We start from the raw sequence: 55992 nt of genomic DNA, 5'->3' as shown, positions 1-55992 counted from the left end.
GCTGATTGTATGCGCCCCGGGAGTCGGGGGACAGCCGAGGAGCCTGTGGTAGAAGCTGGACCCCCGGAGGGCGGTTCCCAGGGCGAAGAGGAGCAGGACGGCGCCGCCGGCCCGCGCCCCCCAGGCGCGCAGGTGCCACCGGGTGAGCCGCGCCGCGCTCCCCAGCGCGAGAAGCGGCAGCGAGGTCCCGGCCGCCAGTGCGGCCATGGTGGCGAGGCCGGAGAGGACGGAGCCGGTCTGCAGGGAATAGGCGAGGAAAGCGACGACGATGGGGCAGGGAAGAAAGCCGGTGACGATCCCCATGGTGAGGGCGGACCCGGGAGAGGAATCGGTGCAAAGCCTGGCGGCAAGGGCGGAAAGGGTCGAGGAAAACATCCCCCTGTTCGCCTCACCCCGCAAGGGAAGCAGGCCCAGAAGGCTCGCGCCCATGAGGAACATGACTGCCGCCGCCCCGTAGCTCAACAGGTTTTGCCACAGGCCGTGGCGCTGCAGCAGGAGCTGGAAATAGCCGCCGGTGAAACCGGCGACAGCACCCAGGAAGAGATAGCTGCAGAGCCTGCCGGCCTGCCACAGGAACTGCCCAGCCAGCATGTCCTGGCGCTCCTTTTCCCGTGACAGGTGCAGCACGAACCCGCCGCACATGCTGACGCAGTGGGCGCAGGCGACGAGTCCGCCGGCGAATCCGATCCAGAGATGGTGAGTGAGGCCTTCAATTTCCAAGATGCCCTCCTCCCCCCAGCAGGGGAAAAATCCACTCGCCGTACGGGCGAGGGTGGCCAAAGGCCGGGTGAACGTTGTGCCGCAGAGCTAACGGGCTCGGGCGAGGGAGCGAACGAAAAGGGCCAGGTGAAAGCGCTGCTCCGGGGGAACCACCCGCTCCAGCACCGGCTCGTGCCCCGCCCCGGTGAGCATGGCCCGAAGCAATTCCCCGTCGCTGTATCCCGCTACTTTCGCTCCCCTCAGGTCGGCGGGTACCGGGATGTAGCTGTGCCCGACCGGCCCGTCTCCAGCGCCCCCCTCCCCATGGCAGAAGAGGCAGTAGTAGCTGTAGTAGATCCCGCCGCGTTCCAGGTTCTGCGGATTGGCGGGGAGCGGGTTTTTTACCAGCGCCAAAGCGGCGCCGGCGGGAATGCGAGAGGCGTCCGGTTGCGCGCTGACGGTCCCGGGAGGCGGCGGCGGGAGAACAGTCTGGAACTCGCGGAAGTGGTGCTGCACTGTCATCCTGGGTCCCTTGACCAGGAGGTAGCCGAAGACGACGGCGAAGATGAGCGGGGGGGCCACTATTATCAGCGCGATCAACTTCTTCATTTGCGCGCCCCCTTGGGGACGATGACAGGCAGCGGCATCGCCTCAGGGAGCGGCGCTATCTGCCGCCTGGGCAGCCGCTGCTTCTCCGGGGTAATGCTGGAATAGATCGATTCAGCCGGCGCGTCCGGGAGCTGCCCGAAGTCCCAGAACCGCGGTGCATCGGCGACAAGCAGGTAGACGATCCAGCCAAAGCCCATGATCATGGCGCTGAAGACCGTGAGGATGATCCATTCCCACGGGGAGGGCAGTTCCTGCTTCTCGTCGTATCGGGGAGTTTCCATGAGTCGCCTCACCAGTTGGGCGGAATCGCGTTGTTTCGGGTTATTTCGAAGATGGTGAAGGCCAGGCTCGCCAGGATGAGCAGGATGACGGTCCAGGGGACGAAGCTTTTAATCCAGGCGGTAAAGCTGCGGACGTCCTTGACCTTGATCCCTTCGCTCTCCGTCTCCGTGCCGCGCGGAACCCAAAGTGCCTGGTAGGTGAGGCACATAAGGAGCGTGAGGATGGCGCCTCCCAGAAGGGACAAGACGATCCACTGGTTCTGCAGCACGTACAGGTAGAGCATCATGGCAGTTCCCTCCGCCTTTACACCTCTTCCGGCCTTGTCTGCTTCCCTTTTGCCTGCGGCGCGGTTTCAGTTGGCGGCTCCAGGTCAGGGATCGCCGCATCCAATGCCAGGTAACGCGCGCGCTCCTGGTTGGAGAACTGCCCGGCGCGTATGGCCCAGAGGAAGAGTGTGCCGAGGGCGGTGCTCATCAGCAGCAGAAAGCCGATCCACAAGAACAGGAATGCGTTTCCTTCCATCGGGTTCACTTGCAGCTCCTTATTATCACCTTCGCTTCCACCTTCGCTGAAGCTACGCTCACTCCTCCCCCCGGAGGGGGGAGGTTGGGAGGGGGGAGCATCCGAAAGCCCCCTCCAGTCCCGGCATCACGGCACCGGCGCCGGCGGCGCCACGGGCAGGTCCGGCCTTTCCCTCCCCGGAGGTGGGTACCTGTTCTCCCACGCCCCCTCGAAGGAGGCGTCGATGCCGCGGGGTTCGGTGTTGGCGTCGGTGTGCCCCACGAAGGAGACGGCCAGATAGTTGGCCAGATCCCAGATCTTCTCGCTCTCCAGGTGCTTCTTGAAGTAGGGCATGGCGGTCCCGGTAATCCCGTTCATGATCTGGTAGTAGAAGATCCCCCCGATGTACCTGTTCTCGACCATGTGCCGGCGCAGCGTGGTGAAGTTCAGCGGAGGGGGGCTCAGAAAGGGCATCGCCGGGCCGTTGCCGTCGCCTACCGGCGAGTGGCAGTTGACGCAGAGCTGCTGGTAGATCCGCTTCCCCCGCTGCAGCGCGGCTTCCGTTGCCGGGTAGGGGTTAGGCATGCGTCGCCAGACCTCGGGGACCTGCGCGTGCAGCCACTCGATGTTGCGGTCGAACCCGCCGCTGTAGGCCTCCACCGCCTGCTTTTTCCACTCCCTCTGCCGCGCCTGGCGCAGGTCCGCATGCTTTCCCCCCTGCGATTGGACGTAGGCGGTCAAGGCCGTTATCTCGCTCTCGGTCAGAAAATCCCACGAGGGCATGAGCGAAATGGGACTGGTGAAGCGGGGGTTGGTGAAATGGGCGATGTTCCAGTCGTCGCTGTGCTCCCCCCCCTCCTGCGAGAGGTCCGGGCCGGTTCTCTCTGAGCCAAGGATGGCGGGCTCGACGCCGACATAGTCGCCCGCCTTGGCGATCCGCTCGGCGCCTATGTCCCAGTCGTTCACCCTGATGAAGAGGGAATGGCAGTAGCTGCAGCCGTTTTTGACGTAGAGCCTGTGGCCGGCCTTTTCCAGCGGGGTGAGCGGGCGCCAGATCTCGGAAGGGGTTTCCTTCATGGTGAGGGAGGGTATCCCCACGATGATGAAGGCGGAGGCCCAGAAGACCATCAGCGCACCGACGATGAGGACGGCAGGGGTCATCTTCATGCCGCATCCTCCGCGCGCTTAAGCTGCGCCCCCTCTTGCTCCTCGCCGCGGCGTAAGGACATGAGCAGGTTGTAGAGCCCGACCAGCGAGGCGGTGAAAATGAAGACCCCGAGGGCTGCGCGCGACGCCATGAAGGGGACCAGTTGGGGGAGCACCCGGAGCACGGTCTCCCCGTTGTGCCAGGCGGTCCCCTGCACCAGCCCCGCCGCGGTCAGCACCAGGAAAAACCCGGTGAGGCCGAAGGTGACCAGGCCGAACTGCAGCGAGACCAGCTTCTTCGAGTAGAGCTCGCGCCCGGTGATGAGGGGGACGATGTGCCACATCGCCCCGAGAGCTATGTAGCCGCCGAAGCCGAGCATGGCAATGTGGGCGTGCCCTACGGTCCAATTGTTGAAGTGGGTCACCCGCTGCAGGAAGGGGAGCGACTGCAAGGGGCCCTGGATGCAGGTGACGATGTACCAGACGACACCCCCCATGACGAGCCTGGCCGCCGGGTCCCCCCAGATGCGCCGCCCGAAGTTGCGGGCCGTCATCCAGAGGTTGATGACGACGATGGAGACGGGAAGGACCATGGCGATGGAGTCCACGACGGAGACGGTCTTAAGCCAGTTGGGGATCGGGGACTGCAGCACGTGGTGCCCCCCTATGTGCGAGTAGAGCGCGATCAAGAGCCAGAAGCCCAATAGCGACAGGGTGTGCGAGTTGAGCGGCGTCCTTGCCACCCGGGGAATGACGAAATAGGCGGCCCCGGTGGCGAGCGGGGTGATCAGGAGCCCGGGGAGGTTGTGCCCCCAGAACCAGAGGAAGATGGAATCGATCAGCCCCGGCATGGCCCCGGTCGCCGGGTGCCACATCACGTTCCCCAGAGGGTAGTTGCTGGCGGTCCAGAGGAAGGTGGCCATGAAGTACCAGATCGAGACGTAGATCTGCTCTTCCTGGCGGTTGGCGATGGTGAGCGCGCTGTTGACGATGAGGCAGACCACGGCGATCACCAGCGAGACGTCGGCGAGCCAGACGTACTCGTTGTACTCGCGCCCCTGGGTGATCCCGAAGGCGAACCCCACGGGGCCGCTCAGGACGGTCAGGTTCCAGAAGAAGAAGGCGGCCCAGGCGAGCGGCTCGGACCAAAGCCGGGTCCGCAACAGGGCCGGGAGGTAGTACAGGCCGCACCCCACCAGCATGGGCCCGACGAAGCCGTAAAGCATGGTGTTGACGTGGACCGGCCGCTCGCGCCCGAAGACCAGCGCGCCCACGTGCGGCAGGAACTCGGGGGCGACCAGGTGTATGGCGGACATGAAGCCGTAGACGGCGCCGACGACGAACCAGACCGAACCGGACACCATGAAGGCGAGAGCTGCGCTTTGCGGTTTGGAGGCGAATTTGAACATGCTTTGCCTGGCTCCTCTCTTCCCGAGATGGGACTACCTGTGGCAAGTGAAGCAGTCGTGCGTCGCGCGGTTGTAGCGGTGGCACTGGATGCAGAAACCCATCTGGAATTTGCGCGCTTTCGAGACCCGGTCCATACGGGAGACGTCCCCGTGGCAGTGGCCGCAGTCGATGCCGCGCTGGATGTGCATCGAGTGGTCGAAGTAGACGAACTCGGGGAGCCAGTTCACCCGCGCCCAGATCACCGGCTGGTTCGACGCCGCCAGAGCCCGCAGCTTGGCGATGTAGGGATAGGTCCTGATGATGCGCGAGTGGCAGAGGATGCAGGTCTGAAGCGGCGGTATCCCCGCGCGCGACGAGCGGTGAGCCTCGCTGTGGCACATGAAGCAGCTGATCCTCTTCACCCCGGCGTGCACCCGGTGGCTGAAGGGGATCGGCTGGCGCGGCCCCAGCCCGACCGGGTAGAGCTGGTCCAGGTAGACGAGGGCCGCGAAAAAGGAGAGGAGCACCACGAAAGCCGCGGCCACCGCCGCCCAAAGGGGCGTCTTCCATTTCTTCATGTTCTTGTCTTCGGAGGCGGGGCTCATGGTTTATCCCCGTCCGCCGCATCCGGCGGCAGGTGGCGCGGACTGATCAGCATCCCCAGCCCGAGGAGTCCGGTGCACCCGAGGGCGAGCGAGAGCTCGCTCAGGCCGAGCCTCGCCAGCGGGTCGAAGGTCGGCGCCACCAGCCACCAGCGCTCCAGCCACATCCCTGCCACGACCAGGAGGGCCACCGCGCCCAGCGTGAAGCGGTTTTCCTTGAAGCGGGCGGGAAGGAGCAGCACCAGCGGACCGAAGTAGACGGTGCAAAGGAGTGCGACGCTCACCGGGGACCAGTTTTCGTTGTGCATGCGCGGCACCAGGAACCGGATCTCCGGGGGGAGGTTCTCGTACCAGAAGGGGAGCAGATGCGCATACATGAGGTAGGTGGTCATCAGGCTGAAGGCGAGCACCAGGTTGCCCAGGTCGTGCAGCTGCTTGGGCTTCGCCCCCCCCTTCAGGCAGGCGATGAGGGCCCAGGCGCTGATGCCGATGTAGAGCCCGGACATGAAGAAGTAGCCTCCGGCCAGGTTGCTGCGAAAGTGGGGATCGAGCGCCATCACCAGGTCGAAGCCTAAGAGGGAGAAAACCAGGGAGTAGACCACCAGCAGGATGCCCCCCGAGCGCCTGCCGCTTCCTTTGCGCCGCCGGGCCAGATGGAAGGCGGCCGAGCCCCAGAACAACAGGAGCGCCGCCAGGTCGCGTGCGAAGAGGAAGCTGTTGCTCAGCCAGATCCCCTGGTGGAAGTTCACCCGGTACCAAGGCGCCCAGGCGCCGCTCCCCCCCCAGAGGAGGAGAAGGGCGAGAAGGGAGGGGAGGGCGAAGGCTATGGCGGCGCTGGCAAGCCGCTCCACTCCCAGCTGCCACTTACCGTTGCAGGCCCTTACCAGCGCCGGCCAGACCACGAGCCCGGCGGAAAGCGAGCTGAAGAAGAGGAAGTTGACCAGGAGCGAGCGCCAGGCCCGGGCGGGGTCCTCCCCCCTAAGCAGGAGCGCCCAGAGCGCGATCCCGGCGACGGCGGCGACGCCCCAGCCGATGCCCCAGCTCTTCGAGCTATGTCCGCGGTCACTTGTGGACATGGATTTCCTCCGGGAGGGCTGGGGCCAGCAGCTCTTTCAACCGGTCCACCTCGCCTGCCTTGCAGCTCACCAGGAGCCCGAAGCGGTCGCGGCTGAAGCGGGGGTCGTAATAGGGGGCGGTTTTGAACCGGAACAGGCGGGAAAAAAGCGCGAGCCCCAGGAGATTGGCCAGGCACCCAAGGAGGATGGTCCCTTCGAAGGCAACCACGCAGAAGGGGACCCAGGAGAGGGGAGGCTTGCCCCCCACGATGAGCCGGTTCACCAGCGCCGTCCCCCCGGCGAGCCAGAAGCCGCCGACAAGGCCGCTCACGGCGCCCGCGAGGGTGAAGAGGCGGACCGGGCTCTTGCGCTTTTTGAGCACGTGGTCGAGCGCCTCGATCTTCACCGGCGAGAAGCTCTCCATCACCTGGAACCCTCCGTCGCAGGAGAGCTTCGCCGCTTCCACCAGGCGCCCGGCATTGGAGAAGAGCGCCAGGATGCTCGGCCTGTGAGTGGCGATCCTCTCCCGCACCCGGCTGTCGCAGCTTCCCACCGGCTTGATCTCCTCGTCGGCCACCTTCTCCTTCAGTTCGCTCAGAGGGACCGTGGGGAGCGTCTTGGTGAAGCCCAGGAAGAAGAGGAAGAAGAAGCCGAAGGAGCCGGCGGTGATCATCAATTCGACCCAGGTGGGCGCATAGCCGCCGAAGTTGTGCGGGAGGAAGTCGTGCGCCTGCGAGGTGTAGATGATCATCAGCCTCTCGAACCACATCCCCAGGTTGATGAGGAGCGAGATGACGAAGAGGGGGACGAGGCTCGTCCGCATCTTCTTGAAGAGGAAGAGCCAGGGGACGAAGACGTTGCAGACGACGCAGAGCCAGTACATCCATGCCGGCGGGCCGAAGGCGCGCCAGAGGTGGTTCTGCCACTCGATGGGGTCCTCGCCGTACCAGGCGATGAAGGCCTCGACGGCGTAGGCGTACCCGACGATGGTCGCGGTGAGGATGATGGTCTTCGCCAGCATCTCGAAGTGGCGCATCTCGATCAGGCGCTCCAGGCGCAGGTACCTGCGCATCGGGATCAGCAGGGTGATCACCATGGCGAGCCCGGAGTGGATAGCGCCGGCGACGAAGTAGGGGGGGAAGATGGCGCTGTGCCACCCGGGGAGAAGGCTCATGGCGAAGTCCCAGGAAACGACCGAGTGCACCGAGACCACGAGCGGCGTGGCGAAGGCGGCGAAGAAGAGGTAGGAGCGCCCGTAATGGTGCCACTGGCTCCCGGTGCCTGACCAGCCCAGCGACAGCGCGCGGTAGAGCCGGGTGCGCCAGTGCCTGGGGCCCAGCTGCTCCTGGTGCAGGTCGCGCGCTGCGGCAAGGTCGGGGATCATACCGACGAACCAGAATATGGAGCTCACCGTGAGGTAGGTGGTGACGGCAAGGACGTCCCAGACCAGGGGGCTCACGAAGTTGGGCCAGATCTGGCGCTGCGAGGGGTAGGGGACGATGTAGTAGGCGGCCCAAAGCCTCCCCAGGTGGATGAGCGGGAAGAGCCCCGCGGTCAGGACCGCGAAGATGGTCATCGCCTCGGCGGAGCGCGAGACGGCGTCGCGCCAGTCGGCGCGCATCAGGTAGAGGATGGCGGAGATCAGGGTCCCGGAGTGGGCGATCCCGACCCAGAAGACGAAGTTGGTGATGTAGACGGCCCAGCCGACGGGGCGGTTCAGCCCGGTCACCCCCATCCCCGCCTGGGTCTGGTACATGAGCGAGAGCGCCGCGAGCCCCACCACCCCCGCGAGCGCGGCGGCGACGAGGAAGAAGGGGAGCGCCGGCTTCTTCAGCGCGCGCAGGACATCGTCGTTTATCTCGCCGTAGCCTAAGTCAGCCAAGCTCCACCTCCACCCTGCGCAGGAAAGTCACCGCAGGTTTGGTGTGCAGCTCGTGCAGCAGCTGGTAGCGCCGCGGCTCGGTAGCGGCGAGCCTGGAGACGCGCGAGTTGGGGTCCAAAAGGTCGCCGAAGGTGAAGACGCCGGTGGGGCAGGTCTGGGCGCAAGCGGGGACGACCTCCCCATCCCGAAGCTGGCGCCTCTCCCGCGAGGCGCGGTACTCCGCCTGGCGGATGCGCTGTACGCAGAAGGTGCATTTCTCCATGACGCCGCGCGTCCTGACCGTGACCTCCGGGTTCAGCTGCAGGTCGAGAGGCTTGCGCCATTCAACGTTGAGCCAGTTGAACCGGCGCACCTTGTAGGGGCAGTTGTTGGAACAGTAGCGGGTGCCGATGCAGCGGTTGTAGATCTGGGCGTTCAGCCCTTCTTCGTTGTGGACCGCGGCGAAGACCGGGCAGACCGGTTCGCAGGGGGCGGCGTCGCAGTGCTGGCAGTGCAGGGGGAGCCAGGCGTAACGAAGCCGGTCCCCGGGCATCCGGTAGGGGGGGACCCTGAGCCAGGCCATCTCGCGCCCACCCCTGACCATTTCCTTGCCGATCACCGGGATGTTGTTCTCGGCGTAGCAGGCGACGGCGCAGGCCCCGCAGCCGATGCAGCGCTGCAGGTCGATCGCCATCCCCCAGCGGTGCTTCTTGTGCTCGTGCGCCGGGTACATGTCTTCCTCGGGGCGGTGCCCCTTGGAGAGGGGAAGGTCGAGGCGGTCCCCCTCCCCCGGCTTCATGACGCGCAGCTCCGACACCGGCACCGCCTGCAGCAGCTCGCGATGCAGCTGGTTTCGGCTCGGGGCGGTGGCGGTCATGCGGTCGCCGGCGCCGCCGGGAACCTTGGCGATGCGGCAGGGGGCGAAGGTCGAGCCGCTGTTCACCCCCCCAAGGAGCACGAAGGCGTTGGCCCCGATCCCCTTGGCGTTTTTCCCCAGCGCCGTGTGCCCCTGTCCCAGCCCTACGGCCACCGTCTGCAGGCCGACCTCCTCGGTGATCCGGGCGGGGGCGCGCAGGGAGCCGGTGGCAGTGGAGATCTGGACCATCTCCCCCTCCTCTATGCCGAGTGCTTCGGCCTGGCGGGGGTTCATGTCCACCCAGTTGCCCCAGACCACGAAGGAGACCGGGTCGGGCGCTTCCTGGAGCCAGCCGCGGTTGGCGAGGCGGCCGTCGTAGAGCATGATGGAAGGCCAGACCCAGAGCTCGGCCTGGGCGGGCTTGGGAAGTGGCGTCACCCCCGCCGCCGCGAAGCGGAGCCCGCCCTTTGCCTGCAGCGCGGGTGGCGCAGCCGGGGACTTCGGGCGGGTATTCCAGTCTCCCCCCGTTCTGAGCGCCCCGGCCCAGGCTGCTTCCCCCCCCGGAGCGCTCCACCCGGCTTTGAGCCAGGAGGCGAAGTCGGCGGGTGGCTCGGCGCTCCCCTTACGGGAAAGGGGGCGCCGAGCCAGACCGGCCATCTTGAGGAAGAGATCCCCCGCGCTGCGGGTGTCGTGGATGCGTCCCATTCCGGGTTGCATCAGGCCGCGGACCCCCGGTTCGGGTTCATATTCCCCCCACGACTCCAGCGGGGAATCGATGGGGAGGACCCAGTCGGCCATTTGCGCCGTCTCATCCGGCATGGTTCCCAGGTAGACCACGGTTCCGGCGCGGCGCAGTTGCGCGGCCGCTCCGTTTCGGCTGTAGGCGGGATTGGTGTCGTGCACGAACAGGACGTCGTTGGCCCCGAGCGACCCGAGCAGGGCGGCAAGTTCCGCTTCGCGCGCGGTGCGGCTCAAGGCGTGCGGGCGGGAAAAATCCACGGTCTTCCCGACGGCTCCGACGGCGTAGTTTAAAAGCGCTGCGCAGAGGGCCGTGTCGGACGCCACCGCTCCCTTGGCTGCCGAGGGGCCGGCGAGCGCCAGCGGGGCACGGGCGTTGGCGAACGACTGCGCCACCTGCAAGAGCGTCGCCTCGGGTATGGCGGGAACCTGACCCGCTCCCTTCAGCATGCCGTCGAGCGCCCCCCTGAACGGGGTGAGGTCGTTTTTCTGCCAGCCGCGCTCGATGACGAGCTTCAATAGCGTCGCGGCCACCAGCCGTTCCTGCCCGGGAGGGACCTGGATGAAGCTGTCGGCGTTGGAGGCGGTCATGGAAAGCCTGGGCCCGACGTAGACCATGCGGTTCTGCGCGTCGTCCTGCCGGAAGCCGTGCATGTCGGCGAACTGGCGCGCGTAGGAAACCGGCGACACCCAGGTTTCCAGGAAGTCGGCGGCGAAGCTCAGGATGTAGTCGCTATTTTCCAGGTCGTGGTGCGGCACCACCGGCAGGCCGAAGAGCTCTTGGTGCGCGGCCCGCATCGGTTCGTAGTTGAACGCTTCGTGGAAGAGGAGTTTCCCGCGGAAAGCGGAGGCGAAGCCGGTCATCACCTCGGCCAGCGCGCCGGTCTGGAGGCTGGAAAGGATGACGGCGCGCCCGCCGGAGATAAGGCGCGTGGAGATGGCGGAGAGGGCGTCCTGCCAGTTGCTCGGCCGGGAGGCGCCACCGCTGCGGTAAAGGACCTGCCGGAGGCGGTCCGGGTCGTAGAGCCCCTGCGGCGCCGACTGCCCCCGCGGGCAGAGGGCGCCCCGGTTCACCGGATGTGCCGGATTCCCCTCCGCCTTGGTCACCCTTCCGTCGCGATGGGAGAGGTGCATGCCGCATCCGGCCGGGCATTCGCGGCAGGTAGTGGCGAAGACGGTCCAGGAACCCGGACGGATGTTCTCCGGGGGAATCACCTTGGGGATCAGCTTGTTGACCAGCTTGTTGACCAGCTTTCGGGGCGGCTCGGTGACCAGCGCGATGCTGCTCCCTCCGGTCACCCACAAAAAGGTCCGTCTCGACATATCTGACATGGTGCAACCCCGTGATTCAAACAAATCCATAGCAGCAGCTTCAATAAAAGAGATATTAAGCAAAGGTTAATTTGATTTATCAGATTAGAGATTGTTAGTCAAGAACGTGAAACTCACCAGACGAGACAGCTTGCGTTGACGCAGCCATAAATTGCGCTAGCCTGAAGCTCTATGAGTGGAAAGGAGCGAGCTATGAAGATAGACGTGGAGCAGTTCGAGGTTAAGGCAAAGGAGAAGGTGTCACTGAAGAAGCGGCCGACCGATGTGGCCCCTTTTTATCACTCGAAGGAACAGTACCAGGAGTGTCTCACCGAACAGATCGAGAGGTTGAGCGCCCTGCAGGGGCTTCTCTATGCCAATAACAACTATGCCGTGCTCTTGATCTTCCAGGCCATGGACGCCGCAGGCAAGGATGGTGTCATTAAGCATGTGCTTTCGGGGATCAACCCGCAGGGGTGCGAGGTCTACTCCTTCAAGCATCCCAGCGCCGAAGAACTGGACCACGACTTCCTGTGGCGCAGCGTGCGCCGGCTCCCGGAACGGGGGCGCATCGGGATCTTCAACCGCTCCTATTACGAGGAGGTGCTGATAGTTCGGGTGCACCCGGAGATCCTGGCGGGGGAAGGGCTTCCGGGGCAGTTGGTCAACGGCCATGTATGGCGGGACCGCTTCGAGTCCATCGTGAACCTGGAGGAGCATCTGCACAGAAACGGCACCCGCATCGTCAAGTTCTTCCTGCACATCTCCAAGGAAGAGCAGCGCAAGCGCTTCATCGAGCGGATCGACAACCCGGAGAAGAATTGGAAGTTCGACAAGGCAGACGTGGAAGAGCGAAAGCTCTGGAAGCAGTACATGGAGGCGTACCAGGATTGCCTGGAGGCAACCAGCCGCAAAAACGCCCCGTGGTACATCGTCCCTGCGGACGACAAGAAGAACGCGCGCCTGATCGTCGCCCAGGTACTGCTGAACCTGCTGGAGGAATTGAAGATGGAATATCCGGATACCTCGGAGGAGCGCCGCAAGGAACTGCAGGAGATACGGAAGGAATTGGCTAAGCCGGAATAGCGGAAAGCGGGCATGAAAAAGGCGGCTTGCGCCGCCTGATTCGAAAGCTGCATGGCAACTGTACCTAACGTGTGATGTTCCGGCCCGCGAGTAGAGCCGATACCAGCATGACGACTGCGACCACCAGGAAGAGGTAGAACAGGATCTTGGCTATCCCGGCCGCTGCTGTGGCGATACCGCCGAATCCGAATACTGCGGCGATAATTGCGATAATGAAGAAAATGAGGGCCCAACGTAACATGACATCTCACCTCCCTGTACTTTCATTAACTTCTCTAAACAAAGTATAGCATGGGCAGAAAACGGTTTAACAGCTTGTAATTTTCCAATTTTCGGAGGTTGGAAAGCGGCAGGGCGCGGACACATGAGCGCTGTCTGCTCCTCGTTTTCAGCCAAAGCTACCCGTTTTGCAGCCGCTCCAGGCACCGTTCCATGTCGATACCGGGACCGAGGACGCCTTGGAACAGGTCACCTACCTGCTCCAGCCGTATCCCGATGGTGTTGATGGTGAACTGGCGCGGGTCGAGACCCGGCTTCACCTCCTCCCAGCGAAGCGGCGCCGAAACGGTCGCCCCGGGGCGGGGGCGGATGCTGTAGGGGGCGGCGAGGGTCTGGCCGGGCTTGTTCTGCAGGAAGTCGAGGTACACCTTTTTCTGGCGCTGCTTAGGGCTGCGCAAGAGGCTGGTGAAGCCGGGGACCTTGTGGTGCGCGAGGGTCGCCACCAGCTTCGCGAATCCCCCCGCCGTTTCGTAGTCATAGCGTGCTCCGAGCGGGACGTAGATGTGGATGCCGGTGGCGCCGGAGGTCTTCGGGAAACTGGCCGCGCCCGCGATCTCCAAAACCTCGTGTACGGCGAGCGCCGTTTCGATCACCTTCTCGAAGGAGATGTCCTCGGGGTCCAGGTCGATCACCAGGTAATCGGGATAGTCCAGCTGCTGCAGCCGCGACAGCCATGGGTTGATCTCGATGCAGCCCAGGTTGGCCATGTAGATGAGCGTCGCCTCATTCTGGCAGACGAGGAACTTGATGTTCTTGTCGACGTGTTTGGAATAGATCTCGCGGGCGGTGATCCAGGGGGGGATCAGGTCGCCCGTCTCCTTCTGGTAAAAACCTCCTTCGGCGATGCCGTGCGGCGTACGGTACATCGACTCCGGGCGGTCCATGAGGTACGGGAGTATCACCCGTGCCATCTTGCGGTAGTAGTCGATGACGTCCCCCTTGGTGTATCCCTCCTCCGGCCAGAAGACCTTGTCCAGGTTGGTCAGGGTGAGCCGCTGCCCGTCGATGACGAGATTTACCTCCCCTTTCTTCGCGCCCCCCTTCTTCACGAAAGGCTTGGCTGTGGCAACCGTCTCCTCTGCAGGCACCTTTTCCCCTGCCGCAGGCTCGCCAACATCCTCCTCTTGATCCGTCTGCGCATGGTGCACGGGGGGCTGGACCTCCCCGGGAAAGATCTCCCGCTGCACGGATCGGGGGTCCTTGTCCTCCCGAAGCCCAAGGAAGATGGGCTGGCGCATGACGTTCTCGTCGGTCCACTCGGCGAATTCGACCTCGCAGACCAGCACTGGTTTGGTCCAGGTAACCGGCATGCTGGTCTTCACCTGCTGCCGGAAAGGGGACTCCGGCTGGATCAGCGGTTGCAGCGCAGCGTACATCTCCTTCAACCCCGCATCGTCGAACCCCCCTCCGGTAAGTCCGATGTAGACCAGCTCGCCATTTTCGTAGACCCCCAGCACAAGAGAGCCCAATCCTTTCCTGCTCCCCCGGGGCTGGGTGAACCCGCAGATCACCGCCTCCTGCTGCAGCCGTATCTTAATCTTCAGCCAGTCGCCGCTTCTTCTTCCCGCAAAATACCGGCTGTCGGCCCTTTTGGCGAGGATCCCCTCCAGGTTGTTCTCGCGGGCAAGCTCGAAGAACTCTTTGCCGTACTCCCTGATATGGTCGCTGAAGCGGACCCAGGGGAGTTCGGGGAGCAGGTTGCGAAGCCTCTCCTTGCGTGCCTCGAGCGGTTCGGCGCGCAGGTCCTCGCCGTCTAGGTAGAGGAGGTCGAAGGCGTAGTAGATGTTCTTCTCCCCGGTGCGCAGGCTGTTCTGCAAGAGCTGGAAGGAAGACCTCCCCTTGGCGTCGAGGGCTACCACCTCACCGTCCAGCACTGCCGTGACCGGCAGGGAAGCAAGTGACCGGACGATGGCGGGGAAGCGCTTGTTGAAGGAGAGGTTGTTGCGCGAGTAAAGGAGGGCCCCGCCGTTCTCTACCTCGGCGATGGCGCGGTAGCCGTCGAGTTTTATCTCGAAGAGCCAGTCGGGATCGTCGAAGGGCTCGGCCGCGGAGTTGGCCAGCATCGGTGTAATGCGGTGCGGCATCGGAGCAACTGGTCCGGCAGGCCCGACAGGGGCCGCGGCTTTTGCCATGGTTGCCTGGGTCGGCACCGATGCCTGTGGCTTCCTCCCCGTCTTTAGCTCCTCGATGGTGACGTCACTGACCACCGAACGGTCCTGCAACGTCACGTCCTCGGCCGAGGCATACCGGTCGTTTTTCTTGATCAAAAGCCAGGTGTTCTCCTTGTCCCCCTTGATACGCACCAGGGCATATTCCCCGTTCAGTTTCCGGCCGGAGAGCACGAACTTCAGGTCTCCCTTTTTCAGCCCCTCGCGCAGCAGCCGTATGCCCTGCTCCGGATCGGCCGCCCCCGGGGCCTCATAGCTCCCGGTGTCCCAGACGATCACCTCGCCTGCCCCGTAATTCCCCTTGGGAATCACCCCCTCGAAGTCGCCGTAGTCGTAGGGGTGGTCCTCAACCATCATGGCGAGCCTTTTTACCGAGGGATCCAGCGAGGGGCCCTTGGGGATGGCCCAGCTTTTCAGAACTCCGTCGAGCTCGAGCCTGAAGTCGTAATGCAGATGAGAGGCCGCGTGTTTATGCACCACGAACCGTAAAGATCTCTCCGACTTCCCCTCGCTGGCCGGCGGCTCCGGCGTCCTCCCCGGATTCCTTTTGCGCTGATACTCTTCCAGTCCCATGAGAACCTCCCCTTTTCAAGGTCATGAGTTTATCACATCGCCAGATCGGCTTTAGATGGGCTTGTCTGAATTGACAAAGCAAGGACCGCGGCTAGATTGTTAGACGTTGCAAATCCTGGGCCCTGTTTCCCCTCTGCCGACCCAACGAGGAGGAGGCGCTGGAACCGGATTCGGAACACGGCTTAAAGCCGAAAAAACAAAGCCCCCGAGCGGGCGCAGGAAAGGAGAAAGAGGCATGAGAGTCCAGGATATCCGGGAGATAGCCCAGAGGATGGCGATCCCCACATCAAAACTGAAGAAAGGCGAATTGATCAGGGTGATACAAAGAACCGAGGGTAATCGGCAGTGTTTCGATTCGGGGCAGTCGGGGCAGTGCGGCCAGCGGGAATGCCTGTGGGCCGATGACTGTAACTAGGGCGACCGCCGCGGCAAACGCCGCCGGCGGCAGTGATGACGCGAGGCAGATGGAGGAGGCGCCGAGATGGACTTTGACTACACGGAGTACGAATACCTTCCCGAGTGCAAGGACGGATGCGGCGCCATCACCGACTGGCTGAACAGCAGGGAAATGGCACGCGAGGTGGGTGAGAACCATGGCAGGCAGACCGGCCACGAGTGGATCGTGCTGGAGAAGATGAGAGAGGAGCAGCCGCTCCGAAAATGAAACGTCCTACCCGGCGCCATCGGTGCCAGGGATAACAGGGAGAACCAACCCGGAGGTACCGAATGAACAGAGACGACATACTCAACCACTTGGGAAAACTGATACAGCTCGACGTGGATGCCACCCATGTCTACGACCAGGCGATCAGGAACGTGAACGAGGTGGTCATCAAGGACAAGCTGATCCAGTTCCAGGCCGACCACAGAAAGCACATCGACCTACTCTCAGCGAAAATGCTGGAGTTGGGTGGCACCCCGCCTGAACTCACCTCCGACTTCAAAGGCTTCCTGATCTCGGGCTTCACCGCCCTGCGCAGCCTCACCGGTTCGAAAGGAGCCCTTGAAGCTATGGAGACCAACGAGCGCCTGACCACCAGCCGCTACGAGGAAGCCTCAAAGCTCGACTTCCCGGTGGACATCTCCGCCATCGTCCGCTCCAACTACGCCGACGAACAACGCCACCTCTCGTTCATCCGCGAGGCGATACCGACGCTTAAATAGTCAGAGGGAATTGACCAACCCAGGCAGGCTTGGCGTTTGCCTCGAAGAGGGCCCGGATCAGCTACGATTCCGGGCTCTTTTTGTTAATGAGAGAGCTGCGCAGCGTTTTCTACTAAAACGCAACCCCGCCATTGACGGGCATTGACAGGAGTAAAGTCTAAGGTACTTTTAATAAACTAATTTTTTTGGATGGCATTAATGATACGGCCCGCGCTTGCAGGAGACGTCCTATGGTAGCTGCTGCCTGGAAATTCGACTTGGGGGCCACCGTGCTCAAAGAGGGAGGAGCCCGCTTTAGGGTCTGGGCCCCGAAGTCGCAGACGGTGAACCTCCTCATCCTTTCAGGCAAGGCGGCCGGCGCGGTCCCCATGCAGCAGGAGGAAATGGGGTACTACTCCGCCACGGTTGCCGGGGTGGCCGACGGCGACCGCTATCTCTACCAGCTCGACAACGGCAAGACCTTCCCCGATCCCGTTTCGCGCTACCAGCCGGACGGGGTGCACGAGCCGTCCCAGGTGGTGGACCCCGATCTGTTCGAATGGGGGGGCGAAGGGTGGACCGGCATCCCGCTGGAGCAGTACCGGATCTACGAGATCCACGTCGGGACCTTCACCAAGGAGGGGACCTTCGAGGCGGCCATACCTTTTCTCGACCACCTGGTGGCCTTGGGGATCACCGCGGTCGAGATCATGCCGGTGTCGCAGTGCCCCGGCAAGCGCAACTGGGGTTACGACGGCGTCTTTCACTTCGCGCCCCAGAGCAGCTACGGCGGCCCGGACGGATTGAAAAGGCTGGTGAACGCCTGCCATAAGAAGGGGCTCGCGGTGCTCCTGGACGTGGTCTACAACCACTTCGGGCCGGAGGGTAACTACCTCTGGGAATTCGGCCACTACTTCACCGACAAGTACCGCACCCCGTGGGGGCGGGCCATGAACCTGGACGGTGCCTACAGCGACTCGGTCCTCGAGTTCTTCTTGCTGAACGCGGGGTACTGGATCAACGAATTCCGCTTCGATGGCCTCAGGCTGGACGCGGTGGACTGGATCTTCGATCAGACGCCGAAGCCGCTTTTGCAGCGGTTGGCCGAGGAGGTGCACCTGCACCGGGAACGGCTGGGGAGGGAGATCTTCCTTTTCGCCGAGAACGACACCAACGACGCGCGGCTGATCATGTCGCCGGATAGATGCGGTTTCGGCCTGGACGCCCAGTGGTGCGACAATTTCCACCACGCGCTGCGCACCCTGCTCACCAGGGAGACTACCGGCTACTACGAGGACTTCGGCCAGTTCAGACAGATGGTGAAGACCTACGAGGAAGCCTTCGTCTTCACCGGCGAATATTCCCACTACCGCAAGCGCCGCCAGGGCGGCCCGGCGAAGGACCTCCCCACCTCGCAGTTCGTGGTCTTCTCGCAGAACCACGACCAGGTGGGAAACAGAAAATGCGGGGACCGGCTGAGCGGGAGCCTCCCGGTGGGACAGCTCCTGTTGGCCGCGGGGGTGGTGATCCTTTCCCCCTACATACCGCTGCTGTTCATGGGCGAGGAGTACGGGGAGAAGGCCCCCTTCCATTACTTCATCGACCATGGCGACCCCGAGCTGGTCGAACTGGTCCGGAAGGGGAAGCATGAGGAGCATGCCTCCGGCATCTGCGAGGGGGAGATCCCCGACCCGGCGGCGGAAGAGACCTTCCTGGAGTCGAAGATAGACCTTGCCGGCGAAAAGGTGGGGGAACAGGAGGTAATCCTCGAGTTCTACAAGAAGCTCTTCTCTCTGCGCAGCATCTTGCCCGCGCTCCAGGTGTTCCAGCGCGAACAGATGGAGGTGTACGGGATGCCTCAGCAAAAGGTCCTCTGCTTCAGAAGGTGGTCCGGCCCGAACTCGGTTCTTTGCCTGTTCAGCTTCAACAACATGCAGCAGGAGATCCCCTTGCGGCTTCCGGAAGGGAAGTGGGAGAAGCTGCTTGATTCGTCGGCACAGCACTGGCTCGGGCCGGGGGAAGAGGCGCCGGTGAAGGTCGAGGTGACAGGAGAACCGGGGGAGATTCCGTTATCGATCAACCCATTCAGCGTGGTCGTGTACGCCGCCGACCTGACAGGAGGAGCACATGGAACAAGCTAACGAGCGGTTCGTCTGCATTCACGGCCATTTTTACCAGCCGCCGCGCGAGAACCCCTGGCTCGAAGCGGTCGAGATCCAGGATTCCGCCTTCCCCTACCATGACTGGAATGAGAGGATCACTGCCGAGTGTTACGCCTCCAACTCCGCATCGCGGATATTGGACGGCGAACAGCGGGTCATGGATATCACCAGCAACTACGCCAAGATCAACTTCAATTTCGGCCCTACCGTTCTCTCCTGGATGCAATTCGCCGCCCCGAAGATCTACCAGGCAATCCTTGACGCGGACAAGCTGAGCATGGAGTGGCGCTCCGGACACGGCTCGGCCATAGCCCAGGTCTTCAACCACATGATCATGCCGCTGGCCAATTCCCGGGACAAGCGGACCCAGATCATCTGGGGGATCAAGGACTTCGAGCAGAGGTTCCAGCGCTTCCCCGAAGGGATGTGGCTCGCCGAGACCGCCGTGGACCTGGAGAGCCTGGACCTCCTGGCGGAATACGGGATCAAGTACACCATCCTCGCCCCGCACCAGGCGGCGGGGTACCGGGAACTCGGCGCAGAGGAGTGGACCGAGACGGAGATCGACCCGACCCGGGCCTACCTTTGCAAGCTTCCTTCCGGGCGCGAGATCAGCCTCTTTTTTTACGACGGTCCCATATCCCGCGCGGTCGCCTTCGAGAACCTTCTGGACAGCGGCGAGGCGCTCGCCAACCGGCTGGTCGGAGGATTCACTGAGGACCGCGACTGGTCCCAGCTCATGCACATCGCCACCGACGGCGAGACCTACGGACACCACCAGAAGTTCGGGGACATGGCGCTCGCCGCCGCCCTGAACCACATCGAGCTGAACAACCTGGCGCGTCTCACCAACTACGGCGAGTACCTGGAACTCTGCCCACCGACGATGGATGCGAAGATCCACGAGCGAACCTCCTGGAGCTGCGCCCATGGCGTTGAGCGCTGGAACAGCGACTGCGGCTGCTCCGGCGGGGTGCCGGGATGGAACCAGCAGTGGCGCGGCCCCTTGCGCGCCTCGCTCGACTGGCTGCGGGACCGCCTGGCGCAGGGCTTCTCGCGGAAGGGGGCGGAACTCTTCAAGGATCCCTGGCAGGCGCGGGACGCTTACATCGAGGTCATCCTGAACCGGGAAATGGAGCGGGCGGAAAGCTTTCTGGCCCAGCACGCGAAAAAGGATCTCGACGCTTCGGAGAAGATCACCGCGCTGAAGCTTTTGGAGATGCAGCGCCATGCCATGCTGATGTACACGAGCTGCGGCTGGTTCTTCGACGAGCTCTCAGGGCTGGAGACGGTGCAGGTGATCGATTACGCCAGCCGCGCGTTGCAGCTCTCCGAGGGGATCGCGGAACATGGTGTGGAGAAGGCCTTTCTGGACCGCCTGAAGGAGGCGAAGAGCAACATCCCTGAGCACCAGGACGGGCTCTGGATCTACCAGAACTTCGTGCTCCCCATCCGGCTGGACCTGGTCAAGGTCGGCGCCCACTACGCCTTCAGTTCGCTCTACGAGGAGTATGAGGACCATTCCCAGATCTACTGCTACGCCATTGCCAAGGAGGAGTACAGCAAGGTCTCCACCCCCGATGCGGTGATAGCCATGGGGCGTATCCACGTCGCCAGCGAGATCACCGAGGAGAACGCCTGCCTCACCTTCTGCGTCATGCGCCTGGGGAGCCACGACTTCAAAGGGGGGGTGATCGAAAGCTGCGACGGCGAGGCGTATGCGGCCATGCGGGAGGAGATGAGCGCCACCTTCGACAAGGGGCTCTACACCGAGCTGGTCACCTTGATGGACAAGCACTTCGGCACCCACAGCTTTTCGCTTCTGAATCTCTTCGCCGACGAGCAGCGCAAGATCATCAACGTCATCATCAACCAGAACATGGAGGAGAGCATCTCCAGCTACCAGGAGATGTTCGAGCGCAGCCGCCCGCTGATGGAGTTCGTCAAGGAGACCCGGGTCCCGGTGCCGCACATCTTCCTGGCTGCGGCCGAGCCGGCTCTGAACCAGGCGCTGAAAAAGGCAATGAGCGAGGAGGAGATAGACGAGGACGCGGTGCACCGCATCATCGGTCAGATCAAGAAATGGCAGGTGGGGATCGACGGCGGGGACACCGAGTATTTCATGCGGCGGCACATGGAGAGCATGTCGGCGCAACTGATGGAGAATCCGGACGACGTGAAGCTGATGGGGAGGATGCTGAAGTACATGAACCTCCTGAACGAGCTCCCCATCAACCTGGTGCTCTGGCAGATGCAAAACGACTACTACACCCTGGCCAAGTCCGTCTACTCCGAGCACGCTGCAAAGGCGGCCAAGGGGGAGGAGGGGGCGGCCGCATGGATCGAGGCGTTCCGGAAACTGGGGGAAACCTTCCGCTTCAATCTCGGCGCAGTGCTGCCGCAGGGGTAGCCAGGGGGGAGCATGGCAGAGAAATATAAGCCGGCTGCGAGAATCCCGACGGCCACCTACCGGCTGCAGTTCAACGCCGGCTTCACCTTCGCGGACGCCACCGGGATCATCGGATACCTGAACGATCTCGGGATCAGCGACGTCTACGCCTCCTCGTACCTGGCTGCCAAGGAAGGAAGCGTCCACGGCTACGACGTGGTGAACCAGACCGTGCTGAACAGGGAAGTGGGGGACGAGCAGAGCCACCTCACCATGGTGGAGGAGCTCAAGCGGCACGGGATGGGGCACATCCTGGACTTCGTACCCAACCACATGTGCATCGAGAGCGGCGAGAACCTCTGGTGGATGGACGTCCTCGAAAACGGGATGAGTTCCCCCTACGCGCACTTCTTCGATATCGATTGGGAGCCGGTGAAAAAGGAGCTGACCGGGAAGGTGCTGCTGCCGCTTCTGGGGGACCAGTACGGCAAGGTGCTGGAAGGGGGCGGTCTGCAGCTTCTTTTCAGGAACGGGGCCTTCTTCGTTCAGGTTTACGCGCTGCAGATCCCGCTGGAGCCTAGGAGCTACCTGCAGATCCTCCAGCACCGGCTGGACGCGTTGAAGGAGAAGTTTCCGGCGGAGGCGGCGCCGGTCGAGGAACTCTTGAGCATCGAGACGGCGCTGCAGCACCTGCCGCTGGCGACCGAGCAGGACCCGGAGAAGATGGGGGAGCGGCACCGCGAGAAGGAGATCATCAAAAAGAGGCTCTGGCAGCTCTGCCAGGAGTCGCCGGAGGTGGCGGCCTTCATCGCCGACAACGTGAAGAGCTTCAACGGCAGCAAGGGGGACCCGCGCAGCTTCGATCTTATGGACAAGCTCTTGCGGGAGCAGGCGTACCGCCTCTCCTACTGGCGGGTGGCGACGGAGGAGATCAACTACCGGCGCTTCTTCGACATCAACGGCCTGGCGGCCATCAGGATGGAAGACCAGGCAGTCTACGACCTGACCCACACGCTCTTGTTCCGGCTGATCCGGGAGGGGAAGGTCACCGGTGTCCGCATCGACCACGTGGACGGGCTCTACGATCCCGTTTCCTATCTGCAGAATCTCCAGAAAAGCAGTTACTTTCAGTTGCGGCAGGCAGGCTCCCCGCTTCCCGCGGATAACGGGGAGGAGAAGGAGGCGCTCGAGAAGGAGTACAACGCGCTCCTGGAGACGGATCCCTGCTACAAACCTTTCTACGCCGTGGTGGAGAAGATCCTGATGAAGGGAGAACTGCTCCCCGACCAGTGGCCGGTCTTCGGGACCACGGGGTACGACTTTTTGAACAGCTTGAACGGCATCTTCGTGGCCACCGAGAAGGCGAAGCAGATGGACCGGCTCTACGACCGGTTCGTGAAGTGGGGGAGAGATTTCCCTGATCTCGTCTACGAAAAAAAGAAGCTGGTGATGCAGGTGTCGCTCTCCGGCGAGGGGAACATGCTGGCGCACCAGTTGAACAACATCGCCGAGCAGGACCGGCTCACCCGCGACTTCACCCTGAACAGCCTGGCCCGCGCCATCAGCGAGGTAATCGCCTGCTTCCCGGTGTACCGCACCTACGCCAACTCGGCCTCCATGCGCGACAAGGACGTGCAGTACATCGAGGCGGCCGTGTATAAGGCCAAACGGCGCAACCCGGCGATCAGCGGCTCCGTGTTCGACTTCGTAAGGGACGTGCTCTTGTTGAAATCCCCGGAGCGGGCGAGCAAGAACGACCGCCGCGCCTGGCTCTATTTCGCCATGCGTTTCCAACAGATAACCGGGCCGGTGATGGCCAAAGGGCTCGAGGACACGGCTTTCTACGTCTATAACCGGCTGGTTTCGTTGAACGACGTCGGGGGGATGCCCGGGAAGTTCGGCACCACCCTCGAGGCCTTCCACGGCCAGAACCTGGACCGGAACAAGACCTTCCCCCACGCCATGATCGCCACGGCGACCCACGACTCCAAGCGCGGCGAGGACGTACGCACCAGGATCGATGCGCTATCCGAGATCCCGGAGCTCTGGCAGAAGTCCGTGGTCAGGTGGAGCAGGTTCAACAAGGGGAAGAGCACCTCCATTGAGAACCAGCCGGTGCCCGACCGCAACGAGGAGTACCTCCTGTACCAGATCCTTCTGGGGGACTGGCCGGCAGGCGAGATGGACCAGGAAGAGTACAAGAGCCTCAAGGGGAGGGTCCGGGATTACATGGTCAAGGCGCTCCGGGAGGCCAAGGTCAACACCAGTTGGGTGAGCCCGAACATCGCCTACGAGGAAGGGGTGACCTCGTTCGTGGACCGGATCCTCGAGCCGGGGCCGGAAAACGTGTTTCTGCGCGAGTTCTTGCCGCTGCAAAGGCGGTTGGCGCGCTGCGGCATCTTCAGCTCGCTTTCGCAGACCTTCCTGAAGATGGTCTCCCCCGGGGTTCCGGACTTCTACCAGGGGACCGAGTTCTTCGAGTTCACCCTGGTCGACCCGGACAACCGCCGCCAGGTCGATTACGGCAAGAGGATTGAGCTGCTCGCCGACCTCAAGGCGCGCGAGGCTGAAACGGGTCCGGAAGCGCTCTGCCGCGAACTGATGGGGAAGGCGAAAGACGGCAGGATCAAGCTCTATCTCATCTACCGGGTCTTGAACTACCGCAGGAGCAACCGCGGCCCCTTCGAAGGGGGGGAGTACCTGCCGCTGGAGGCAAAGGGGACGCGGGAGCGGCACATCTGCGCCTTCGCCCGGAAGGGGAAGGAAAAGACCGTGATAGCCGCCGCCGCGCGGCTGGTGGCGACCCTGATGCCGGCGGAGGGAAGCCTCCCCTTGGGGGAGGAGGCCTGGCAGGACACGGTCCTGGTGCTGCCGGAAGGGTGCGGGGGCAGGTTCAGGAACATCGTCAACGGCGAGGAGATAGAGACGCGAGAGCACGGGGGGGGGCAGGTGATCCCGCTGGCGCGGCTCTTCGGGCAGGTGAGCGTGGCGCTCTTGGAGTCCGCCTCCGCGTAAAGGAGAAGCTATGGAAGGCAGAGCGCGGATAGCGATAGAGGGGGTCCACCCGCAGATCGATTGTGGCCGGTTCGCCGTGCAGCGGGTAACCGGCGACGAGATGGTGGTGCAGGCGGACATCTTCAGCGACGGCCACGATGAGGTGGTGGCAATGCTGCTCTACCGCAGGCAGGGAGATGACGAGTGGCAGGAGACCCAGATGCAGCGCCTGGAGAACGACCGCTGGCAGGGGAGCTTCAAGCTGGGGGAACCGGGGTTCTACGAGTACAGCCTGCTCGGCTGGGTGGACCATTTTCGCACCTGGCAGCGCGACCTGCAGAAAAGGTTCGAGGCGGGGCAGGACGTCTCGGTGGACCTGAAGATCGGCAGCAGCATCCTGTCGCAGGCGGCCACGGAGGCGAAGGAGCCGGACGCCGAGAAGCTGCGCCAGGCGGTGGAAGCGCTGAACCAGGAACCGGAGCTGGAAGGGGCGGTGGCGCTCGGACTCGACACCCGGCTTGCCGACCTGGTCAGCACCTGCTGCGCCCGCGGCCTCGCCACCCGCTACCACAAGGATTTCGTGGTCCGGGTGGACCGGAAAAAGGCGCTTTTCAGCAGCTGGTACGAACTCTTCCCGCGCTCGCTGGGGGGAGTGGAGGGGAGGCACGGCACGCTGAAGGACTGCATCGGGATCCTCCCGGACATAGCCGAGCTTGGCTTCGACGTGCTCTATCTCCCCCCCATCCACCCCATCGGCATCAGCAAGAGAAAGGGGAAGGCGAACCGGGTCGAGGCGGAGCCCGGGGACCCGGGGAGCCCCTGGGCCATCGGCTCGCCTGAGGGTGGGCACAAGTCTATACATCCCGAACTGGGAACCCTGGAGGATTTCCAGGCCCTGGTCCTCGAAGCGGATCGGCAGGGCATCGAGATCGCCCTCGACATCGCCTTCCAGTGCTCGCCGGACCACCCCTACCTGAAGGGGCATCCCGAGTGGTTTCTCTGGAGGCCGGACGGAACGGTCCAGTACGCGGAGAACCCTCCCAAGAAATATCAGGACATCGTCCCGTTCAACTTCGAGACGCCGCAGTGGCAGGAGCTTTGGGAGGAGCTTAAGAGCATCTTCTTCTTCTGGATGGACCGGGGGGTGCGCATCTTCCGGGTGGATAACCCGCACACGAAGCCCTTCCCCATGTGGGAATGGATCATCGCCAAGGCGAGGGAGAGGGATCCAAACGTCATCTTCCTCGCCGAGGCGTTCACCAGGCAAAAGATCATGTGCCGGCTGGCAAAGCTCGGCTTCTCGCAGTCCTACAGCTATTTCGCCTGGCGCAACAGCAAGCGGGAGCTGACCGAGTACCTGACGGAGTTGACCCGAAGCGACGCGAAGGAGTTCATGCGCCCCAACTTCTGGCCCAACACCCCGGACATCCTGACCGAGTACCTGCAGTACGGGGGGCGTGCCGCTTTCATGATCCGGGTGACCCTGGCGGCGACGCTTTCCTCCAACTTCGGCATCTACGGCCCGGCGTTTGAGCTCTGCATCCCGACGGCGGAGGCCGCCGGATCCGAGGAATACAAGGACGCCGAGAAGTACGAGATCCGCCCATGGGACCGCAAGGGGCCCGGGAACATCAGGGAGCTGATCTCCAAGCTGAACCGGATCCGGCGCGAGTATTCGGCGCTGCAGGAGACCTGCAACGTGCAGTTCCTGGAATCCGACAGCGACAGCGTGCTCTTCTTCGTGAAAACCTCCAGGAAGCAGGGGGGGGCGCTTCTGGTAGCCGTGAACCTCGACCCCTTCCGGATCCGCAGCGCGAAGCTGCGCCTGCCGCTGGGGCTTCTCGGCGTCCTGTCCGGACAGTCGTACCTGTTGCACGACCTCTTGAGCGGCGAGCGCTCCATTTGGCAGGGGGAGTGGGCCAACATGACCCTCGACCCGCAGCTGGCGCCGGCAGCTATCTTCCGCCTCAGCACCTGGCTCCGCAAGGAATCCGATTTCGATTACTACTTATAGCTCGCGCCCGGTCTCCCGCGTTAACAGGGAGACCGCTATTCCCAGGCTCACAGCGACTCCCCCTCCCCCTGCGGGAGCGGTAGGAGGCATCACATATACCTGTCAAGATTTCCCCTCCCCTTGCGGGAGGGGGCAGGGGGGTGGGGGAGGCGCCACGTCATCGGCGGGGGGCGCCGTCACCGCACTCCCTGGGGAAAAAAAAGGGGTAAGCCATGCCACAGCGCAGCGACAAAAACCCGCTCTGGTTCAAGGACGCCATCGTCTACGAGGTGCACATCAGGAGTTTTTGCGACAGCAACGGGGACGGCATCGGAGACTTCCGGGGGCTGTTGCAAAAACTCCCCTATCTGCGCGACCTGGGAATCACGGCCATCTGGGTGCTCCCCTTCTATCCCTCTCCCCTGAAGGACGACGGCTACGACATCGCCGACTACCGCAGCGTTCACCCGGACTACGGCACCCTGCGCGATTTTCAGGACTTCCTGAAGGGTGCCCACGCCCTCGGCATGCGGGTCATCACCGAGCTGGTCTTAAACCACACCTCGGACCAGCACCCCTGGTTCCAGAAATCCCGCACCTCGAAGCCCGGCTCCCCCTGGCGCGACTTTTACGTCTGGTCCGACACACCCGACAAGTACCTCGACGCCCGCATCATCTTCAAGGATTTCGAGGTCTCCAACTGGACCCGCGATCCCGTCGCCAAGAGCTACTTCTGGCACCGGTTCTATTCGCACCAGCCCGACCTCAACTACGACAATCCCCGCGTTCACGAGGCGATGTTCCGGGTCATCGACTTCTGGCTCGGGATGGGGGTGGACGGCCTCAGGCTCGACGCCGTCCCCTACCTCTACGAGCGTGAGGGGACCAACTGCGAGAACCTCCCGGAAACCTACGAGTTCCTGAAGAAGCTGCGCGCCTACATCGACGCCAAGTATCCGGACCGGATGCTCCTGGCCGAGGCAAACCAGTGGCCGGAGGACGCAGCCTCCTATTTCGGGGGGGGAGCCGCCTGCCAGATGTGCTTCCATTTCCCGCTCATGCCCCGCATGTTCATGGCGCTGCAGATGGAGGATTCCTTCCCCATCATCAACATCCTGCAGCAGACCCCGGTCATCCCGCAGCAGTGCCAGTGGGCGCTCTTCCTGAGAAACCACGACGAGCTCACCCTGGAGATGGTGACCGACGAGGAGCGGGACTACATGTACCGGATCTACGCACGCGACCCGAGGGCGCGCATCAACCTGGGGATCCGGCGCCGGCTGGCGCCGCTCATGGGGGACGACCGGCGCAAGATAGAGCTGATGAACGTCCTTCTTTTCTGCCTTCCCGGCACCCCCATCATCTACTACGGCGACGAGATCGGCATGGGGGACAACTATTATCTCGGCGACCGCAACGGGGTGCGCACGCCGATGCAATGGAGCCCGGACCGAAACGCGGGCTTCTCCCCGGTGAACCCGCAAAAGCTCTACCTCCCCGCCATCATCGACCCTGAGTACCACTACGAGGCGCGCAACGTCGAGAACCAGGCGAAGAACCCCTCTTCGCTTCTTTGGTGGATGAAGCGGATGATCGATCTGAGGAAGCGGTTCAAGGCCTTCGGCTGGGGGAGCGTCGAGTTCATGCCGATTGAGAACTCCAAGGTGCTGGCCATGGTCAGGAAATATGAGGATCAGTCCATCGTGGTGCTGATCAACCTCTCCCGTTCCACGCAGTTCGTGCAGGTGAACCAGCCGCGCTTCGCCGGCTTTTATCCCGAGGAGATGTTCAGCCGCAACCGGTTCCCGGTCATCAAGGACTCCCCTTATGGCGTCATCCTGGGAGCTTACGACTACCACCTTCTGCTCATGAAGGACGGAAACGAAGAGGTCAAGCCTCGGGAGGAGGGGGTGCTGGAAGAGGTTCCGGTCACCGGCAGTTGGGAGAACGTGCTGAGGTCGGCGGGGCTAAGGCAGTTGGAGCAGTCGGTCCTTCCCGAATACCTGAAGAGGTCCCGCTGGTTCCAGGGGAAGAGCCGGATCATGGTCCGCTTTTCGGTGATGGAGAAGGTTCCCGTCCCGGTCAACAGCTCCTCGGTCATCCTCACGCTTTTGGAGGTGAGCTACAGCGAGGGGGCGCCGGAGACCTACCTGCTGCCGCTGCATTTCGTCTCCATGGACGGCGGAGGCGAAGGGATCCTTACCGAGACGCCGGCCGCCGTCGTCTGCAAGCTGCGCATCGGCGACAAGGTCGGAGTCCTCTACGACGGCACCTACAACTCCCACTTCCGCTGGTCGCTTTTCGAGATGATCTGGCGCCGCAAGGCGATCCGCACCGACGGGGGAAGGCTCACCGGGCGCCCGGCCGGCGGGATGGGCGCGCTCATGGAAGGGAAGGAGCCTCCGTTCGTCTCCCAGGTGGGGAAATCGGAGCAGAGCAACACCTCGATGCTCTTCGACAAGCACTTCTTCCTGAAGCTGTACCGGCGCCTGGAGGAGGGGGCGCATCCGGAAGTGGAGATCGGCAGGTTCCTCTCGGACCGGATCCATTTCCAGCACGTGGCGCCCCTGGCCGGGACCATCGAGTACCGGCGACCCGGGCTGGAGCCGGTGGCTATCGGGATGCTGCAGGCCTTCGTCCCCAACCAGGGGGATGCCTGGGCCTTCACCCTCGGGGAAGCGGGGCAGTTCATCGATCGTGTGCTGGCCCATCGCGAGGAGGCGAAGGAATCTGGGACTCCCGCCGTCGCCCAACCGGACACCGCGGCCACCGGCTTCTCCACCGTGCTGCATGACCTGATCCAGGGGTTGTACCCGGAGATGGTGGCCCTGATCGGAAAGCGCACGGCGGAGCTGCACCTGGCCCTTTCCTCCCGCAGCGACGACCCCTCCTTCGCGCCCGAACCCTTTGCGCTTCTTTACCAGCGCTCGGTGTACCAGTCGATGCGCAGCCGCACCAGGAAGGTCTTCGACCTCTTACGCCGGAACCTGGGCCGGCTTCCCCAAGAACTAGTGCCGGAGGCCGAGGCGCTTCTGGGGATGGAACCGGACGTGCAGGGGGCCCTGCAGAAGTTCACAATCAGCAAGTTTTCGGCGATGAAGACGCGGGTCCACGGCGACTACCACCTGGGGCAGCTCCTCTACACCGGAGACGATTTCCTGATCATGGACTTCGAAGGGGAACCGGTGAAATCCCTGGGAGAGCGCAGGATCAAGCAGTCGCCGCTCAGGGACGTGGCGGGGATGATGCGCTCCTTCGAGTACGCCGCCCACGCCGTGCTCATGCAGAGGCCCCAGGTCCGGGAAGAGGACGTCGCCTTCCTGCTCCCCTGGATCCAGGCTTGGTGCCGGTACAACTCCTCCCTTTTCCTCGCCTCTTACCAAAAGGGGGTGGAAGGGTGCAACTTCATGCCGGACCGTCCGCAGGACGTGGAGACGATGCTGCGCTGCTTCATGCTGGACAAGGCAATCTACGAACTGGGGTACGAACTGAACAACCGCCCGGATTGGGTCTCGATACCGCTGCGCGGCATAGTGAACCTGCTGGCGTCGGAAAAGAGCGTTCCCAAGCTGGAGGGGCAATGATGTTCGCCCCGCCCCCTCCAGGGGGAGGAGCCGCAGCAAAAGGGGACAGGCTACTTTTTCAAATCAAAAAGTAGCCTGTCCCCTTTTTACAGTGCGCCGTGCGCTGAGCCTTTATTCACCGCGGTGCTAGCGCTTCTGGTCCTTTTCTTCCTTCATCTCCTCGTTCACGTCCTCGCGCGGATCGCTCACCTCTCCCGCCACCTTCTCGCCCGGTTTTTTCCCTTCCGCAGAGCTGTGCTCGATCACTGAATTGACCACGGCGCCCGCCAGGATGATGAGCCCGGTCAGGTAAAGCCAGAGCAGCAGCACGATCACTGCGCCGATACTGCCGTAGGTCTTGTCGTAGGAGCCGAAGTTGTTGATGTAATACGAAAACGCCAGGGACATCAGGATCCAGCTCGGGATGGCGATCACGGCGCCGGGGCTGATCCAGACCCATTGGTGCTCGACGTCGGGGGTGAAGTAGTAAATGACCGCGACGGCGAGGACGAGGACGAACAGGGTGACCGGCACCAGGGCGGCGAACCACGCCACCTTGAACGCCCCGCCGAAGTTGATCAGGCCGGCTACGTAGTCGCCGATCTGGTTGCCGAACATGAGCGCCGCCATGGCAACGAGGAACAGCACCGACAGCCCGACCACCAGCCCGATGGCGATCAGGCGCACCTTCCAGAAGGGGCGCCCTTCCTTGACGTCGTAGAGGTTGTTCATGGAGTCCATGACGGAAACGATAGCGTTGGAGGAGGCCCAGAGCGCAAGGACGATCCCCATGGAGAGGAGCCCTTGCTTCTTGTTGGTGAACAGCGCCTGGATGTTGTCCTTGATCAGCGTGAAGGTTTCGCCGGGAAGGACCCTGGAGGCGTTGTCCAGCACGTAATCCAGTAGGTGCGGGATCGGCAGGTAGGCGATCAGCGTGGTCAGGAAGAGGAGGAATGGGAAGGAGGCGAACAGGAAGTAGTACGCCATGGCGGCGGAGTGCTCCGGGCAGTCCTCTTCCGAGAACTTCTTGAAGGCCCTTTTGGCCAGTTCCTTGTAGCTCGTGTCGCCCAGCTTGAAGTATCTGCGCAGTGAGAACATGGTCGGCTCCTTGACGAGGTCAGCCTGCCGCCTTGCGGGGCAAGGGCGCGGCTATCTCTTCGTTGTTCGGCTCGATGGCCAGGTCGCTTGGGCGGGTGAGCAGGGAGGGAGCGGTTTCGGGCGGGAACCCCTTTGTCCATGCTCCCTCTCCCTTTGGGAGTGGGGATTGGGGGAGAGGGCCGGGGTGAGGGCCCCCTGGCTATCCTCCGACGATGGTTCCGCCGTTTGGATGCAGCACCTGCCCGGTCATGTAGGAGCCCCCTTCGGAGGCGAGGAAGACGTAGCTGTGCGCCACTTCCACCGGCTGTCCTGCCCTCTTCAAAAGCACGTTCCCGCCGAACTGCTCGGTCTTTTCTTCCGGGAAGGTTCCGGGGATGAGCGGGGTCCAGATCGGACCTGGGGCGACGGCGTTCACCAGAATCCCCTTGTCCGCCAGAGAAAGGGCGAGCGAGCGGGTGAAGGCGACGATGGCCCCCTTGGTGGAGGAGTAGTCGAGGAGGTTGGGATTTCCCCTGTAGGCGGTTACCGAGGTGGTGTTGATGATCCGCGACCCCTCTTGCAAATGCTTGAGCGCGGCCTTCACCAGATAGAAATAGGAAAAAATGTTGGTCCTGAAGGTCCGCTCCAACTGCTCGGAGGAGATCTCTTCTATGCTCTCGCGGTAATGCTGCTCGGCCGCGTTGTTCACCACTATGTCCAGCCGGCCGAATGCCTCCACCGTCTTTTTCACGATGTCGAGGCAGAACTGCTCCTGACCCACGTCACCCCGGAAGGCGAGGCAGCGCACCCCCTCCCGCTCCACGATGTCCCGGGTCTCTTTCGCGTCCTGGTCTTCCTCCAGGTATCCGAAAGCGATGTAGGCACCCTCGCGGGCAAAGGCGATGGCGACGGCCCGGCCTATGCCGCTGTCGCCGCCGGTGATGAGGGCGGTTTTTCCCTGCAGCTTCCCGGCCCCGCGGTACTCGAACTCGCCGCTTTGCGGCCGGGGCGTCATCTCGGCTTCTTTTCCCGGCTGCGCCTGGCGCTGCGGCGGGAACTGTTTCCCTTCTTCGGTCGGCATCTGGTATCTCCTTTGACGGCGTGCTGCGCGGCCGGGTTACGGGGAGGCTGGTTCTGTCTTCGGGGCGGCGTGCTCCGGTGTGAGCGCGATCTTGATGCAGGAATCCTGCTTCTTCAGGAAGGTGCGGTAGCCGGCGGGCGCGTCCTCCAGCGACATCCTGTGGGTGATGATGGAGGAGGGATCGATCTGCTGCTCCGCGACCAGCTTCACCAGGTGAGGGAGGTACTTGTGCACGTGGGCCTGCCCTCCGCGCACGGTGAGCCCTTTGGCGAAGATGGCCCCCATGGGGAACTTGTCGATGAATCCGCTGTAGACCCCGGAGATGGAAAGGGTGCCCCCCTTGCGGCACGCCCGCACCAGCTGGCGCAGCGCAGAGGCACGGTCGGTCTCCAGACGCAGTGTCTGCTTCACCAGATCGTAGACGTCCTCGATCCCGGTGCCGCGAGCCTCGAGGCCCACCGCGTCGATGCAGGAGTCGGGACCGCGGCCGCCGGTCATGTTCTGCAACTGCTCGGCTACGTCCACCTCCTCGTAGTTGAGCACCTCGGCCTGGCACTGGCTGTGCGCCATCTGCAGGCGGTCGGGGAACCGGTCGATGCCGATCACCCGCTCGGCTCCGAGAAGCTTCGCCGATTTCATGGCCAGAAGCCCCACCGGTCCGCATCCCCAGACGGCGACGGTATCCCCCGGGTTGATATTGCAGTAGACGGCGGCCTGGTAGCCGGTAGGCATGATGTCGGTTAAAAGCACCACCTGCTCGTACGGTATCCCGTCCGGTATCTTCTCGAGCCCCACGTCGGCGAAGGGAACCCGGACGTACTCGGCCTGGCCGCCTGCATACCCCCCGTAGAGGTGGGAGTAGCCGAAGATCCCGCCGCCGGTGTCGCCGTAGATATGCTCCATCATCCAGGAGTTCGGGTTGGTGTTGTCGCAAAGCGACCAGAGTTCGTGCTTGCAGTACCAGCACGCGCCGCAACTGATGGGAAACGGCACGATGACGCGGTCGCCGACCCTGAAGCGGGTGACGTCTGTGCCGGCCGCGACGATCTCGCCGACGAACTCGTGCCCCAGGATGTCCCCTTTCTTCATGGTGGGGACGTAGCCGTTGTAAAGGTGCAGGTCGGAACCGCAGATGCAGGTGAGGGCGACCTTAACGATGACGTCCCCCTTCTGTACGATCTCCGGGTCGGGTACGGTGTCCACCCGCACGTCCTGCTTGCCATGCCAGCATACTGCCCTCATATCTCCTCCTTGTCGCGTCCCGGGTTCCGGGCGCTCGGCTCGGTTTTACTCGGCGGTCCGCCGCGCTGTCGTCTCCTCGCCCACTTCGAGGATCTGTTTCAAGCGCTTGAGATCCTCTTCCAGCTGCTGGGCGTTCAGGCCGTGGGCGATCTTCATCGCGGCCCTTCCGGCGGTGCCGCCGGGGGGGTAGTAGTCGATGCTTACACGCACCTCGGTGCCGCGGTTGCCGGGGGCCTCCTTGAACTCCACCGTTCCCTTATTGGGGATGTCGGCGTTTCCCACGGAGTGCCAGCTGATCTGCTGCCCCGGGGTTTCCTCCATCATCTCCGCGTCCCATTCCGCAGAGAGTCCCCCGGGTCCGACCGCCTTCCAGTGCGAGGTACGCTCACCGGTGACCTGCACCGATTCCAGATGCTTCATGAAACGGGGCAGGTTCTCCAGGTGGCGCCAGAACTCGTAGACCTGGTGCGGCGGCAGTCCGATGGTCACCACCTTCTCTATGCGCAGTCCCGATCCCTGTGTGTGCACGGTGTCCACCCCCATCGCCTCATACATGCCGCAGTGCCCGGTCTGCCCCCGGTAAAGGAGCATCCCTCCGCTGGCGATCATGGCCAGGCCGGAGAGGTAGTTCTTCCTGCCGATGCTCCAGAGCCCGGAGAGGGCCAGTGCCGCCCCGCCTGCCATGGACGCCTTCCGCTCTCCCGGTCCCACGTTCACCCGCTTCTGCCTGCTTTGCCCGCGGTACGCGCGGCTCTGCTCGGTTGCGCTGGTTTCCATGCTTATCCTCCTTAGAACCATCGATGCCGTTTTTTATTAGTAGCTTTTAAGAATTGAAATAAACTAACACAGCGACTTTGGATTGCAACAGACGTGGGGGGATTTTGCAGGGTCAAGAACAGGTGGGGATGGGAGGGTCTGAGGAGGGGAGAAAAGTAGCCTGTCCCCTTTTCGTTGCTTCAGGCAGCCTCTTTTCTTTTCTGCTTAATGCTCTCCTTCAAAAGCGCCATCATGTCGGCGACTTTCGATGGAGGAGGCTGTTTGGCCTGGGGGGCGGGCATTCTTCCCTGGGCCTTTTCCTCTATGATCCGCTTCAGGTCGTCTACGTACTGGTCCTTGTATTTCTCGGGGTCGAACTTCACAGTCAATTGGTCGATCAGGGAAAGCGCCAACGCCACCTCCTGCTCGCGCAGGTTCTCATCCCCCGGCAGTTTCAGGTCCGAGGCGTCCCGCACCTCCTCGGCGTACCTGATCTGGTTCAGCACCAGCACCTGGTCCAGCGGTCTTAAGATGCCGATGCTCCCCCTGTTCCTGAGCACGTAATGCGCTACTCCAACCTTTCCCGAACGCTTCAGCGCCTCCCTCAAAAGCGCATACGCCTTGGGCCCGGTCTTCTCCGGTTCCAGGTAGTACGGCTTCTCGAAGAACCTGGTGTCGATCTCCCGCTCGTCTATGAAATCGACGATGTCGATCAGGTGGGTTTTCTCCAGGCTCGCGTTCTCGAAGTCCTGGTCGGTCAGCACGATGTATTCGCCGTCGCTGTACTCATACCCTTTCACGATCTCCTCATAGGGGACCTCCTGATTGTCATTCTTGCAGACCCTAAGGTATTTGATGGGGCAGAGATCGCTCTTGCGCAGCATGTCCAAGTCAAGCGTGTTGCTTTGGGAACCGCTGTAAAGCTTCACCGGGATATTCACCAGGCCAAAGCTGATCGAACCGGACCACATCGCCCTCATGTCTCACCTCCTCACCTTGCCGTACCTTGTTCGAAGAGGCACGGCGCGGTTTACATTGCTGAATTTGTCGATGCAGGTGGATTTTACCATTAATGGAGCACCGCGCCCTCCGGTTTCTCTGCTTAAGCGCTGCCGCGCTGATGAAGAAGCGGCGCAGGCTTGCTGCGACAAAGTGCAATGCCGGCGCCGTTTTCTGCCGCAAAAACGGCGCGCTAAAAGCGGCTGCCGCGATTGACAAAGCAAAGCGAGTGCATACATTTGTTAGCGGAATTTAACCATAAGTAAGGGCAGGGAGCGGCAAGGCCCTGGAGAAGATATGGCTGAAGAAAGCGGACACCATGCGCACGGCGCAGGTAGGAAATTGCTGAGCACGAAGCCGCTGCTCTGGATAGTGGGAATCATCGTCGCCCTGGCCCTTATCCTGTTCGTCGCCAGTTTCTTCATCGACGAACCTTTGCGGCGCATGACCGAAAAGAAGATGAACCAGAGCCTCAAAGGGTACTCGCTCCGCCTTCCCAAGCTGCATTTCAGCCTGATCGGGCTTTCCATCACGCTGAAAGGGCTTACCGTGTCGCAGCAGGCGCATCCTGAGCCGCCGGTGGCGGAGTTCCCGTACCTGCGGGCCAGCGTTCATTGGCGCGAGATACTTTCCGGAAAGCTGGTCGGAGAGATGAGGCTGGACGACCCGAAGATTCACATAAACCTGGCACAGCTAAAGAGCGAGGCCAAGAGCAAGGTTCCCATGAAGGAAAAGGGGTGGCAGCAGGCAGTGGAGGCCATTTACCCCTTGAAGATCAACCTGCTGAAGATCAATGACGCGAGCATTACCTACATCGACCAAGATCCGAAGCGTCCCCTCGTGCTCAGCAACCTGGACCTGGAGGCAAACAACATCCGCAATATCCACCTGCCGGACAAGGTCTACCCTTCCTCCTTCCATCTTGAAACCGATATCTTCAAGACTGGCCACGGTACCGTCGACGGCAAGGCAAATTTTCTGGCCGAGCCGACACCCGCGGTGAAGGCGGACCTGAAGCTGGAAAAGGTTCCCATCGACTATTTCCAGCCGGTTTTGGCCCGCTACAACATGTCCGTCCAAGGCGGGGCGCTGAGCGGCAACGGCGACATCGAGTACGGACGCAAGGTGCAGACGGCGCGCCTGAAAAAAATGGTGATCAGCGGGGTCACTATGACCTACTTCCATTCGGAAAAGACCGCGGCGGTGGAGAAAAGAAGGGCGGAAAAGGTGAAGGCGGCGGCGAAAGAGGTGAGCAACAAGCCGAACCTGGTGCTGAGCATCGAACAGTTCGACCTGATCCGCTCCAACCTCGGGATGATGTACAACGCAGGCGGGAAAAAGTTCCGCATCTTTGTCGCCGACACCGATTTCAGCCTGAGCAACTTTTCCAACCAGTTCTCCCGGGGGGCGGCGAAGGCGAAGCTAAGCGGCAAGTTCATGGGTAGCGGCTTGACCAGCGCATCGGGCGACTTTCGTCCCGAGAAGAACGGGCCGGACTTCGACCTCTACCTGAAGATCACCAACACCCAGCTTACCTCTCTCAACGATCTGCTCCGCTCCTATGGGGATTTCGACGTCACGGCGGGGACGTTTTCGCTGGTGACCGAGCTGCATGTGAAGAACGAGAGGGTGGACGGCTACATCAAACCGTTTTTCCGCGACATGAAGGTCTACGACCGGCGCCAGGACAAGAACAAAGGGTTCTTTAAGCAGGTAAAGGAGATTCTGATCGGGGGCATCGCCAAGATCCTTGAAAACAAGCCGCGGGACCAAGTGGCGACCAAGGCGGACATCTCCGGTCCTTTGAAGAGCCCGCAGACCAGCACCTGGCAGATCGTGGTGCAACTGGTGCGCAACGCGTTCTTCAAGGCCATCCTTCCCACTTTCGAGAGGGATGTCACGGCACTGGGGAAACAGCGCTAGAGAAGGACCCGCCGCAAAGGCAAAGGAGGTGGCTATGAGAAACATCGTGCTGCTGATTCTGATCCTGCTGGTCATCGCGGTGCTGCCGACCTGGCCCTACAGCGCGGGATGGGGTTACTTCCCGAGCGGCGGGTTAGGGGTGGTGCTGATGGTCCTGCTGCTGCTGGTGTTCATGGAACGCATCTAGCGGCGACCGGCAGGTGTGGGAACGACGGGCAACGAGGAGGCGAACATGCAGAAGTACGGGAAGAAAGCGCAGGAAACGGTGCATGAAGTCATGGACAAGTTCAAAAAGGGTGACTTGAAAAGCGGCAGCGGCAAAAAGGTGACAGACCGCAAGCAGGCCGTTGCCATCGGTCTTTCGGAGGCGCGCGAAAAAGGGGCCAAGGTGCCTGAACCTCCGAAGAAGAAGTAGCCAGGCACCATAACCAGCAAGGAAACTAAAAGGAGGCTGTCATGGCAAAAAACATCGCGGTATTCGGCATCTATCACAGCAGGGAGAGCGTCGAGAACGCCGTCGACGCACTGAGGGCAGCGGATTTCCGCAACACCGACATCTCCGTGCTCTTCTCGGAGAACGTCGGCACCAAGGACTTCGCCCATGAGAAGCACACCAAGGTCCCCGAGGGGTCGAGTGCGGGCGCTGGGACCGGTGCGGTGATCGGCGGGGCGTTGGGCTGGCTCACCGGCATCGGCGCCCTCGCAATCCCGGGCGTCGGCCCGTTCATCGCGGCGGGTCCGATCGTGGCAGCCTTGGCGGGCGTGGGAGCAGGCGGAGTAATCGGCGGCATAGCCGGCGCGCTGGTGGGGATGGGGATCCCCGAATACGAGGCCAAGCGTTATGAGGGTCGGGTCAAGGAAGGCGGAATTCTCCTCTCGGTCCACTGCGACAATGCCGACTGGAAAAAACGGGCCATGGATCTGCTGAGGCAGACCGGCGCAGCCGACATTGGGTCGGAAGGCGAGTCCAAGGCCGACTTCGCCAGCTCGGACAAACCCAAGCCGCGGGGGACCGCATAAAAAGGTGCCCACCCCTTTCGCCATCCCCACCCTGCATGCGGCGCGGCTTCCGGGGGATTAAGCGATGAGGGGCGAACGGCAAATCGTCAATAGGAGGACCGAATGCCGACCACCAAATCAAGCAGCGAATCGCACGCCAAGTCGTCGGAACTCACCATCTTCGACGTGCTGAAGCAGGATCACGAGAAGGCCCGCTACCTGTTCGACAAGGCTCAAAAAGCGGGCCGCAAGGAGATCTCCACACTGCAGAAGCTCTTCGCGCAGCTGGAAGAGGAACTGGAAATTCACATGGAAGGCGAGGAGCGTTTCTTCTACAGCGTCCTGGAGCAAAACGAGGAGATGCGCGACAAAGTGCTGCAGTCCTTCGAGGAGCACCAAGTGGCGAAGACCATGCTCGGTACCTTCCAGGCGCTCGCCGTCGACGACGAGCGCTGGATGGCGAAGATGCAGGTCCTGAACGAGATCGTCGAGCATCACATGCAGGAAGAAGAGCGCGAGGTCTTCAAGCTTGCCAGAAAGGCGTTAGGCAAGGAGCAGCAGCACGAGATCGCGGTGCAGTTCCAAAGAAACAAGCGTGAGGGACGCAAATCTTCCCGGGGAGCCTCGGTAGAGGGGTAGGGAGTCAGACAGCAAGGGGAAAAGGCGGCGCCGCATCAGGAAAGAGGTACTCTCCGGTGCGGTGCCGCTTTTTTTTTGTGACAGTCAAAAAGAATGCTTGTGTAGCGGTTAATGTATGTTATAAAATTATTTTGCACTCAGAAGAACGTTACCAATACGTTATAAAAGAAATTCTGAGAGCACTAAACTGCTAAACCAGGTAACTAGGTACTCATAAGTTTTGACCACACGGGGCATGGCCGTGGGCCGGTAGAGAGGCGGCTAGGTCTATGACAGAGACCCGCAGACTCCTGAGTAAAGTGGACATTTCTGAAAGACAAAGAGACTACCTATGCAGATCTATTCACCGAGAACCGCAGTTTGTGGAGGCGCTATGCAAGACGCTGAGATTTTGCTTGTAGAGGATAACAGCAATTGCGAAGAGCTTGCCTTGCGTGCCTTGAGGAAAGCCGGGTACAGCAATGTGGCAGTTGCGCGTGACGGTGCGGAGGCGCTTGGTATGCTGCTGGGGGAGGCGGCGGAGGGAAGGGGGTACAACGAGCCTGACTTTGTGCTCCTCGACATGAAGCTCCCCAAGATCGACGGTGTCGGGGTGCTGCAGAAGATCCGCAGCGACGAACGTACCAAGAGACTGAAGGTATTCGCCCTCTCCTCCTCCGAGGACCCGAAGGACCTTGAGGAGTGCCGGAATCTGGGGGTGCTGGCGGTGCTCTCCAAACCGTTGAACCCGGAAGTTCTGAGATTCTGGCTTTCGGAAGAGCCGGTGGGTACCGCTCGCCAATAGGATTTCGGGGCCCCATCGGTATCTGCAACGCATCCCCTATCGCGATATCGAGTCCGGTACGGGCGGTCTCCTTCAGCCCGAGGGTTTGTGCCCCGGTGATCTGCCACTGCACCGTGAACTGATGACCCTGCTCCACGCGCAGGGTGGTCAGCACCTCCCGCAGCGCGGCATGGCTGGTGCTCCTCTTGAGCTGCTTCCCCAGGTCGTGCAGCAACCCTCCCAGGATGCCTCCTGGGCCTGCGCCCCGAACCCCGCCTTTTGTGCCCTACGACCTTGGCCGCCCGAGCCGGCGCGGGAATCCTCCTTGTCGCTGATTTTCTTCATATGTATTGTTCATAAATCAAATAGAAAAAGGCCCCCCTCTGCTGCGGGGGACCTTCTGAACGGCTATAGGTAGTCAACTCAGTTACTCTTCTTGTCGTCCTCGGAGCGTCCGGGTTTAATTTCGATCTCCTCCTTGCCGCTGGAGGCCTTCTTGAAGTTCCTGATGCTCTTGCCCAGTGCCCCGCCTATTTCCGGGAGTCGCCCGGCACCGAAAACCACAAGCACGATCACCATTATTATTATGAGCTCCGGCATGCCGAATCCAAACATAGGTTCCCTCCCTTTCAGGTAGCTGAAGATGCTGCAGTATGGCATCGCTGATGCAAAAAATCAAGGCAGGATTAAAACCATATTTAGAGGACAATTATTAAAACCATTGCGTTAAAATATTTAACTTGGTATAGATCCGGTGCGACTATTCTCTCTGGGCTATCTCTTTAAGTAAGGAGAACTGCGGTGAATAAGACGATCTTGCTGGTTGAGGACAACCCTGACGACGAGGCTCTTACCCTTCGGGCGGTACGCAAGCACATGCCCTACGGCATCGTGGTCGCGCGCGACGGAGCCGAGGCGTTGGACTACCTCTTTGGCACCGGGGACCACTCCGAAAGGGACTCCCTGGCGAACCCGCTGCTTGTGCTCCTCGATCTCAAGCTCCCGAAAGTCAACGGCCTCGAGGTGCTCAGGCGCATGCGGGAAAACGGTAAGACCCGCTCCATCCCCGTCATCGTCTTCACCTCCTCCACCGAAGAACAGGACATATTGGACAGCTACCGCCTGGGGGCTAACAGCTACATCCGCAAGCCGGTGGACTACGGCCAGTTCTGCGACAACATGAAGCAAGTAATGACCTATTGGCTGAGTGTCAACCAGCTCCCCCCCCAAAGAAATTGCGCGGCGGCCTGATCACCCTGTTGCCAAGGCGCGCCGAGGCCTGCTAATATCCCCGGCATGGACAAATTCGAACTGGTAACAAGTTTCGAGCCCCGCGGCGACCAACCCAGGGCCATCGCAGAACTGGCGGACGGAGTGCTGCGGGGCGACCCGCACCAGGTGCTCCTCGGGGTCACCGGGTCGGGCAAGACCTTTACCATGGCCCAGGTGATCGCACGCTGCAACTGCCCCACCCTGGTCCTGGCGCCCAACAAGACTCTGGCCGCCCAGCTTTACGGCGAGTTCAAGGAACTGTTCCCCAATAACGCCGTTGAGTATTTCGTTTCCTACTACGACTATTACCAGCCGGAAGCCTACATCCCCTCCTCCGACACCTTCATCGAGAAGGACTCCTCGATAAACGACGAGATCGACAAGTTCAGGCACTCCGCCACCAGGAGCCTTTTGACCCGTCGCGACGTCATCATCGTCGCCTCGGTTTCCTGCATCTACGGCATAGGCTCCCCCGAGTCGTACCAGGAGATGCAGATCCGCTTCCGGGAAGGGGACGAGGTAGGGCGCGACGAGATGCTGCAGCGGCTGGTGGCGATCCAGTACCAGAGAAACGACGTCGATTTCCACCGCGGCTCCTTCCGGGTCCGGGGGGACACGGTCGAGGTCTTCCCTGCCCACGACGACGAGCGGGCGCTCAGGATCGAGTTCTTCGGGGACACGGTGGAGGCCATCTCCGAGATAGACCCCCTGCGCGGGGTGCAGCTGCAGAAGCTTTCCCGCTGCGCCATCTACCCCGCCTCCCATTACGTCGCCAGCCGCCAGACCCTGGAGCGGGCCGTGGAGCAGATCCGGCTCGAGTTGGAGGAGCGGCTTCGCTACTTCAACTCGCAGAACATGCTCCTGGAGGCGCAGCGCATCGAGCAGCGGACCTTTTTCGACATCGAGATGATGGAGGAGATGGGTTTTTGCCAGGGGATCGAGAACTACTCGCGCCACTTCGACGGCCGCGCCGCCGGCGAGCCCCCCTACACGCTGATCGACTATTTCCCCAAGGACTTCCTGCTGGTGATCGACGAGTCCCACATCACCGTCTCGCAGGTGGGGGGGATGTACCGCGGCGACCGCAGCCGGAAAGAGACACTGGTGAACTACGGCTTCCGGCTCCCCTCCGCCTTGGACAACCGCCCGCTCACCTTCCAGGAGTTCCAGAAGAAGCTGCACCAGACCATCTACGTTTCCGCGACCCCGGCGGACTACGAGCTGAAGCTGGCGGAAGGGGTCGTGGTGGAGCAGTTGATCCGCCCCACCGGCCTTATCGACCCGGCCATCGAGGTGCGCCCGGCTGCCGGGCAGGTAGACGACCTGCTGCACGAGGCGCGCGAGACGGCGGCCAGGGGAGAGCGGGTGCTGGTCACCACCCTTACCAAACGGATGGCCGAGGAACTCACCGACTACTACCGCGAGCTCGGGATCCGCGTCCGTTACCTCCACTCCGACATCGACACCTTCCAGCGCATGGAGATCCTCAGGGACTTAAGGCTTGGCGAGTTCGACCTCCTGGTCGGGATCAACCTGCTCAGGGAAGGGCTCGACCTCCCCGAGGTCTCGCTGGTGGCGATCCTCGACGCGGACAAGGAGGGATTCCTCCGCTCCACGAGGTCGCTGATCCAGACCTGCGGCCGCGCGGCGAGGAACGTGTCGGGGCGTGTCCTCATGTATGCTGACAAGGTTACCGGTTCCATGCAGGCCGCCATCGATGAGACGCTGAGGCGCCGCGCGCTGCAGACGGCCTACAACGAGGAACACGGCATCACGCCGGAGAGCGTGCGCAGGTTGATCGGCAACGTGCTGCAGGCGCCCGAGGAGAAGGATTGGGTCACGGTGCCGGCCTCGGCCGAGGAGTTCGTGAGCATCAAGGAGCTGGAGAAGACGCTGAAGCGGTTGCGAAAGGAGATGCTGGCGGCGGCCAAGGCTCAGGAATTCGAGAGGGCCGCGGAGCTGAGGGACAAGATCAAGCGGCTGGAGGTCGCAGAAATCATGAGAAGCAATTGACAATTGACGATTGACGATTGACAACGAAACCCCCTCGGGCTTGGTGCGCGAGGGGGTTCTTGTTTGGATCTACTAGCTCGGCATGGGGGCGGGCTTTCTCCGCCTCCGCCTCCTGCGCTTCTTCTTCGCGGGGACTTTCTCCGCCTCGCCTGGAACCTCGGCGGCTGCAGTCGGCTGGCCCGCAGCTTGCTGGACCGCGTAGCGCTCCCACCAGTCGGCAAGGGACTTCTTCGGCGGGGTGAGCTTTTCCATGTAGCGCAGGTACTGCAGCGCGTCCAAAAAGGACGGCCTGCCGATCACGCCGCGCCCGTTTCTTCCCGGAGTCTTCTGGAAGCGCAGCTGCAGAGAAAGTATGTCCCTCACGGCAACCAGCACCCGGTTGGGGACGGCTACAGTCGGGTTCAGTTCGGCGGCAAAAGCGGCCACGGCCGCATCGGCCGCCTGCTGCTGCGGCAGTCCGCCATCCCTAAACTCGGCGATCTTTTCCTCGAGGTACTCGCCGAATACCAGCGCGATGAGTAGCGGAGGGGAAACCGGCTCGTCCTGCCCGATCAACTCGTCCACCCATTCCAGCCCCTTGCCCACCCGGGCATGGGGATACCCTTCGGATTCGCGCTCCAGCCAGGCGTCGAAGTGGGGGAAGAGCGGCGCGAAAAGCCCGCTGTGGCGCATCATCTGGTAGGTCCGCTCGCCGGCTCCCAGCAGGAGGAGCTTCAGCACTTCTTCGTAGAGCCTGGGCGGGGTCGCCTTGTTGATGGTGCCGCAGAGCTCCTCGATGGCGGCTTCGGTCCGCTCCTCGATATTGAAGCCCAGCATGGAGGCGAAACGGATGGCCCGGATCATGCGGACCGGGTCCTCGGTGAAACGGACCAAAGGATCGCCGATGGTCCGGATCAGTCCCTGCTTCAGGTCTTCCATTCCGCCCACATGGTCGATGATGGAGAAGTCGGCGATGTTGTAGAAAAGGGCGTTGACGGTGAAGTCGCGGCGAACGGCATCCTCCTCCGGCGTGCCGAAGACGTTGTCCCTGAGCACCATGCCGTCTTCGCTCTTCAGCATGCTTGGGCCGTGATGGCCGCGACGGCGACGCCCCTCGCGCTCCCCCTCCAGGGGTTCGGCTTCAGTAACGGCTTCCTGGGGGAGTTCAGGAGCCGCTAAGGAGGGGGCTTCAGCGGTTTCCTCGGCAGGGGCTTCGGCGGAAGCGTCGACGGTGGAGCGGAAGGTTGCTACCTCTATGATCTCATCGTGGAAATGGAGGTGCGCCAGCCGGAAACGGCGGCCGATCAGGCGGCAGTTTCGGAACATCTTCTTGAGCTGGGCCGGAGTGGCGTCGGTCACCACGTCAAAATCTTTTGGTTCGCGCCCCAGCAGCAGGTCGCGTACGCCGCCTCCCACCAGGTAGGCGGTGAAGCCTTGTTCCTTGAGCTTGTAAAGTATTTTTACCGCGTTGGGGCTCAATTCGGAGCGGGAAACGCTGTGCTCGGCGCGAGGGATGATGACTTTTTCCATATTAGTATTCATTCGATGGAAAATAGCACAAAGAAACGGCAAAGGCAAAGGGTGCAATCTTAATTCTCTTGACTTTGGTCATGAGGAAATCCACCTTCCTTTGCTATGGTGACAGTCATGGAAAACAAGCATAAGCAAGAAAAAGACATCAGGATTCTGGAGACCTTCATCAGCCGTTACTGCCGCAGCAAGCACAACGGCGAAAAAGGTAAACTCTGCCCTGAATGCGACGAGCTGTTGAGCTACGCGAAGCAAAAGAGAGAGAAATGCCCGCTCGACCCCAAGCCCACTTGCAAGCATTGCCACGTGCACTGCTACGGCAAGGTGCAAAGGGCAAAGATCAAAGAGATCATGGCCTATTCCGGTAAGCATCTTTTGCTGCGCGGCAGGCTCGATCTCTTGTGGCACTACTTCTTCTGACACTATTTAAAATAATTGATACATTGGAGGTAAAGGATGATCAGGAAAATAGTAAACATCGACCAGGACAAGTGTGACGGCTGCGGCCTCTGTGTCCCTTCCTGCGCGGAAGGCGCAATCAGGATCGTGGACGGTAAGGCGCAGATCTCTGCCGACAACCTCTGCGACGGGCTCGGAGCCTGCCTGGGCGACTGCCCGCGGAACGCCATCACCATCATCGAGCGCGACGCGGACGAGTTCGATGAAGAGGCGGTCGAGAAACACCTGCAGGCACAGGGCATGACGCCCAAGCCGCAGGCACACGGGCACGGGCATGGGCATGGGCTAGGTCACGGCCACGGCGCAGGACATGGTCACGGCGCAGGACATGGTCACGGTCACGGCGGAGGCTGCCCGGGATCGAGGATGCAAAGCTTCGCCCCTGCCCCCGCCCAGGCTGCCGGTTCCCCCGCGGCGGGCGCGGTGCAGAGCCAACTGGCACAATGGCCGGTGCAACTGCACCTGGTGCCGGTTACTGCGCCTTACTTCAAGGACGCCGAGCTCCTCATTACCGCTGACTGCGTTCCCTTCGCCTACGGCAACTACCACCAGGACTTCCTGGCAGGCAAGGCGGTCGTCGTCGGCTGCCCGAAACTCGACGACAACAACGCCTACCTCAACAAGCTGACCGAGCTCTTCAAGGTCTCCGGTATCAAGGGGATCACGGTTCTGAGGATGGAGGTTCCCTGCTGCGGCGGCATCGTGATGGCGGCCCGCCAGGCCCTCGCGGCGTCGGGGATGGAAATACCCTTCAGGGAAGTAACTATCAGTATTCGCGGTGAAATCGTCGAGCGTTAGTGTCGGTGAGACAAATAAGATGCTTTTAGTCCTTTTTTTGATTGACACCCAATGCGGCTGCTGGTACAGTTGCCCACATTAGATTTCCCAATCAGCACTCAAAGGAGAACAGCACTTATGAGTCTTACAACCTTGGTCACTAAGGAAGCCCCCGATTTTACAGCGCAGGCGGTGCTGCCTGACAACTCGTTCGCCGAGCTCACTCTCTCGAAATACCGTGGCAAGTACGTCGTGCTCTTTTTCTACCCGCTCGACTTCACCTTCGTCTGCCCCTCCGAGATCCTCGCTTTCGACAAGCGGGTGGCGGACTTCAAGGCGAAGAATTGCGAGGTGATCGGCGTATCCGTAGACTCCAGGTTCACCCACCTCGCTTGGAAGAACACCTCGGTGGAAAACGGCGGCATCGGCAATGTCCAATACCCGCTGGTCGAGGACCTGGACAAGTCGATCGCGAGGTCCTACGGGATCCTGAAAGACGAATCGGTCGCCCTGCGCGGGTTGTTCCTGATCGACACCAAAGGGGTGATCCGCCACTCCGTCATCAACGACCTCCCCTTGGGCAGAAGCGTCGGCGAGGCGCTCAGGATGCTGGATGCGCTGCAGTTCGTGGAAACCCACGGCGGCGAGGTCTGCCCGGCAAACTGGCAGGAAGGCGAGGAGTCGATGAAGGCTTCCACCGAAGGGGTTGCCGAGTACCTCAAGAAGAAGCACGGCAAGTAACAGCCACAATATGATCGACATCGGAAAGGCGCGGCTCACATGAGAACCGCGCCTTTTCATTTTGCCCTGCTTCCTTTGGCCCCCCCCTTCTGCACCTCAACTCCCGGCCAGGCACCATCCGCGGCCGGGGCGGCTAGTGGCAGTGATGCCGTTCTTGCCAATGAAAACCATTTATGTTAAAAGAACATGAGTTTTTTACCGACCCGTAGCCCGAAGAGGAGCCAAAATGCGCACTAAGGTGACCGTGTTTTCCCTGTTGCTGGTCATGGTCTTCGCCACGTCTTCCTTCGCGATCGAGGGGCAGCAACCCGAAGCGATAGCCGAGAAGATGGCGTTCAAGCTGGTCCGGGGAGTCACGAACGTGGCAACCTCGATCGTCGAGATCCCCAAACAGTCGTACCTCACGGTGCGGGACCGCGGCGCAGTAGGGTATGTGGTGGGGCCGCTCAAGGGTTTCGGGATGGGCGTTTACCGTCTCTTCACCGGTCTGACCGAGACCGTATTCTTTGCAGTGCCCCAACCGGGCTATTACGATCCCATGATCCAGCCGGAATTCGTCTGGGAGGGGTGGGAGGCAAAGAGGGTCGAGCCGAGAGCGCAAACCGTCGCCGTGCCGGCCGAACCCGCCGAACCCGCAGAGAAAAAGGGAGATTAGAGCTAATGCGCAAGTATGTCGTGGTGATGGCTTTGCTGGTGCTGGCCCTGGCAGGTACGGTTGACATGGTGCGAGCCGACGATCGCAACGTCGACAGTGCTGCCCCGCAGGATGTCGTCGACGGGATGGCCAACAAGCTGGTGCGCGGTGTGGCCAATATCGGCACCGGGTGGATGGAGTTCCCCAAGCAGATCTACCTGACCTGCAGGGACGACGGGTTTGCCAAGGGGCTCACCGTGGGACCGCTAAAAGGAATCGGCATGACAGTCGTGCGCACCGTCGCCGGCGCCGGGGAAACCGCGACCTTCTTCCTCGCCTATCCCGGCTTTTACGATCCCTATTTCGACCCGGCCTACGTCTGGCAGAAAGAGTAAGCTGCAGGTGGCCGCTTGGCCGTCGCGGCAGTAAAGCAAGAGATGAAAAGGGGCAACCGGATGAAACCGGTGCCCCTTTTCTTTTTTGCAACGACCCCGGTTCTGGTTCCCAAGGTGGACCTTGGGAACGAGGATAAACCTTTTCAAGCGGGGACTTCATTTTCCGCTTCCAACGGACTTCCAACGCGCGAGCACAAAAAAAGGCCGCATCTTGCGATGCGGCCTTCTGAATTCCCTTTAAAAGGAAATTACTTTGCAGCCGGAGCAGCCGGAGCTTCTTCTTTCTTCACTTCTTTTTTAGCAGCTGCTTTCTTAGCAGCTTTTTTCTTTTTCGGAGCTGCTTTCTTAGCCGGAGCTTTTTCTTCTTTTTTCACTTCTGCAGCCGGAGCAGCAGCCGGTGCTGCGTCAGCAGCGAAAACAACGCCAGCGAAAGCAACAGCAACGAGAGCAGCAACGATGGAGGACATAACTTTTTTCATGGTGAATCTCCTTTTTGAAAAGTAAGTAACTCTCCAACCTATAGCAGGTACTGTGCCAGTCTCTCATTATAATGTAAGTGCCCGGTTCAGAAGAAAAACCGATCCGGTGCCATTGGGAGACACATTAAAATCGCACCGCATTTGCTCCAATGAGTACCGCAAATGAGGTAGTGGTCGACCGAAGTCTCCCATGTTGCGGCAGCGCCGGGGCATATTACCTTGCCAGTCCGGAAGAATATTTGTTATTATGCCCGGTCTTAGCTGAAAAGCGGTATCCGGGGGTTTTTTGAGCAATAACATACTTTTGTCAGTGGAAAAGCCCGCCCGTTACATGGGCGGGGAGATGGGAACGGTTTCCGGCAGGGAGGGGGCGCTCGAGTTCGTGCTCGCTTTCCCTGACGTTTATGAAATTGGGATGAGCCACCTGGGGCTGCAGGTCCTTTACGGAGTGCTGAAAGAGGTCCCCTGGATCATGCCGGAGCGCGCCTATGCGCCTTGGCCTGACCTCGAGGAGTCGCTCAGGACCCAGGGGAAGCCGCTGGTGACGCTGGAGCGCAGCCTGCCTCTGATCGAGGCGGACGTAGTGGGTTTCACGCTGCAGTACGAACTCTCCTACACCAACATATTGAACATGCTGGATCTGTCTGGAATTCCGCTGCTTGCCTCGGAGCGGAACGAGGGTTATCCCCTGATCCTGGGGGGCGGTCCCTGCGCCTATAACCCGGAGCCCTTGGCCGACTTCTTCGACGCCTTTTTGATCGGGGACGGCGAGGACGCGATAGTAGAGATCGCCGACTGCGTTCGCAACTGGAAAGAGGAACAGCTGCCGAAGAGCGTGCTTCTGGAGCGGCTTGCCCGCATCCAAGGGGTTTACGTCCCTTGCTTCTTCGAGGTGAGCTATCGTCCCGACGGCGCGGTCGAAAAGATAGCGCCGCTCCTGGCGGGGTATGGGAGCGTGAAACGGCGCTTCGTGGCCGACCTGGAAAGCGCTTACTACCCGACCTCACCGGTGGTTCCCTTCCTGAAGACCGTACACGACAGGGTGAGCGTCGAGATTTCCCGCGGCTGCACGCGGGGGTGCCGGTTCTGCCAGGCAGGTTACATTTACCGCCCCGTGCGCGAGCGGAGCCCCGAGCGGGTGCTGGAGATCGTCGAGGAGACCCTGGGCAACACCGGGTACGACGAGGTATCGCTTTTGTCGCTTTCCACAGGCGATTACGCCTGCCTCACTCCGCTCTTGAAGGGGCTCATGGACCGTTACGCTTCCCAGAAGAAAGCGGTTTCACTCCCTTCGATGCGAGTGGGGAGCCTGAGCCCCGAGATGGCCGAGGAGATCCGCCGGGTGCGTAAGACCGGTTTCACCCTGGCGCCCGAGGCGGGAAGCGAGCGGCTCAGAAGGGTGATCAACAAGGGGATCACCGAGGAGGCGCTCCTGGAAAACGCCCGCGCCGTCTACAGTAACGGCTGGCGTCTCATCAAGCTCTACTTCATGATCGGCCTTCCCACCGAGACCATGGAAGACGTGGACCGCATCGTGGAGATCTCACGCGAGGTGAAGCGCCAGGGGAAATTCGCCGGCAACGGCGGCGACGTCAACGTCTCGGTCTCCAGCTTCGTGCCGAAGCCGCACACGCCTTTCCAGTGGGAACCGCAGATCACCGAGGAGGAGATCGTCGACAAGCAGCGCCACCTGCGCGGCGAGCTCAAAAAGAAAAAGCTGATCATGAAATGGCAGGACGCCTCCCTCTCCGGGATGGAAGGGGTATTCGCCCGCGGCGACCGGCGGCTGTCTCGCTTGCTCATCGAGGCGCACCGCCTCGGCTGCCGCTTTGACGGCTGGTGGGAACATTTCGACCGCCTGAAATGGGCGCAGGCCTTCGAGGCGAGCGGCATCGACGCCTCGTTTTACCTGCGCCGCCGCGAGGCGGACGAGCCGCTTCCCTGGGACCACATCGACTGCGGCGTGAAGAAAGCGTTCCTGCTTGCCGAGCGCGCGGCTGCCCTGAAGGAGACGGCCACCCCCGACTGCCGCTTCGACAAATGCACCGGCTGCGGCGTCTGCGATTTCGACAAGATCAAGCTGAGATTGAAGGACCCCGTCCCCTTCGACACGTACGCCACCGAGATGGCGCCCGAGGCGCCCGTCGAGGAGGCGCAACGGATCAGGATCCGCTTCGAGAAAGTTGGGCGGATGCGCTTCTTGAGCCACCTGGAGATGCTCACCCTGTTCACCAGGGCCGTCGGGCGCTCCGGGATACCGATCCGCTACTCGCAGGGGTTTCACCCGCACCCGAAGTTTTCCTTCGCCACAGCGCTCTCCGTAGGTATCGTCTCCTACGCTGAGTACATGGATTTCGAGGTAAATGCCGGTTATACGGCAGCCGAGCTGGAGCGGGCGCTGAACGGGAGCCTGCCCGAGGGGGTCCGGGTGCTGGAGGCGACCGAGATTCCACTGCGGGCGCCGGCGCTCTCCGTCATCATGGACAAGGTGCGCTACCGGGTAACCCTCCCGGAAGAACTTGCCCATGACCTGCAGGCGAAGGTCGAGGCCTTCCTCGCCCTGGAGTCGTCGCCGCTCAAGCGGGAGAAGAAAGGCAAATCGACCGAGTTCGACCTGCGCCACGAGCTGGCAGAGCTGAAGGTCGAGGGGAGCGCGCTGGAGATGGTGGTCGGCCGGGGCAAGCCCGTAGAGTTCACCTGCGCCATCCTGGATGTGCAGCCCGAGGCGCTGAAAGAGGCGCGGTTGGAGAAGCTGGAAGTACTCTTCTCCTAGAACCCGTTCAATATTCTACGTTCAAGGTTCGCCATGTGACGTGCTCGTCGGGAAGGGCTGGTGACGGCTCGTGTCTCGACTCCGACTGTAAAGGCAGCTTCAGGCGTGCCGCACGGAGATGGGGATCACGGAGCAGGAATGATCTCGAACCTTCAACGTTGAACGGGGTTGTGCCGGCCGGTGCCGTCGAAGGAATGGCGGATTGAGCAGGAATGTTATTGAACGTTGAACCTTGAACGTTGAACGGTTTTATTTTTGTTTTGAATTTCACATATAGGAAGGGGTTAGCATGGGAAACGAGCTGGTCATAAACACCACCTCCCACGAAACCCGCATCGCGCTCATCGAAAACGGCACCATCGCGGAGCTGTACGTCGAGAGGAGCAGGGTGAAGGGGATCATCGGCAACATCTACAAGGGAAGAGTGGTCCGGGTGCTGCCGGGCATGCAGGCGGCGTTCGTGGACATCGGGCTGGAAAAGGCAGCCTTTCTTTACGTGGCGGACGTCTTCGACGCCATGGACGAGTACGACAGCTACATCGAGGGTGAGCAGGGCGAGGAGCCGATGCCGCACCCGCTGCACCCCATAGAGGAACTGCTGCAGGAGGGGCAGGAACTCCTGGTGCAGATATCCAAGGAGCCTATCGGGACCAAGGGGGCGCGCATCACGGCGCACATCTCGCTACCGGGGCGCCACCTGGTGTACATGCCGACGGTGGACCACGTCGGCATCTCCAGGAGGATCGAGGACGAAGCGGAGCGCGAGCGCCTGAAGGAGATCGTGGACCGCATCAAGCCGGTGGGCGGCGGGTTCATCGTCAGGACAGTCTCCGATGGCAAGAGCGAAGAGGACCTGGTGGCGGACCTCCACTACCTGACCAAGCTCTGGGACGAGATCGCCAAGAAGAAGGACAAGGCGGGAGCCCCGACCCTGATCCACTCCGATCTCGACGTGACGCAGAAGGTGGTGCGCGACATCCTCACCGAGTCGGTGGAACGGATCGTGGTGGACTCGAAGCCCGAGTACGACAAGATCGTCCAGTTCATCAGCACCTTCATGCCCAAGATGAAGTACTCCATCGAACTCTACGACGAGGAGGAGCCGATCTTCGACCATTTCGGGCTTGAGGTGGAGATCAGCCGCGCCTTGGGGCGCAAGGTCTGGCTCAAGAGCGGCGGCTACATCATCATCGAGCAGACCGAGGCGCTGACCGCGATAGACGTCAACACTGGGCGCTACGTCGGTAAGCACAACCTGGAAGACACCATCCTGAAGACCAACCTGGAGGCGGTGAAGGAGATCGCCTACCAGCTGCGCCTCAGGAACCTGGGCGGGATCATCATCATCGACTTCATCGACATGGAGAAGGAGGTGAACCGCGAGAAGGTGTACGGCGCGCTCGAAGAGGCCCTGAAGAGCGACAAGTCCAAGACCAACATCCTGAAGATTTCGGAGCTGGGGCTCGTGGAGATGACCCGCAAGAGGGTGCGCGAGAGCCTGGGACGCATGATGTGCGAGCCCTGCCCCTACTGCGAGGGGCGCGGTTACGTGAAGTCCAAGATCTCCGTCTGCCACGAGATCTTCCGTGAGCTGCGTCGCGAGATGCTGGACATCCGCGGCACCAAGGTGATGCTCACTGTGCATCCCCAGGTGGCCGACCTCCTTTACGACGAGGAGCGGCGCGGGCTGGAGGAGTTGGAGAAGAACTTCAAGAAGCGGATCACCGTCCGCGCCAAGCCCGGCTTCCATCAGGAGCAGTTCGAGGTTGCGGTCAGCTAGGACCCGCTTGCTAAATTAAAGAACCAGGAGAAGTGATGATAGGGACGCCGCTGAAAAATAGTGCGACGAGGATGATGCTGCTGGGTTCCGGCGAGCTCGGCAAGGAAGTGGCCCTGGAGGCCCAGAGGCTCGGGATCGAGGTGATAGCGGTGGACCGCTACGCCGATGCCCCGGCGATGCAGGTAGCCCACCGAAGCCACGTGATCGATATGCTCGACCGCGAGCAGCTGGATCGGGTGGTCCGCCTGGAGAATCCGTCGCTCATCGTGCCGGAGATCGAGGCGATCAACACCGTCTACCTTTTGGAGCTGGAGAAGGAAGGGTTCAACGTTATTCCTACCGCACGCGCCGCGAACCTTACCATGAACCGCGAGGGGATCCGCAGGCTCGCCGCAGAGGAACTGGGGCTTCCCACCGCCGCCTACCGTTTCGCGACCAGCATGGACGGGTTCCGCGAAGCTGTCGCCGCCATCGGGCTTCCCTGCGTGGTGAAGCCGATCATGAGTTCCTCGGGGAAAGGGCAGAGCGTGCTGCGCGACGCGGCTGACCTGGAGCGCTGCTTCAAATACGCCATGGAGGGGGCGCGTGGCGCCTCCGACAAGGTGATCGTGGAGCAGTTCATCCCGTTCGACTACGAGATCACGCTCCTCACCGTCCGGCACGCAGGGGGCACCAGCTTCTGCCCCCCCATCGGGCACCGCCAAATCGACGGCGACTACCACGAGTCGTGGCAGCCGACACCGATGGTCCCCGCGGTCTTGGCCGAGGCGCAGCGCCAGGCCGAGGCCGTCACCGGCGCTCTCGGCGGGCGCGGCATCTTCGGCGTCGAGTTCTTCGTCACCGGCGACAAGGTCTGGTTCTCCGAGGTCTCCCCCCGGCCGCATGACACCGGGATGGTCACCATGATTTCCCAGAACCTCTCGGAGTTCGAGCTGCACGTGCGCGCTATCCTGGGGTTGCCGGTGCCGCAGGTCGAGAGCCTCGGCTGCGCCGCTTCGCACGTCATCCTGTCGGAGGGGCAAGCCGCGGAGGTCGCCTTCGAGGGAGTGGCAAAAGCCCTGGAGATTCCCGGCAGCAAGCTGCGCCTCTTCGGCAAACCCGACACCAGGAAGGGGCGCCGCATGGGCGTGGCGCTCGCCTTCGGCGCCGACTGCGACGAGGCCCGCCGGAAGGCCGAACAATCCGCCCACTGTGTAGGCATCGTAAAACGCTAGACCCGCTGGGGTGATCGAAGCCCTTTAATCGCACGCATCTTAGGAGGTTCCATGGTCTTTGCCGCGAAGGTGTCCGAGGTTCCGGAATTTGGCAAGAAGCTGGTCGAGACAGGCGGAGTGCAGGTGCTCCTGGTGAAGACCAAGGGGACGGTGTACGCCTGCGAGGCGGAATGCCCACACCAGGGCGCGCCCCTGCAGGGGGCTTTCATCAAGGAGGCAGGGCGTCTTTCCTGCCCGAGGCACGGCTACCGTTTCGACCTCGCCACCGGCGCCTGTGCCGACCATCAGGAGTACACCCTGAAGGTGTACCCGGTCGAGATACGGGGAGACGAGGTCTTCGTCGACGTCGGCTGATGCCCTGTTCAACCCGGCAGGAAAAATAGCCTTGGCGGAAAAAAGCCTTGACTCCAAAAACTTTTCAAGATAAGTTTGACCGCTCAATTGTAAATCCAGGGTAAAGGTGGTGAAGTTCATGTACGCAGTAGTTAAAACCGGAGGGAAGCAGTATAAAGTTTCCGAGGGCGATTTTCTGAAAGTTGAAAAATTGGAGGGCGCGGTAGGCGATACCGTCGAGTTCTCCGAGATCCTGATGGTTGGCGGCGATAAGGTTGTTATCGGAACACCTTTAGTGCCCAGCGCCTCTGTGGTCGGCAAGATTGTCGAGCAGGGCAAAGACAAGAAGATTCTGGTCTTCAAGTCCAAGCGCCGGAAAAACACCAGGAAACTTAATGGGCACCGTCAACTCAGAACGATCCTCAAGATCGAGAAGATCAACGCCTAGGCAATATTTTACAGGACGGTAGACGACCCCTCGTTCGACAGGGTGCTACCGGCAGAAGGAGCAGAAAATGGCACACAAGAAAGGCGTCGGCAGTTCCAGGAACGGCCGCGACTCCGACGGCCAGAGGCTTGGTTGCAAGAAATTTGGCGGCGAAGCCGTCAAAGCCGGCAACATCATCTACCGTCAGCACGGCACCAAGATCCACCCGGGAAACAACGTCGGCCTTGGCAAGGACTACACCCTGTTCGCCCTGATCGAGGGCGTGGTGAAGTTCGAGCGCATGGGCAAAGACCGTAAAAAGGTCTCCGTTTACCCGGCCAACTAGCCAACGCAGCATAAAAGAGTGTGAAAGCCCGGAGCCGCAAGGTCCGGGCTTTTGCTGTTTCCACAGGAAAGTCAATGAGTTTTATAGATGAAGTTAAGATAAATGTGAAGTCCGGCGACGGCGGCGCCGGTTGCGTCTCCTTCCGCAGGGAAAAGTTCATCCCGCTGGGAGGGCCCGACGGCGGCGACGGCGGCAAGGGTGGCGACGTGATCGTCAAGGTGTCTTCGCACCTCTCCACGCTGCTCGACCTGCGCCAGCACCCGCACCAGAAGGCCGGCCGCGGCAAGAACGGCATGGGTAGCGACCGGCACGGCGCGAACGGCCACACCCTGGAGATCCTGGTGCCGCAGGGGACCGTGATCAAGGATGCCGAGACCGGGGAGATCCTCGCCGACCTCGCCGAGCCCGATTCCACCATGGTTCTCCTGAAGGGGGGGCGCGGCGGGCAGGGGAACGCCCGGTTCAAGACCGCCACCCATAAGGCGCCAAAGTTCGCGCAGCCCGGCGAGCCGGGCGAAGAGCGCTGGATCAGGATGGAGCTGAAGCTGATGGCGGACGTGGGGCTCCTCGGCATGCCCAGCGTCGGCAAGTCGTCGCTGATCGCGAAGATCTCGGCCGCACGCCCGAAGATCGCCGAGTACCACTTCACCACGCTCAAGCCGAGCCTCGGCGTGGTCCAGTACAAGAACTACCGCTCCTTCGTCATGGCCGACATCCCAGGCCTGATCGAGGGGGCGAGCGAGGGGGCGGGGCTTGGGCACCGTTTCCTCAAGCACCTGGAGCGGACCGGGCAGCTGCTGCACCTGCTCGACCTCTCCTGGATGCCGGATCGCGACCCCATTGCAGAGTACGAGGCGATCAACCGTGAGCTCGCGCTCTTCAACCCCGAGCTTGCCGACAAACGCCAAACTGTCGTCGTCAACAAGATCGACCTCCCCCATGTCAGGGAGAACCTGAAAGAGATCCTCCCCTACTTCGAGGAGCGGGGAATAAAGGTCTTCCCCATCTCCGCCGCGACCGGTGAGGGGATACCGGAGCTCTTGGACGACATCGCCTTCAACCTGTGGGGCGAGCCGGAAGAGACCTGGTAGGGATTAAAAATAGAAGAGGGGAGCAGCCGAAGCGGTTGCTCCCCTTTTTTTATGTGGGAAATAATGGCAAGGTTCAGTTCTTCAAAAGTTTTTCAGTCTTGGTCAGGAAATTTTCCAATGCTTCGTTGATGTTGATTTCCATACGTTCTGCCAAAACAGCCAGCCACCATATGCACTCGCCAAGTTTATGCTCAAGCTCAGGCATAGTTTCGCCATCTGTCGGCCAACGCCCCTGCTGGGACATCGTCAGGCGGCCGACCAGCCCCGCATCGGTTAGAAAAGCTAAGGCATCTTCTTCAACGCTCCATTCTTTGCCATGGAGTTCTCTTTCAAGCAGGTGATAGCGCTTCCGTATTTGAACGGAACGCTCCACAACTTCAGCAAAGCTCAACTCTTTCATTTTTATTCCCTTTCTTCATTGAAATCGAAGTCACACGACAATTTGGAGAGGTTACGGAGTCAGGCGCTTACTGCAGCGCGGCGTCGACCAACCGTAACAGCGGGGCCGGGAATACCCCCAGGAGCAGGATAAAGGCGGCGGCGCAGCAAAGGGCAACGGCGTCGGCAGCGGAAGCGGCGCGGGGGGGAGGGGAGGAGGAGGGGTGCATGTAGAGGCTCGCGACGACCTTGAGATAGAAAAAGCAGGAGACCGCGGCGCTTACGATACCGGTGATGGCGAGCGCCGTTTCGCCCCCCTTGATGGCGGAATAGAAGATGAAGAACTTGCCGATGAAACCTCCGGTAGGTGGCAGGCCGGCCAGTGCCAGCATGGCGAGGGCAAGCACGCCGCCGCGCAGTGGAGCGCTGAAACCGAGCCCGGAGTAGTCCGCTATCTGGTCCCTTTCCTTTTCCAGTGAGAGCGAGGCTATGG

The 55992-nt window shown here is 61.8% G+C and carries 52 protein-coding genes (1 of these 52 only partly in view); 29 read left to right on the top strand and 23 right to left on the bottom strand.

Annotated features, from left to right (window positions below):
* The 11 genes from K419_RS0109380 to K419_RS0109330 form a co-directional block, all read right to left on the bottom strand.
* A protein-coding gene (locus K419_RS0109380; RefSeq protein WP_026841356.1) for a sulfite exporter TauE/SafE family protein crosses the window boundary here: on the bottom strand, positions 1-720 show its 5' portion. The gene continues 60 nt to the left of window position 1, outside the view; 720 of the gene's 780 nt are visible here — the first part of the coding sequence; it begins with the start codon at positions 718-720; its stop codon lies beyond the left edge, outside the window.
* Positions 721-807: 87 nt separating this feature from the next.
* Positions 808-1308: a c-type cytochrome gene (locus tag K419_RS0109375; protein WP_026841355.1), complete on the bottom strand. Its 501-nt coding sequence runs from the start codon at positions 1306-1308 to the stop codon at positions 808-810.
* Positions 1305-1589 (bottom strand): hypothetical protein, encoded by a 285-nt coding sequence (locus K419_RS0109370; RefSeq protein ID WP_026841354.1) that lies wholly within the window; start codon positions 1587-1589, stop codon positions 1305-1307. Before K419_RS0109370 ends, K419_RS0109375 begins: the two co-directional genes overlap by 4 nt.
* A gap of 8 nt (positions 1590-1597) precedes the next feature.
* Positions 1598-1876, bottom strand: coding sequence for a hypothetical protein (locus K419_RS0109365; protein ID WP_026841353.1), 279 nt, complete (start codon positions 1874-1876; stop codon positions 1598-1600).
* 17 nt (positions 1877-1893) lie between these two features.
* Positions 1894-2112 (bottom strand): cbb3-type cytochrome oxidase assembly protein, encoded by a 219-nt coding sequence (locus K419_RS0109360; RefSeq protein WP_226377666.1) that lies wholly within the window; start codon positions 2110-2112, stop codon positions 1894-1896.
* 126 nt (positions 2113-2238) lie between these two features.
* On the bottom strand, positions 2239-3258 hold the full coding sequence (locus tag K419_RS0109355; RefSeq protein ID WP_026841351.1) for a cbb3-type cytochrome c oxidase subunit II: 1020 nt from the start codon (positions 3256-3258) through the stop codon (positions 2239-2241).
* Entirely contained in the window at positions 3255-4646 is a 1392-nt protein-coding gene (locus K419_RS0109350) for a cbb3-type cytochrome c oxidase subunit I (RefSeq protein WP_026841350.1), read from the bottom strand. The genes K419_RS0109355 and K419_RS0109350 overlap by 4 nt, the downstream gene beginning before the upstream one ends.
* A gap of 33 nt (positions 4647-4679) precedes the next feature.
* Positions 4680-5231, bottom strand: a complete 552-nt coding sequence (locus K419_RS0109345; RefSeq protein WP_026841349.1) for a cytochrome c3 family protein — start codon at positions 5229-5231, stop codon at positions 4680-4682.
* A complete protein-coding gene (locus K419_RS0109340; protein ID WP_026841348.1) occupies positions 5228-6304 on the bottom strand; it encodes a hypothetical protein in 1077 nt (358 codons plus the stop codon). Before K419_RS0109340 ends, K419_RS0109345 begins: the two co-directional genes overlap by 4 nt.
* Complete coding sequence (locus tag K419_RS0109335; protein ID WP_026841347.1) at positions 6291-8165, bottom strand: quinol:electron acceptor oxidoreductase subunit ActD; 1875 nt, start codon at positions 8163-8165, stop codon at positions 6291-6293. The genes K419_RS0109340 and K419_RS0109335 overlap by 14 nt, the downstream gene beginning before the upstream one ends.
* Entirely contained in the window at positions 8158-11070 is a 2913-nt protein-coding gene (locus K419_RS0109330) for a 4Fe-4S dicluster domain-containing protein (RefSeq protein ID WP_026841346.1), read from the bottom strand. Before K419_RS0109330 ends, K419_RS0109335 begins: the two co-directional genes overlap by 8 nt.
* 192 nt (positions 11071-11262) lie before the next feature.
* Here K419_RS0109330 and K419_RS0109325 point away from each other — a divergent pair, with 192 nt between their 5' ends.
* Entirely contained in the window at positions 11263-12135 is an 873-nt protein-coding gene (locus K419_RS0109325; protein WP_026841345.1) for an ADP-polyphosphate phosphotransferase, read from the top strand.
* 64 nt (positions 12136-12199) lie between these two features.
* On the opposite strand, the gene K419_RS23105 is transcribed toward K419_RS0109325, so the two are convergent.
* Both K419_RS23105 and ligD read right to left on the bottom strand, forming a co-directional pair.
* Complete coding sequence (locus K419_RS23105; protein WP_012528566.1) at positions 12200-12376, bottom strand: DUF1328 family protein; 177 nt, start codon at positions 12374-12376, stop codon at positions 12200-12202.
* Positions 12377-12533: 157 nt separating this feature from the next.
* Entirely contained in the window at positions 12534-15155 is a 2622-nt protein-coding gene (gene ligD, locus K419_RS0109315; protein WP_026841344.1) for a DNA ligase D, read from the bottom strand.
* Positions 15156-15390: 235 nt separating this feature from the next.
* Here ligD and K419_RS0109310 point away from each other — a divergent pair, with 235 nt between their 5' ends.
* From K419_RS0109310 to treS, 8 genes are all read left to right on the top strand, one after another.
* Positions 15391-15570, top strand: coding sequence for a Rho termination factor N-terminal domain-containing protein (locus K419_RS0109310; RefSeq protein WP_012528568.1), 180 nt, complete (start codon positions 15391-15393; stop codon positions 15568-15570).
* 66 nt (positions 15571-15636) lie between these two features.
* Positions 15637-15819: a hypothetical protein gene (locus K419_RS0109305; RefSeq protein ID WP_012528569.1), complete on the top strand. Its 183-nt coding sequence runs from the start codon at positions 15637-15639 to the stop codon at positions 15817-15819.
* A gap of 62 nt (positions 15820-15881) precedes the next feature.
* On the top strand, positions 15882-16319 hold the full coding sequence (locus tag K419_RS0109300; protein WP_026841343.1) for a ferritin-like domain-containing protein: 438 nt from the start codon (positions 15882-15884) through the stop codon (positions 16317-16319).
* A 230-nt stretch (positions 16320-16549) separates the two neighbouring features.
* Positions 16550-18439: a malto-oligosyltrehalose trehalohydrolase gene (treZ, locus tag K419_RS0109295; RefSeq protein ID WP_026841342.1), complete on the top strand. Its 1890-nt coding sequence runs from the start codon at positions 16550-16552 to the stop codon at positions 18437-18439.
* Positions 18426-20870, top strand: a complete 2445-nt coding sequence (locus K419_RS0109290) for a DUF3536 domain-containing protein (protein ID WP_026841341.1) — start codon at positions 18426-18428, stop codon at positions 20868-20870. The genes treZ and K419_RS0109290 overlap by 14 nt, the downstream gene beginning before the upstream one ends.
* 12 nt (positions 20871-20882) lie before the next feature.
* Positions 20883-23864, top strand: a complete 2982-nt coding sequence (locus K419_RS0109285) for a malto-oligosyltrehalose synthase (protein WP_026841340.1) — start codon at positions 20883-20885, stop codon at positions 23862-23864.
* Positions 23865-23874: 10 nt separating this feature from the next.
* The gene (locus K419_RS0109280) at positions 23875-25857 is read left to right on the top strand and encodes an alpha-1,4-glucan--maltose-1-phosphate maltosyltransferase (RefSeq protein WP_026841339.1); all 1983 of its coding nucleotides are present in this window, start codon (positions 23875-23877) and stop codon (positions 25855-25857) included.
* Between the two features lie 212 nt (positions 25858-26069).
* Positions 26070-29420 carry a maltose alpha-D-glucosyltransferase gene (treS, locus tag K419_RS0109275; protein WP_026841338.1) on the top strand — a complete coding sequence of 1117 codons (3351 nt, stop codon included), beginning with the start codon at positions 26070-26072 and terminating at the stop codon, positions 29418-29420.
* Between the two features lie 126 nt (positions 29421-29546).
* Here treS and K419_RS21860 read toward each other — a convergent pair whose 3' ends face one another.
* From K419_RS21860 to ku, 5 genes are all read right to left on the bottom strand, one after another.
* Positions 29547-30497, bottom strand: coding sequence for a YihY/virulence factor BrkB family protein (locus tag K419_RS21860; RefSeq protein WP_035497096.1), 951 nt, complete (start codon positions 30495-30497; stop codon positions 29547-29549).
* 199 nt (positions 30498-30696) lie between these two features.
* The gene (locus K419_RS0109265; protein ID WP_026841337.1) at positions 30697-31557 is read right to left on the bottom strand and encodes an SDR family oxidoreductase; all 861 of its coding nucleotides are present in this window, start codon (positions 31555-31557) and stop codon (positions 30697-30699) included.
* Positions 31558-31593: 36 nt separating this feature from the next.
* Positions 31594-32799, bottom strand: a complete 1206-nt coding sequence (locus K419_RS0109260) for a zinc-dependent alcohol dehydrogenase (RefSeq protein WP_026841336.1) — start codon at positions 32797-32799, stop codon at positions 31594-31596.
* A gap of 45 nt (positions 32800-32844) precedes the next feature.
* The gene (locus tag K419_RS0109255; RefSeq protein ID WP_026841335.1) at positions 32845-33576 is read right to left on the bottom strand and encodes an SRPBCC family protein; all 732 of its coding nucleotides are present in this window, start codon (positions 33574-33576) and stop codon (positions 32845-32847) included.
* A 179-nt stretch (positions 33577-33755) separates the two neighbouring features.
* Positions 33756-34535: a non-homologous end joining protein Ku gene (gene ku / locus K419_RS0109250; RefSeq protein WP_026841334.1), complete on the bottom strand. Its 780-nt coding sequence runs from the start codon at positions 34533-34535 to the stop codon at positions 33756-33758.
* A gap of 316 nt (positions 34536-34851) precedes the next feature.
* Between ku and K419_RS0109245 the strand changes: the two genes are divergently transcribed.
* The 6 genes from K419_RS0109245 (at position 34852) to K419_RS0109220 (ending at position 38899) form a co-directional block, all read left to right on the top strand.
* Positions 34852-36477 carry a DUF748 domain-containing protein gene (locus K419_RS0109245; protein WP_026841333.1) on the top strand — a complete coding sequence of 542 codons (1626 nt, stop codon included), beginning with the start codon at positions 34852-34854 and terminating at the stop codon, positions 36475-36477.
* A gap of 34 nt (positions 36478-36511) precedes the next feature.
* A complete protein-coding gene (locus K419_RS23100) occupies positions 36512-36664 on the top strand; it encodes a DUF3309 family protein (RefSeq protein ID WP_084154170.1) in 153 nt (50 codons plus the stop codon).
* Between the two features lie 45 nt (positions 36665-36709).
* Positions 36710-36892, top strand: coding sequence for a DUF6496 domain-containing protein (locus K419_RS0109235; protein WP_026841332.1), 183 nt, complete (start codon positions 36710-36712; stop codon positions 36890-36892).
* Positions 36893-36933: 41 nt separating this feature from the next.
* The gene (locus K419_RS0109230) at positions 36934-37497 is read left to right on the top strand and encodes a quinol:electron acceptor oxidoreductase subunit ActD (RefSeq protein ID WP_026841331.1); all 564 of its coding nucleotides are present in this window, start codon (positions 36934-36936) and stop codon (positions 37495-37497) included.
* Between the two features lie 102 nt (positions 37498-37599).
* Positions 37600-38115, top strand: a complete 516-nt coding sequence (locus tag K419_RS0109225; protein WP_026841330.1) for a hemerythrin domain-containing protein — start codon at positions 37600-37602, stop codon at positions 38113-38115.
* Positions 38116-38488: 373 nt separating this feature from the next.
* A complete protein-coding gene (locus K419_RS0109220; protein WP_026841329.1) occupies positions 38489-38899 on the top strand; it encodes a response regulator in 411 nt (136 codons plus the stop codon).
* Between the two features lie 402 nt (positions 38900-39301).
* Here the strand turns inward: K419_RS0109220 and K419_RS0109215 are convergent, their stop codons facing one another.
* Positions 39302-39493, bottom strand: a complete 192-nt coding sequence (locus tag K419_RS0109215) for a twin-arginine translocase TatA/TatE family subunit (protein ID WP_026841328.1) — start codon at positions 39491-39493, stop codon at positions 39302-39304.
* 186 nt (positions 39494-39679) lie between these two features.
* Between K419_RS0109215 and K419_RS0109210 the strand changes: the two genes are divergently transcribed.
* Both K419_RS0109210 and uvrB read left to right on the top strand, forming a co-directional pair.
* Positions 39680-40129 carry a response regulator gene (locus K419_RS0109210; RefSeq protein WP_026841327.1) on the top strand — a complete coding sequence of 150 codons (450 nt, stop codon included), beginning with the start codon at positions 39680-39682 and terminating at the stop codon, positions 40127-40129.
* A 45-nt stretch (positions 40130-40174) separates the two neighbouring features.
* On the top strand, positions 40175-42163 hold the full coding sequence (gene uvrB, locus K419_RS0109205) for an excinuclease ABC subunit UvrB (RefSeq protein ID WP_026841326.1): 1989 nt from the start codon (positions 40175-40177) through the stop codon (positions 42161-42163).
* Between the two features lie 72 nt (positions 42164-42235).
* Here uvrB and K419_RS0109200 read toward each other — a convergent pair whose 3' ends face one another.
* Entirely contained in the window at positions 42236-43684 is a 1449-nt protein-coding gene (locus tag K419_RS0109200) for a hypothetical protein (protein WP_026841325.1), read from the bottom strand.
* A 105-nt stretch (positions 43685-43789) separates the two neighbouring features.
* Here K419_RS0109200 and K419_RS0109195 point away from each other — a divergent pair, with 105 nt between their 5' ends.
* From K419_RS0109195 to K419_RS0109175, 5 genes are all read left to right on the top strand, one after another.
* Positions 43790-44092, top strand: coding sequence for a nitrous oxide-stimulated promoter family protein (locus tag K419_RS0109195; RefSeq protein WP_026841324.1), 303 nt, complete (start codon positions 43790-43792; stop codon positions 44090-44092).
* Positions 44093-44128: 36 nt separating this feature from the next.
* The gene (locus tag K419_RS0109190; RefSeq protein ID WP_026841323.1) at positions 44129-44929 is read left to right on the top strand and encodes an ATP-binding protein; all 801 of its coding nucleotides are present in this window, start codon (positions 44129-44131) and stop codon (positions 44927-44929) included.
* A 117-nt stretch (positions 44930-45046) separates the two neighbouring features.
* Positions 45047-45649 (top strand): peroxiredoxin, encoded by a 603-nt coding sequence (locus K419_RS0109185; protein ID WP_026841322.1) that lies wholly within the window; start codon positions 45047-45049, stop codon positions 45647-45649.
* Between the two features lie 226 nt (positions 45650-45875).
* Positions 45876-46304: an exosortase system-associated protein, TIGR04073 family gene (locus K419_RS0109180; protein WP_026841321.1), complete on the top strand. Its 429-nt coding sequence runs from the start codon at positions 45876-45878 to the stop codon at positions 46302-46304.
* A 5-nt stretch (positions 46305-46309) separates the two neighbouring features.
* Positions 46310-46678, top strand: coding sequence for an exosortase system-associated protein, TIGR04073 family (locus K419_RS0109175; protein WP_026841320.1), 369 nt, complete (start codon positions 46310-46312; stop codon positions 46676-46678).
* 248 nt (positions 46679-46926) lie between these two features.
* Here the strand turns inward: K419_RS0109175 and K419_RS0109170 are convergent, their stop codons facing one another.
* Positions 46927-47157 carry a hypothetical protein gene (locus K419_RS0109170; RefSeq protein ID WP_026841319.1) on the bottom strand — a complete coding sequence of 77 codons (231 nt, stop codon included), beginning with the start codon at positions 47155-47157 and terminating at the stop codon, positions 46927-46929.
* 286 nt (positions 47158-47443) lie between these two features.
* Here K419_RS0109170 and K419_RS0109165 point away from each other — a divergent pair, with 286 nt between their 5' ends.
* The 7 genes from K419_RS0109165 (at position 47444) to obgE (ending at position 55121) form a co-directional block, all read left to right on the top strand.
* Entirely contained in the window at positions 47444-49930 is a 2487-nt protein-coding gene (locus tag K419_RS0109165) for a TIGR03960 family B12-binding radical SAM protein (RefSeq protein ID WP_026841318.1), read from the top strand.
* 289 nt (positions 49931-50219) lie between these two features.
* On the top strand, positions 50220-51710 hold the full coding sequence (locus tag K419_RS0109160; protein WP_026841317.1) for an Rne/Rng family ribonuclease: 1491 nt from the start codon (positions 50220-50222) through the stop codon (positions 51708-51710).
* 35 nt (positions 51711-51745) lie between these two features.
* Positions 51746-52924, top strand: a complete 1179-nt coding sequence (purT, locus tag K419_RS0109155) for a formate-dependent phosphoribosylglycinamide formyltransferase (protein ID WP_026841316.1) — start codon at positions 51746-51748, stop codon at positions 52922-52924.
* Positions 52925-52975: 51 nt separating this feature from the next.
* Positions 52976-53278, top strand: coding sequence for a Rieske (2Fe-2S) protein (locus tag K419_RS0109150; protein WP_026841315.1), 303 nt, complete (start codon positions 52976-52978; stop codon positions 53276-53278).
* Between the two features lie 118 nt (positions 53279-53396).
* Positions 53397-53705, top strand: coding sequence for a 50S ribosomal protein L21 (gene rplU, locus K419_RS0109145; RefSeq protein WP_012528601.1), 309 nt, complete (start codon positions 53397-53399; stop codon positions 53703-53705).
* Positions 53706-53772: 67 nt separating this feature from the next.
* A complete protein-coding gene (gene rpmA, locus K419_RS0109140; RefSeq protein WP_012528602.1) occupies positions 53773-54030 on the top strand; it encodes a 50S ribosomal protein L27 in 258 nt (85 codons plus the stop codon).
* Between the two features lie 74 nt (positions 54031-54104).
* Positions 54105-55121, top strand: coding sequence for a GTPase ObgE (obgE, locus tag K419_RS0109135; RefSeq protein ID WP_026841314.1), 1017 nt, complete (start codon positions 54105-54107; stop codon positions 55119-55121).
* 73 nt (positions 55122-55194) lie between these two features.
* Here obgE and K419_RS0109130 read toward each other — a convergent pair whose 3' ends face one another.
* Both K419_RS0109130 and K419_RS21855 read right to left on the bottom strand, forming a co-directional pair.
* The gene (locus K419_RS0109130) at positions 55195-55521 is read right to left on the bottom strand and encodes a MazG-like protein (protein WP_012528604.1); all 327 of its coding nucleotides are present in this window, start codon (positions 55519-55521) and stop codon (positions 55195-55197) included.
* 67 nt (positions 55522-55588) lie between these two features.
* Positions 55589-55992: proton-conducting transporter transmembrane domain-containing protein (locus tag K419_RS21855; protein ID WP_035497092.1), on the bottom strand; the 404-nt coding region annotated here is incomplete at its 5' end.

Origin of the sequence: Citrifermentans bremense R1 (assembly GCF_000426865.1) — a bacterium.
Classification (GTDB): Bacteria; Desulfobacterota; Desulfuromonadia; order Geobacterales; family Geobacteraceae; genus Geomonas; species Geomonas bremensis.
Note: the sequence above shows the minus strand (reverse complement) of the source record. Positions and strands in the feature narration are given on the sequence as shown.

Excerpts from the sequence above, each read along its gene's own strand:
- K419_RS0109350 (WP_026841350.1), bottom strand. The coding sequence starts at position 4,646 with ATGTTCAAATTCGCCTCCAAACCGCAAAGCGCAGCTCTCGCCTTCATG.
- K419_RS0109325 (WP_026841345.1), top strand. The coding sequence starts at position 11,263 with ATGAAGATAGACGTGGAGCAGTTCGAGGTTAAGGCAAAGGAGAAGGTG.
- ligD (WP_026841344.1), bottom strand. The coding sequence starts at position 15,155 with ATGGGACTGGAAGAGTATCAGCGCAAAAGGAATCCGGGGAGGACGCCG.
- K419_RS0109370 (WP_026841354.1), bottom strand. The coding sequence starts at position 1,589 with ATGGAAACTCCCCGATACGACGAGAAGCAGGAACTGCCCTCCCCGTGG.
- K419_RS0109355 (WP_026841351.1), bottom strand. The coding sequence starts at position 3,258 with ATGAAGATGACCCCTGCCGTCCTCATCGTCGGTGCGCTGATGGTCTTC.
- K419_RS0109150 (WP_026841315.1), top strand. The coding sequence starts at position 52,976 with ATGGTCTTTGCCGCGAAGGTGTCCGAGGTTCCGGAATTTGGCAAGAAG.
- K419_RS0109305 (WP_012528569.1), top strand. The coding sequence starts at position 15,637 with ATGGACTTTGACTACACGGAGTACGAATACCTTCCCGAGTGCAAGGAC.
- K419_RS0109375 (WP_026841355.1), bottom strand. The coding sequence starts at position 1,308 with ATGAAGAAGTTGATCGCGCTGATAATAGTGGCCCCCCCGCTCATCTTC.
- K419_RS0109160 (WP_026841317.1), top strand. The coding sequence starts at position 50,220 with ATGGGAAACGAGCTGGTCATAAACACCACCTCCCACGAAACCCGCATC.
- K419_RS0109285 (WP_026841340.1), top strand. The coding sequence starts at position 20,883 with ATGGCAGAGAAATATAAGCCGGCTGCGAGAATCCCGACGGCCACCTAC.
- ku (WP_026841334.1), bottom strand. The coding sequence starts at position 34,535 with ATGAGGGCGATGTGGTCCGGTTCGATCAGCTTTGGCCTGGTGAATATC.
- K419_RS23105 (WP_012528566.1), bottom strand. The coding sequence starts at position 12,376 with ATGTTACGTTGGGCCCTCATTTTCTTCATTATCGCAATTATCGCCGCA.
- K419_RS0109220 (WP_026841329.1), top strand. The coding sequence starts at position 38,489 with ATGCAAGACGCTGAGATTTTGCTTGTAGAGGATAACAGCAATTGCGAA.
- K419_RS0109170 (WP_026841319.1), bottom strand. The coding sequence starts at position 47,157 with ATGAAAAAAGTTATGTCCTCCATCGTTGCTGCTCTCGTTGCTGTTGCT.
- K419_RS0109265 (WP_026841337.1), bottom strand. The coding sequence starts at position 31,557 with ATGCCGACCGAAGAAGGGAAACAGTTCCCGCCGCAGCGCCAGGCGCAG.
- treS (WP_026841338.1), top strand. The coding sequence starts at position 26,070 with ATGCCACAGCGCAGCGACAAAAACCCGCTCTGGTTCAAGGACGCCATC.
- K419_RS0109300 (WP_026841343.1), top strand. The coding sequence starts at position 15,882 with ATGAACAGAGACGACATACTCAACCACTTGGGAAAACTGATACAGCTC.
- treZ (WP_026841342.1), top strand. The coding sequence starts at position 16,550 with ATGGTAGCTGCTGCCTGGAAATTCGACTTGGGGGCCACCGTGCTCAAA.
- K419_RS0109225 (WP_026841330.1), top strand. The coding sequence starts at position 37,600 with ATGCCGACCACCAAATCAAGCAGCGAATCGCACGCCAAGTCGTCGGAA.
- obgE (WP_026841314.1), top strand. The coding sequence starts at position 54,105 with ATGAGTTTTATAGATGAAGTTAAGATAAATGTGAAGTCCGGCGACGGC.
- K419_RS0109215 (WP_026841328.1), bottom strand. The coding sequence starts at position 39,493 with ATGTTTGGATTCGGCATGCCGGAGCTCATAATAATAATGGTGATCGTG.
- K419_RS0109330 (WP_026841346.1), bottom strand. The coding sequence starts at position 11,070 with ATGTCAGATATGTCGAGACGGACCTTTTTGTGGGTGACCGGAGGGAGC.
- K419_RS0109255 (WP_026841335.1), bottom strand. The coding sequence starts at position 33,576 with ATGGAAACCAGCGCAACCGAGCAGAGCCGCGCGTACCGCGGGCAAAGC.
- K419_RS0109340 (WP_026841348.1), bottom strand. The coding sequence starts at position 6,304 with ATGTCCACAAGTGACCGCGGACATAGCTCGAAGAGCTGGGGCATCGGC.
- K419_RS0109345 (WP_026841349.1), bottom strand. The coding sequence starts at position 5,231 with ATGAGCCCCGCCTCCGAAGACAAGAACATGAAGAAATGGAAGACGCCC.
- K419_RS0109280 (WP_026841339.1), top strand. The coding sequence starts at position 23,875 with ATGGAAGGCAGAGCGCGGATAGCGATAGAGGGGGTCCACCCGCAGATC.
- K419_RS0109365 (WP_026841353.1), bottom strand. The coding sequence starts at position 1,876 with ATGATGCTCTACCTGTACGTGCTGCAGAACCAGTGGATCGTCTTGTCC.
- K419_RS0109230 (WP_026841331.1), top strand. The coding sequence starts at position 36,934 with ATGGCAAAAAACATCGCGGTATTCGGCATCTATCACAGCAGGGAGAGC.
- K419_RS0109200 (WP_026841325.1), bottom strand. The coding sequence starts at position 43,684 with ATGAATACTAATATGGAAAAAGTCATCATCCCTCGCGCCGAGCACAGC.
- K419_RS0109195 (WP_026841324.1), top strand. The coding sequence starts at position 43,790 with ATGGAAAACAAGCATAAGCAAGAAAAAGACATCAGGATTCTGGAGACC.
- uvrB (WP_026841326.1), top strand. The coding sequence starts at position 40,175 with ATGGACAAATTCGAACTGGTAACAAGTTTCGAGCCCCGCGGCGACCAA.
- K419_RS0109190 (WP_026841323.1), top strand. The coding sequence starts at position 44,129 with ATGATCAGGAAAATAGTAAACATCGACCAGGACAAGTGTGACGGCTGC.
- K419_RS0109290 (WP_026841341.1), top strand. The coding sequence starts at position 18,426 with ATGGAACAAGCTAACGAGCGGTTCGTCTGCATTCACGGCCATTTTTAC.
- K419_RS0109130 (WP_012528604.1), bottom strand. The coding sequence starts at position 55,521 with ATGAAAGAGTTGAGCTTTGCTGAAGTTGTGGAGCGTTCCGTTCAAATA.
- rpmA (WP_012528602.1), top strand. The coding sequence starts at position 53,773 with ATGGCACACAAGAAAGGCGTCGGCAGTTCCAGGAACGGCCGCGACTCC.
- K419_RS0109180 (WP_026841321.1), top strand. The coding sequence starts at position 45,876 with ATGCGCACTAAGGTGACCGTGTTTTCCCTGTTGCTGGTCATGGTCTTC.
- K419_RS0109185 (WP_026841322.1), top strand. The coding sequence starts at position 45,047 with ATGAGTCTTACAACCTTGGTCACTAAGGAAGCCCCCGATTTTACAGCG.
- K419_RS0109245 (WP_026841333.1), top strand. The coding sequence starts at position 34,852 with ATGGCTGAAGAAAGCGGACACCATGCGCACGGCGCAGGTAGGAAATTG.
- rplU (WP_012528601.1), top strand. The coding sequence starts at position 53,397 with ATGTACGCAGTAGTTAAAACCGGAGGGAAGCAGTATAAAGTTTCCGAG.
- K419_RS21860 (WP_035497096.1), bottom strand. The coding sequence starts at position 30,497 with ATGTTCTCACTGCGCAGATACTTCAAGCTGGGCGACACGAGCTACAAG.
- K419_RS0109360 (WP_226377666.1), bottom strand. The coding sequence starts at position 2,112 with ATGGAAGGAAACGCATTCCTGTTCTTGTGGATCGGCTTTCTGCTGCTG.
- K419_RS0109235 (WP_026841332.1), top strand. The coding sequence starts at position 36,710 with ATGCAGAAGTACGGGAAGAAAGCGCAGGAAACGGTGCATGAAGTCATG.
- K419_RS0109175 (WP_026841320.1), top strand. The coding sequence starts at position 46,310 with ATGCGCAAGTATGTCGTGGTGATGGCTTTGCTGGTGCTGGCCCTGGCA.
- K419_RS0109260 (WP_026841336.1), bottom strand. The coding sequence starts at position 32,799 with ATGAGGGCAGTATGCTGGCATGGCAAGCAGGACGTGCGGGTGGACACC.
- K419_RS0109310 (WP_012528568.1), top strand. The coding sequence starts at position 15,391 with ATGAGAGTCCAGGATATCCGGGAGATAGCCCAGAGGATGGCGATCCCC.
- K419_RS23100 (WP_084154170.1), top strand. The coding sequence starts at position 36,512 with ATGAGAAACATCGTGCTGCTGATTCTGATCCTGCTGGTCATCGCGGTG.
- purT (WP_026841316.1), top strand. The coding sequence starts at position 51,746 with ATGATAGGGACGCCGCTGAAAAATAGTGCGACGAGGATGATGCTGCTG.